51 protein-coding genes (1 of these 51 only partly in view) are annotated in these 57,671 nt (G+C 70.7%); 27 read left to right on the plus strand and 24 right to left on the minus strand.

Annotation, left to right across the window (positions count from 1 at the left end):
- From DEJ12_RS03115 to DEJ12_RS03140, 6 genes are all read left to right on the plus strand, one after another.
- Positions 1-203: the 3' end of a branched-chain amino acid ABC transporter permease gene (locus DEJ12_RS03115; protein WP_027466698.1), read on the plus strand. The gene continues 784 nt to the left of window position 1, outside the view; 203 of the gene's 987 nt are visible here — the last part of the coding sequence; the start codon falls outside the window, past its left edge; its stop codon occupies positions 201-203.
- A complete protein-coding gene (locus tag DEJ12_RS03120) occupies positions 196-1,086 on the plus strand; it encodes an ABC transporter ATP-binding protein (protein WP_027466697.1) in 891 nt (296 codons plus the stop codon). The genes DEJ12_RS03115 and DEJ12_RS03120 overlap by 8 nt, the downstream gene beginning before the upstream one ends.
- Entirely contained in the window at positions 1,083-1,889 is an 807-nt protein-coding gene (locus DEJ12_RS03125; protein ID WP_027466696.1) for an ABC transporter ATP-binding protein, read from the plus strand. Before DEJ12_RS03120 ends, DEJ12_RS03125 begins: the two co-directional genes overlap by 4 nt.
- A 323-nt stretch (positions 1,890-2,212) precedes the next feature.
- A complete protein-coding gene (locus tag DEJ12_RS03130) occupies positions 2,213-2,404 on the plus strand; it encodes a hypothetical protein (RefSeq protein ID WP_027466695.1) in 192 nt (63 codons plus the stop codon).
- 75 nt (positions 2,405-2,479) lie between these two features.
- Positions 2,480-3,598, plus strand: a complete 1,119-nt coding sequence (locus tag DEJ12_RS03135) for a GuaB3 family IMP dehydrogenase-related protein (protein ID WP_027466694.1) — start codon at positions 2,480-2,482, stop codon at positions 3,596-3,598.
- Positions 3,599-3,660: 62 nt separating this feature from the next.
- On the plus strand, positions 3,661-5,547 hold the full coding sequence (locus DEJ12_RS03140; RefSeq protein WP_111028988.1) for a glycerol-3-phosphate dehydrogenase/oxidase: 1,887 nt from the start codon (positions 3,661-3,663) through the stop codon (positions 5,545-5,547).
- Positions 5,548-5,772: 225 nt separating this feature from the next.
- Here DEJ12_RS03140 and DEJ12_RS03145 read toward each other — a convergent pair whose 3' ends face one another.
- Positions 5,773-6,276, minus strand: coding sequence for a hypothetical protein (locus DEJ12_RS03145; RefSeq protein WP_146244984.1), 504 nt, complete (start codon positions 6,274-6,276; stop codon positions 5,773-5,775).
- 75 nt (positions 6,277-6,351) lie between these two features.
- Here DEJ12_RS03145 and DEJ12_RS03150 point away from each other — a divergent pair, with 75 nt between their 5' ends.
- The 5 genes from DEJ12_RS03150 to guaA are packed head-to-tail and all read left to right on the plus strand — an operon-like array spanning position 6,352 to position 11,153.
- Entirely contained in the window at positions 6,352-6,882 is a 531-nt protein-coding gene (locus DEJ12_RS03150) for a cation:proton antiporter regulatory subunit (RefSeq protein ID WP_017885470.1), read from the plus strand.
- 3 nt (positions 6,883-6,885) lie between these two features.
- A complete protein-coding gene (locus DEJ12_RS03155; protein ID WP_111028990.1) occupies positions 6,886-8,337 on the plus strand; it encodes a cation:proton antiporter in 1,452 nt (483 codons plus the stop codon).
- Between the two features lie 47 nt (positions 8,338-8,384).
- Positions 8,385-9,119: an SURF1 family cytochrome oxidase biogenesis protein gene (locus tag DEJ12_RS03160; RefSeq protein ID WP_181242997.1), complete on the plus strand. Its 735-nt coding sequence runs from the start codon at positions 8,385-8,387 to the stop codon at positions 9,117-9,119.
- Between the two features lie 10 nt (positions 9,120-9,129).
- Positions 9,130-9,576: a DUF3817 domain-containing protein gene (locus DEJ12_RS03165; protein WP_017885467.1), complete on the plus strand. Its 447-nt coding sequence runs from the start codon at positions 9,130-9,132 to the stop codon at positions 9,574-9,576.
- A complete protein-coding gene (guaA, locus tag DEJ12_RS03170; RefSeq protein ID WP_111028991.1) occupies positions 9,573-11,153 on the plus strand; it encodes a glutamine-hydrolyzing GMP synthase in 1,581 nt (526 codons plus the stop codon). The genes DEJ12_RS03165 and guaA overlap by 4 nt, the downstream gene beginning before the upstream one ends.
- Positions 11,154-11,576: 423 nt before the next feature.
- Here the strand turns inward: guaA and DEJ12_RS03175 are convergent, their stop codons facing one another.
- Together DEJ12_RS03175 and DEJ12_RS03180 are read right to left on the minus strand one after the other, a co-directional pair.
- Positions 11,577-12,449, minus strand: coding sequence for a Bax inhibitor-1/YccA family protein (locus DEJ12_RS03175; RefSeq protein WP_111028992.1), 873 nt, complete (start codon positions 12,447-12,449; stop codon positions 11,577-11,579).
- Positions 12,450-12,480: 31 nt separating this feature from the next.
- Positions 12,481-13,503, minus strand: a complete 1,023-nt coding sequence (locus DEJ12_RS03180) for a DUF817 domain-containing protein (protein WP_111028993.1) — start codon at positions 13,501-13,503, stop codon at positions 12,481-12,483.
- Between the two features lie 106 nt (positions 13,504-13,609).
- Between DEJ12_RS03180 and DEJ12_RS03185 the strand changes: the two genes are divergently transcribed.
- A complete protein-coding gene (locus DEJ12_RS03185; protein ID WP_111028994.1) occupies positions 13,610-14,632 on the plus strand; it encodes a glycerophosphodiester phosphodiesterase family protein in 1,023 nt (340 codons plus the stop codon).
- Here DEJ12_RS03185 and DEJ12_RS03190 read toward each other — a convergent pair.
- Positions 14,597-15,268: a hypothetical protein gene (locus DEJ12_RS03190; protein WP_111028995.1), complete on the minus strand. Its 672-nt coding sequence runs from the start codon at positions 15,266-15,268 to the stop codon at positions 14,597-14,599. The two genes, DEJ12_RS03185 and DEJ12_RS03190, sit on opposite strands and share 36 nt — an antisense overlap.
- A gap of 57 nt (positions 15,269-15,325) precedes the next feature.
- On the opposite strand from DEJ12_RS03190, the gene DEJ12_RS03195 reads away from it, so the two are divergent.
- The 6 genes from DEJ12_RS03195 to DEJ12_RS03220 all read left to right on the plus strand — a co-directional run bounded on the left by DEJ12_RS03195 (position 15,326) and on the right by DEJ12_RS03220 (position 25,896).
- Positions 15,326-17,773 carry an ATP-dependent helicase gene (locus DEJ12_RS03195; RefSeq protein ID WP_111028996.1) on the plus strand — a complete coding sequence of 816 codons (2,448 nt, stop codon included), beginning with the start codon at positions 15,326-15,328 and terminating at the stop codon, positions 17,771-17,773.
- 99 nt (positions 17,774-17,872) lie between these two features.
- Positions 17,873-19,852 carry a LamG-like jellyroll fold domain-containing protein gene (locus DEJ12_RS03200; protein WP_111028997.1) on the plus strand — a complete coding sequence of 660 codons (1,980 nt, stop codon included), beginning with the start codon at positions 17,873-17,875 and terminating at the stop codon, positions 19,850-19,852.
- Positions 19,853-19,993: 141 nt separating this feature from the next.
- Positions 19,994-21,418 carry a pyridoxal-dependent decarboxylase gene (locus DEJ12_RS03205; protein WP_111028998.1) on the plus strand — a complete coding sequence of 475 codons (1,425 nt, stop codon included), beginning with the start codon at positions 19,994-19,996 and terminating at the stop codon, positions 21,416-21,418.
- A complete protein-coding gene (locus DEJ12_RS03210; protein ID WP_111028999.1) occupies positions 21,415-22,839 on the plus strand; it encodes a lysine N(6)-hydroxylase/L-ornithine N(5)-oxygenase family protein in 1,425 nt (474 codons plus the stop codon). The genes DEJ12_RS03205 and DEJ12_RS03210 overlap by 4 nt, the downstream gene beginning before the upstream one ends.
- A complete protein-coding gene (locus tag DEJ12_RS03215) occupies positions 22,836-25,265 on the plus strand; it encodes a GNAT family N-acetyltransferase (RefSeq protein WP_111029000.1) in 2,430 nt (809 codons plus the stop codon). The genes DEJ12_RS03210 and DEJ12_RS03215 overlap by 4 nt, the downstream gene beginning before the upstream one ends.
- A gap of 40 nt (positions 25,266-25,305) precedes the next feature.
- A complete protein-coding gene (locus DEJ12_RS03220) occupies positions 25,306-25,896 on the plus strand; it encodes a hypothetical protein (RefSeq protein ID WP_146245610.1) in 591 nt (196 codons plus the stop codon).
- Between the two features lie 16 nt (positions 25,897-25,912).
- Here DEJ12_RS03220 and DEJ12_RS03225 read toward each other — a convergent pair whose 3' ends face one another.
- From DEJ12_RS03225 to DEJ12_RS03270, 9 genes are all read right to left on the minus strand, one after another.
- Positions 25,913-26,551 (minus strand): pyridoxal 5'-phosphate synthase, encoded by a 639-nt coding sequence (locus tag DEJ12_RS03225; protein WP_111029002.1) that lies wholly within the window; start codon positions 26,549-26,551, stop codon positions 25,913-25,915.
- A 68-nt stretch (positions 26,552-26,619) separates the two neighbouring features.
- Complete coding sequence (locus tag DEJ12_RS03230; RefSeq protein ID WP_146245609.1) at positions 26,620-27,030, minus strand: hypothetical protein; 411 nt, start codon at positions 27,028-27,030, stop codon at positions 26,620-26,622.
- Between the two features lies 1 nt (position 27,031).
- Positions 27,032-27,775 (minus strand): hypothetical protein, encoded by a 744-nt coding sequence (locus DEJ12_RS03235; protein WP_111029004.1) that lies wholly within the window; start codon positions 27,773-27,775, stop codon positions 27,032-27,034.
- A 237-nt stretch (positions 27,776-28,012) separates the two neighbouring features.
- Positions 28,013-28,597: a hypothetical protein gene (locus DEJ12_RS03245; protein ID WP_146245608.1), complete on the minus strand. Its 585-nt coding sequence runs from the start codon at positions 28,595-28,597 to the stop codon at positions 28,013-28,015.
- Positions 28,598-28,934: 337 nt separating this feature from the next.
- Positions 28,935-29,570, minus strand: a complete 636-nt coding sequence (locus DEJ12_RS17780; RefSeq protein ID WP_146237621.1) for a hypothetical protein — start codon at positions 29,568-29,570, stop codon at positions 28,935-28,937.
- Positions 29,571-29,616: 46 nt separating this feature from the next.
- Entirely contained in the window at positions 29,617-30,285 is a 669-nt protein-coding gene (locus DEJ12_RS03255) for a hypothetical protein (protein ID WP_146245606.1), read from the minus strand.
- A 146-nt stretch (positions 30,286-30,431) separates the two neighbouring features.
- Positions 30,432-32,216, minus strand: a complete 1,785-nt coding sequence (locus DEJ12_RS03260) for a putative T7SS-secreted protein (RefSeq protein ID WP_375334589.1) — start codon at positions 32,214-32,216, stop codon at positions 30,432-30,434.
- A gap of 2 nt (positions 32,217-32,218) precedes the next feature.
- Positions 32,219-32,548 carry a DUF6507 family protein gene (locus tag DEJ12_RS03265; RefSeq protein ID WP_128780490.1) on the minus strand — a complete coding sequence of 110 codons (330 nt, stop codon included), beginning with the start codon at positions 32,546-32,548 and terminating at the stop codon, positions 32,219-32,221.
- A gap of 107 nt (positions 32,549-32,655) precedes the next feature.
- Positions 32,656-32,952: a WXG100 family type VII secretion target gene (locus DEJ12_RS03270; protein WP_071404660.1), complete on the minus strand. Its 297-nt coding sequence runs from the start codon at positions 32,950-32,952 to the stop codon at positions 32,656-32,658.
- Positions 32,953-33,059: 107 nt separating this feature from the next.
- On the opposite strand from DEJ12_RS03270, the gene DEJ12_RS03275 reads away from it, so the two are divergent.
- Positions 33,060-37,475: an FtsK/SpoIIIE domain-containing protein gene (locus tag DEJ12_RS03275; protein WP_111029010.1), complete on the plus strand. Its 4,416-nt coding sequence runs from the start codon at positions 33,060-33,062 to the stop codon at positions 37,473-37,475.
- Between the two features lie 121 nt (positions 37,476-37,596).
- Here the strand turns inward: DEJ12_RS03275 and DEJ12_RS03280 are convergent, their stop codons facing one another.
- The 6 genes from DEJ12_RS03280 to DEJ12_RS03305 all read right to left on the minus strand — a co-directional run bounded on the left by DEJ12_RS03280 (position 37,597) and on the right by DEJ12_RS03305 (position 42,245).
- Positions 37,597-38,208: an FHA domain-containing protein gene (locus DEJ12_RS03280; protein ID WP_071404662.1), complete on the minus strand. Its 612-nt coding sequence runs from the start codon at positions 38,206-38,208 to the stop codon at positions 37,597-37,599.
- Positions 38,208-38,816 (minus strand): hypothetical protein, encoded by a 609-nt coding sequence (locus DEJ12_RS03285; protein ID WP_071404663.1) that lies wholly within the window; start codon positions 38,814-38,816, stop codon positions 38,208-38,210. The genes DEJ12_RS03280 and DEJ12_RS03285 overlap by 1 nt, the downstream gene beginning before the upstream one ends.
- A 5-nt stretch (positions 38,817-38,821) precedes the next feature.
- Positions 38,822-39,661 carry an oxygenase MpaB family protein gene (locus DEJ12_RS03290; protein WP_181433174.1) on the minus strand — a complete coding sequence of 280 codons (840 nt, stop codon included), beginning with the start codon at positions 39,659-39,661 and terminating at the stop codon, positions 38,822-38,824.
- Positions 39,658-40,023 carry a hypothetical protein gene (locus DEJ12_RS03295; RefSeq protein WP_146245604.1) on the minus strand — a complete coding sequence of 122 codons (366 nt, stop codon included), beginning with the start codon at positions 40,021-40,023 and terminating at the stop codon, positions 39,658-39,660. The genes DEJ12_RS03290 and DEJ12_RS03295 overlap by 4 nt, the downstream gene beginning before the upstream one ends.
- Before the next feature lie 57 nt (positions 40,024-40,080).
- Positions 40,081-40,380: a hypothetical protein gene (locus DEJ12_RS03300; RefSeq protein WP_035809242.1), complete on the minus strand. Its 300-nt coding sequence runs from the start codon at positions 40,378-40,380 to the stop codon at positions 40,081-40,083.
- A gap of 233 nt (positions 40,381-40,613) precedes the next feature.
- Positions 40,614-42,245, minus strand: coding sequence for a RecQ family ATP-dependent DNA helicase (locus DEJ12_RS03305; RefSeq protein ID WP_111029013.1), 1,632 nt, complete (start codon positions 42,243-42,245; stop codon positions 40,614-40,616).
- A gap of 243 nt (positions 42,246-42,488) precedes the next feature.
- On the opposite strand from DEJ12_RS03305, the gene sucC reads away from it, so the two are divergent.
- From sucC to DEJ12_RS03345, 8 genes are all read left to right on the plus strand, one after another.
- The gene (sucC, locus tag DEJ12_RS03310) at positions 42,489-43,658 is read left to right on the plus strand and encodes an ADP-forming succinate--CoA ligase subunit beta (protein WP_111024796.1); all 1,170 of its coding nucleotides are present in this window, start codon (positions 42,489-42,491) and stop codon (positions 43,656-43,658) included.
- Between the two features lie 11 nt (positions 43,659-43,669).
- On the plus strand, positions 43,670-44,557 hold the full coding sequence (sucD, locus tag DEJ12_RS03315; RefSeq protein ID WP_071404667.1) for a succinate--CoA ligase subunit alpha: 888 nt from the start codon (positions 43,670-43,672) through the stop codon (positions 44,555-44,557).
- Positions 44,558-44,698: 141 nt separating this feature from the next.
- On the plus strand, positions 44,699-46,750 hold the full coding sequence (locus DEJ12_RS17930; RefSeq protein ID WP_181433173.1) for a DUF6350 family protein: 2,052 nt from the start codon (positions 44,699-44,701) through the stop codon (positions 46,748-46,750).
- 41 nt (positions 46,751-46,791) lie between these two features.
- On the plus strand, positions 46,792-47,385 hold the full coding sequence (purN, locus tag DEJ12_RS03325) for a phosphoribosylglycinamide formyltransferase (protein ID WP_071404669.1): 594 nt from the start codon (positions 46,792-46,794) through the stop codon (positions 47,383-47,385).
- A complete protein-coding gene (purH, locus tag DEJ12_RS03330; protein WP_111029014.1) occupies positions 47,382-49,016 on the plus strand; it encodes a bifunctional phosphoribosylaminoimidazolecarboxamide formyltransferase/IMP cyclohydrolase in 1,635 nt (544 codons plus the stop codon). Before purN ends, purH begins: the two co-directional genes overlap by 4 nt.
- Before the next feature lie 602 nt (positions 49,017-49,618).
- Positions 49,619-51,427 carry an ABC transporter ATP-binding protein gene (locus tag DEJ12_RS03335; RefSeq protein ID WP_027466673.1) on the plus strand — a complete coding sequence of 603 codons (1,809 nt, stop codon included), beginning with the start codon at positions 49,619-49,621 and terminating at the stop codon, positions 51,425-51,427.
- Between the two features lie 101 nt (positions 51,428-51,528).
- Positions 51,529-53,328 carry an ABC transporter ATP-binding protein gene (locus tag DEJ12_RS03340; protein ID WP_111029108.1) on the plus strand — a complete coding sequence of 600 codons (1,800 nt, stop codon included), beginning with the start codon at positions 51,529-51,531 and terminating at the stop codon, positions 53,326-53,328.
- A 37-nt stretch (positions 53,329-53,365) separates the two neighbouring features.
- Entirely contained in the window at positions 53,366-53,794 is a 429-nt protein-coding gene (locus DEJ12_RS03345) for a DUF805 domain-containing protein (RefSeq protein ID WP_110863162.1), read from the plus strand.
- Positions 53,795-53,844: 50 nt separating this feature from the next.
- Here the strand turns inward: DEJ12_RS03345 and DEJ12_RS03350 are convergent, their stop codons facing one another.
- The 5 genes from DEJ12_RS03350 to DEJ12_RS03370 form a co-directional block, all read right to left on the minus strand.
- Positions 53,845-54,183, minus strand: a complete 339-nt coding sequence (locus DEJ12_RS03350) for an MGMT family protein (RefSeq protein WP_111029015.1) — start codon at positions 54,181-54,183, stop codon at positions 53,845-53,847.
- A 14-nt stretch (positions 54,184-54,197) separates the two neighbouring features.
- On the minus strand, positions 54,198-54,653 hold the full coding sequence (locus DEJ12_RS03355) for a GNAT family N-acetyltransferase (RefSeq protein ID WP_027466669.1): 456 nt from the start codon (positions 54,651-54,653) through the stop codon (positions 54,198-54,200).
- Between the two features lie 104 nt (positions 54,654-54,757).
- Entirely contained in the window at positions 54,758-55,507 is a 750-nt protein-coding gene (locus DEJ12_RS03360) for an SDR family NAD(P)-dependent oxidoreductase (RefSeq protein ID WP_111029016.1), read from the minus strand.
- Positions 55,507-56,304: an SDR family NAD(P)-dependent oxidoreductase gene (locus DEJ12_RS03365; protein WP_217499762.1), complete on the minus strand. Its 798-nt coding sequence runs from the start codon at positions 56,302-56,304 to the stop codon at positions 55,507-55,509. Before DEJ12_RS03365 ends, DEJ12_RS03360 begins: the two co-directional genes overlap by 1 nt.
- The gene (locus DEJ12_RS03370; RefSeq protein ID WP_175330793.1) at positions 56,301-57,650 is read right to left on the minus strand and encodes an MFS transporter; all 1,350 of its coding nucleotides are present in this window, start codon (positions 57,648-57,650) and stop codon (positions 56,301-56,303) included. Before DEJ12_RS03370 ends, DEJ12_RS03365 begins: the two co-directional genes overlap by 4 nt.
- Positions 57,651-57,671: the final 21 nt, after the last annotated feature.

The raw sequence follows: 57,671 nt of genomic DNA on the forward strand, positions 1-57,671 counted from the left end.
CGGTGCTCGGAGCCGTGCTCTTCTTCGTCGTCCGGCTCTTCATCCGCACGCTGGCCGGCGACTTCATCCCCGACTCGATCATGAACGCGCAGCAGGCCGAGCAGTTCTCGTACGTGCTCGTCGGCGTCGCACTCATGCTGCTCATCGTGTTCCGTCCACAGGGGTTGCTCGGCAACAAGAAGGAGCTGACGTTCAGTGTCTGAGACCTACGGCCACCCCAAGGCCGACCCGATCCTCACCGTCGACGACGTCACCCGCCGCTTCGGGGGCATGACCGCCGTGGACGTCGACCACCTCGAGGTCCAGCGCGGCTCCATCACGGCCCTCATCGGCCCGAATGGCGCGGGCAAGACCACGTTCTTCAACCTGCTCACCGGGTTCGACAAGCCGAGCCCCGGAGCGAAGACGCAGTTCAACGGCGCCACGCTGCAGAAGACGAGCGCGACGCACATCGCGAACAAGGGCATGGTCCGCACCTTCCAGCTGACCAAGGCGCTGTCCCGGCTCACCGTGATGCAGAACATGCTCCTCGGCGCCCGCGACCAGCCCGGCGAGAACTTCTTCGCCGCCCTGGTCAAGCCGGTGTGGGCGAAGCGCGAGCGCGAGATCACGGCCAAGGCCGAGGACCTGCTCGCCCGGTTCAAGCTCGACACCAAGGCCGACGACTACGCCGGTTCGTTGTCCGGCGGGCAGCGGAAGCTGCTCGAGATGGCCCGGGCGCTGATGTCCGACCCGACGATGATCATGCTCGACGAGCCGATGGCCGGTGTGAACCCCGCGCTCACCCAGTCGCTCCTCGGGCACATCCAGTCCCTGCGCGACGACGGCATGACCGTGCTCTTCGTCGAGCACGACATGCACATGGTCCGGCACATCTCGGACTGGGTGGTCGTGATGGCCGAGGGCAAGGTCGTGGCCGAGGGCCCGGCGGACACGGTGATGGACGACCAGGCCGTGATCGACGCCTACCTCGGTGCGCACCACGACACCGACCTGGGTGACGACTCGCTCCTCACCGAGGAGACCTTCGAGGAACTGGCGGAGGAAGTCGCCGAAGAGGACGCAGCAGAGGAGACGACCCGATGACGGACGCAACGGACCCCACGAACGCGAGCAGTGCCTCCAGTCCGTCCCCGGCGGCCACGCTGGAACGCGAGCCGGTGCTCAGCGCGAAGAACCTCGTCGCGGGCTACCTGCCGGGCGTGAACATCCTGAACGGCTGCGACCTGGACTGCTACCCGGGCGAGCTCATCGGCATCATCGGGCCGAACGGTGCGGGCAAGTCGACGCTCCTGAAGGCGCTGTTCGGGCTCGTGTCCATCCGCGAGGGTTCGGTGACCCTGCAGGGTGACGACATCACGAACCTCAAGGCGAACAAGCTCGTGCAGGCCGGTGTCGGCTTCGTGCCGCAGACGAACAACGTGTTCCCCTCGCTGTCCATCGAGGAGAACCTGCAGATGGGGCTGTACCTGCGGCCCCGGAAGTTCGCCGAGCGGCTCGAGGTCATCTACGACCTGTTCCCGGTCCTCGCGCAGCGGCGCAACCAGCGGGCCGGATCGCTCTCGGGTGGTGAGCGGCAGTCCGTCGCGATGGCCCGTGCGCTGATGATGGACCCGAAGGTGCTGCTGCTCGACGAGCCGAGCGCCGGACTGTCCCCCGTGCGTCAGGACGAGACGTTCCTGCGGACCCGCCGGATCAACAAGGCCGGTGTGTCGATCATCATGGTGGAGCAGAACGCGCGACGCTGTCTGCAGATCTGCGATCGTGGGTACGTGCTCGACCAGGGGAAGAACGCGTACTCGGGCACCGGGAAGGAACTCGCTGACGACCCTAAGGTCATCGAGCTCTACCTGGGGACGCTCGCCAAGGACGTCGACGCACAGCGCTAGCGCTGTCGTCGGCTACGGGTACCGCTGTGGGGGTGGTATCCGTGACGGGTGGGGCCGTGCGTGGTCGCTTCGCGCCGCACGGCCCCGCTCCTGTACCCGGCCAGGAGGCGCGGCTCGCCCCTGGTTGCATGGCTGTGGTCGCATGACGCCGTCGTGTTCCGTCGACGCCGCGGTCCCGTCGAGACGCCTCGGAATTCGGCGGCGTCTCGACGGCGTGGCGGTGTCCTGCGCTGACGACGGCGTCTTCCGTTGACGACGGCGTCGCCCGTCGCACCCGGCCAGGAGGCGCGGCTCGCCCCGCGCGGGTCGGTATCGTTCCGCGGGTGCGCACCTCCGGACCCCTCGTGCTCGACGCCCTCGTCTGGCTCGTGTTCATCGCGCTCTTCGTCGGGGCGGCGCTGCTCGTCAAGGTCGCGGCCGTGCTGCTCGTCGTCCTCGTGGTGCTCGCGCTCCTGCTCGGCTTCGTGCTGCGGGCGCTCCGGAAGCGCCGACGGGCCCCGCGGCGTCCGCGCTGACGGCTCCGCCGTGACGTCTCCGCCCGCACCGTCCGGCCCGTGCACGCCGCAGAGCCCGCCCGGTAGGCTGTCCGGGTGAGCGAAGTCGAGATCGGTGCAGGCAAGCGCGGACGTCGGGCGTACGCGTTCGACGACATCGCGGTGGTCCCCTCCAGGCGGACGCGTGACCCGCGCGACGTCAGCGTGCAGTGGTCGATCGACGCGTTCACGTTCGCGTCGCCGATCCTGTCGGCGCCGATGGACTCCGTGTCCTCGCCGGCGACGGTCATCCAGATGGGCAAGCTCGGCATCCTCGGTGTGCTCGACCTCGAAGGTCTGTGGACCCGCTACGAGGACCCGACCCCGTACTACGACGAGATCAAGTCGCTCACCGACGGCAACGTCACGAAGCGCATGCAGGAGATCTACTCCGAGCCGATCAAGGCCGAGCTGATCACCGCACGCCTGGCCGAGATCCGCGCAGCCGGGGTGCCGGTCGCCGGTTCGCTCAGCCCGCAGCGCACCCAGGAGTTCTCGAAGACGGTCGTCGACGCCGGTGTCGACCTGTTCGTCATCCGCGGCACCACGGTCTCCGCCGAGCACGTCTCCCAGACCGAGGAACCCCTCAACCTCAAGAAGTTCATCTACGAGCTCGACGTCCCGGTGATCGTGGGCGGTGCCTCGACGTACACGTCGGCGCTGCACCTCATGCGCACCGGTGCCGCCGGTGTGCTCGTCGGCTTCGGTGGCGGCGCAGCGTCGACCACCCGTGCCGCGCTCGGCATCCACGCCCCGATGGCGACCGCCGTCGCGGACGTCGCCGGTGCCCGTCGTGACTACCTCGACGAGTCGGGCGGCCGGTACGTGCACGTCATCGCCGACGGCGGGCTCGACACCGCGGGCGACATCGTCAAGGCCATCGCCGTTGGCGCCGACGCCGTCATGCTCGGCACCGCGCTCGCCCGCGCGACCGAGGCCCCGGGTGGCGGCTACCACTGGGGTGCCGAGGCGCACCACCCCGAGCTGCCCCGCGGCCGCCGGGTCGAGGTGGGCACGATCGCCCCGCTCGAGAACGTCCTGAACGGTCCGACGCCGACCCACGACGGCCGCGCGAACCTGGTCGGTGCCCTCCGCCGCTCGATGGCGACGACGGGATACTCCGACGCCAAGGAGTTCCAGCGAGTAGAAGTGGTCGTGGCGCCGTACCACCAGTGACGGTGGCACCCGGGCACGAACCCGGGTGACGCCACGGCGCCGACCGTGACCCGGAGGCGACGATGGCCAAGTCCAGCACGACGAAGCAGACCAGCACGGCCGGACGTCCGCGTGACGTCGCGCCCGGCGTGGGGTTCGACCCCGCGGCGAAGCTCGGGCCGGACGAACGTGCGGCCGCGATCGAGACGCTGAAGACCAAGGAGCTCGACGTCCTGGTCGTCGGCGGCGGCATCGTCGGTGCGGGCAGCGCGCTCGACGCCGTGACCCGCGGTCTGAGCGTCGGCATCGTCGAGGCCCGCGACTGGGGCTCGGGGACGTCGAGCCGTTCGTCGAAGCTCGTGCACGGCGGCATCCGCTACCTCGAGCAGCTCAACTTCGCACTCGTCCGCGAGGCCCTCATCGAGCGCGGCCTGCTGCTCCAGCGCATCGCCCCGCACCTGGTGAAGCCCGTGCGCTTCCTCTACCCGCTCAACCACCGGGTCTGGGAGCGCTTCTACATCGGGATCGGCATGGCGATGTACGACGTGTTCAGCTGGTCCGGCGGCCGTCCGCCCGGCGTCCCGCACCACCGGCACCTCAGCCGGAAGCAGGTGCTCAGGAACATGCCCGGGCTCAAGAAGGACGCCTTCGTCGGCGGCATGACCTACTACGACGCCCAGGTCGACGACGCGCGCTACGTCGCGTCGCTCGTGCGCACCGCGGCCTCGTACGGCGCCGAGGCAGCGAGTCGCGTCCGCATCGAGGGGTTCATCAAGGTCGGGGAGCGCGTGGTCGGCGCGCAGGCCCACGATATCCAGACCGGCGAGCGGTTCGAGATCCGCGCGAAGCAGGTCGTCAACGCCACCGGTGTCTGGACCGACGACACCCAGGCGATGATCGGCACCCGCGGTCAGTTCAAGGTGCGGGCGTCGAAGGGCGTCCACCTCGTCATCCCCCGTGACCGGTTCCAGTCGAACACGGGCTTGATCCTGCGCACCGAGAAGAGCGTGCTCTTCGTCATCCCGTGGGGCCGGCACTGGCTCGTCGGCACGACCGACACCGACTGGTACCTCGACAAGGCGCACCCGGCAGCGACCGCGGCGGACATCGACTACATCCTCGAGCACGTCAACAAGGTGCTCGCCGTCCCGCTCACCCGCGAGGACGTCGAGGGCGTCTACGCCGGCCTCCGCCCGCTGCTGGCGGGGGAGTCCGACCAGACCTCGCAGCTCAGCCGCGAGCACGTCGTCGCGCACACCGTGCCCGGGCTCGTCGTGGTCGCCGGCGGCAAGTGGACGACGTACCGCGTGATGGGCAAGGACGCCATCGACGAGGCCGTCGCAGCCATGGACGGCAGGATCCCCGAGTCGACGACCGAGGACATTCCGCTCCTCGGTGCCGAGGGCTACCCCGCCGCGTGGAACCGACGCGCCCGCACCGCACGGAGCTTCAACGTGCACAAGGTCCGCATCGAGCACCTGCTCAACCGCTACGGCACCCTCGCGACCGAGGTGCTGCAGCTCGTCGAGCAGGACCCGGCACTCGCCGAGCCGCTGCCGGGGGCCGATGACTACATCGGCGCCGAGGTCGTCTACGCCGCCTCGCACGAGGGCGCCCTGCACCTGGAGGACGTCCTCGCCCGCCGAACCCGCATCTCCATCGAGGCCTGGGACCGCGGCGAGTCAGCAGCGCCCGTCGCCGCGAAGCTCATGGCGGACGTGCTCGGCTGGGACCAGGAGACGACCGAGCACGAGGTCGCGAACTACCTGAAGCGCGTCGCCGCCGAGCGGGAGTCGCAGCTGCAGCCCGACGACGAGAGCGCGGACCGCGCACGGCTCGAGGCCCCGGACATCGCGTTCGGCTTCGACGAGGACGACGTGGTCGTGGGCGGCGGTCGCTCGGACGGTGCCGAGGGCGCGAAGGCGTCCGACGAGCAGGTGGTGGGGGAGAAGACGAGCGAGCCGGAGTAGCGAGGCCAGCAGACGCCGTCGTGTCGCCGAGACGCCGGCGTCTGCGGGTTGAACAAGGCGCCGTCGTGTCGTGTTGACGCCGTCTGGTCGTCGAGACGCCGCCCGATCCGGCGGCGTCTCGGTGTCGACGAGGCGTCTCGACAAGACGACGGCGTCTTGCGGAGTCCACCCGTGCCTCCAGACCGGAAGGACGGAGGACCGGACTGGAGGCCCGTGGTGCGTCCGTCAGGCGGCGTGCGCCCGCAGGGCGGCGCGGCGCACGTGCGCCGCCTGGCCGACCACGAGCACCACCGGGATCCCGATCAGCGCGACGAGGCTCGTCACGTACAGCACGCCCGACCAGATCGTGTGGGCACCGCCGCCGACCCCGTAGGCGTCCGCGACGTCCATGCCGAGGGCGATCGCCGCCACGAACGACATCGGCGTCCCCATCACGACGACGGCGAGCAGCACTGCCGCGATGACGTGCGCCCTCGCCCGGGTGATGAGCAGCAGGACCGACAGCCCCGCGGCGAACAGGACACCGACGACGGCGATCCCGATGACGGTCGCGATGTCCGCTCCGACCGCGAAGCCCTGCTCCGAGAGCTCGGCGTGGATCTCCGCCAGGGTCGCACCGGGGACCGCGGCGAGCGGGTCCAACACCAGTGCGTTCACCGCCAGCAGTGATGCGTACAGCGTCACGACCAGCACCCCGACGACGGCCACGACGATCCGTGTTCTCCCCATCCACAGAACAGTAGCGGGAGGAATGCGCGGGACCACCGGGTGGTTAGCATGGGGGTACTCGAAGAGGGAGCCATCATGGTCGACGTCCATCGCGTCAAACTCCCCGGAGTCGGCGTGCTGCACAGCTTCTACACCGACGACGGTGGCAAGTGCGGTGTCATCACGCACCGGTCGGGGCACTCCGACCTCATCTCGTTCGCCGACGTCTCCGACGGCGCGGACAAGTCCGAGAAGGTCTCGCTTCGTCTCAGCGAGGACGAAGCGCACACGCTCGCCGAACTGCTCGGCGGCACCCGGATCACCGAGGGCCTCGACAAGCTCGACGAGATCCCTGGATTGTCCATCGACTGGTTCTCCGTCGACTACGACGACGCCATCGCGGGCAAGCCACTCGGCGACCTGCACGACTCGGGCTTCATCGGCCTGACCGTCGTCGCCGTGGTCCGTGGCGACAGCGCCAACCCGGCGCCCTCGTCGGACTTCGTCGTCTTCCCCGGAGACACGATCGTCGTCGCCGGATCCCCCGAGAAGGTCGCCAAGGCGTTCTCCTTCTACCGCAGCGGAGAGCTTGCGGCCGCCTCGGCCGAGGCCCCGCGGAAGAGCTAGCGCATGCACCTGGGTGGTGAGCTGCTCACCATCGGTGTGCTCTTCGTCATCGCCTACGTCCTGGGCCGGCTCGGCAAGACCATCGGTCTGCCGGCCATCCCGATCTACATGGTGGTCGGACTCGTCGCGAGTCCGAACACCCCGTGGTTCGGGCTGAGCGTCGAGTCCCACACGATCGAGCTGATCGCGACGTTCGGGCTCATCCTGCTGCTGTTCAACCTCGGGCTCGAGTTCGACCAAGAGGAGTTCTACGGCAACGCCGGCAAGCTCCTGGTGTCGGGCGGCACCTACGTCGTCATCAACATGGGCGTCGGGTTCGCCTTCGGGTTCTCGCTCGGCTGGGGCACCCGAGAAGCCCTGATCATCGCGGGCATGACGGCGACGTCCTCGAGCGCCATCGTGACGAAGCTCCTCATCGAGCTCCGGCGCCTGGCGAACGACGAGACCCCGATGATCCTCGGTGTCACCGTGATCGAGGACGTCTTCATCGCCGTCTACCTGGCGATCGTCTCGGTCGTGCTGTCCGGCGACACCAACGTCTGGGCCGTCGTCGGCAAGCTCGCACTCGCGTTCGGGTTCCTCATCGTGATGTTCACGCTCGCGCGCTTCGCGGGCAAGTGGGTCTCGAAGATCTTCGCCACCCGTGACGACGAGCTGTTCACGGTGCTGTTCTTCGGACTCGCGGTCATGTTCGGTGGCATCGGCGACCTGCTCGGCGTGACCGACGCCATCGGTGCCTTCGTCATCGGCCTGCTCTGCGGAGCGACCCGGTACCGCGACCGCATCGAACAGCTCGCCCTGCCGATGCGCGACGTCTTCGCCGCGTTCTTCTTCGTCAACTTCGGGCTCGGCCTCGACCTGTCGACCTTCGGCGAGGTGCTCTGGCCCGTCCTCGGCGCCATCGGCATGACGGTCGTGCTCAACGCGGTCGCCGGCCAGATCGTCGCGCGGATGAACGGCTTCAACGTCCAGCAGGGCATCAACACCGCCGTCATCCTGGTGAACCGTGGCGAGTTCGCGCTGATCCTCGCGACGCTGTCGGCTGCCGCCGGGCTGGAGGCGCGGATCACCGCCTTCGCGGGCCTCTACGTCCTCTGCATGGCCGTCCTCGGGCCGCTGCTCGCGGTGAACTCGGACCGGATCGGCCGCCTCGTGGTGCGCCCGGGCCGGCTCATCCGCCTGCGCGGACGCCTGGGCGGCCGACGCGCCGTCGCCGCGGCAGCCGCTGCCGAGAGCGCCGAAGCGGCCGAGGCCGAGGCGGACGCCACCGCCGCGGCGCGGAAGGCCGAGCGGGACCGCCAGTTCGCCGAGGAGTTCGCGCTCGTCGAGGCGGCTGGCAGGGACGAGCGAGACAATGAGGGGTCCGACCCGACGTCCGCCCCCGTGACGTCGCCGGTCGAGATCCCCGCCGAGCGCCCCGAGCGCCCGGTCCGACAGCGCGATCCGGAGTACTGATACAGATGTGGGCCGTTGCCCGACGACCGAGGTGGATCGCGCTGCTGTTGCTGGCGCTCGTGCTGGCGGCGGTGTTCGCCGGGCTGGGCAAGTGGCAGCTGGAGCGGTCGATCGCCAACGGCAAGCCCCTGCCGGCGACCACCGAGACCCGCCGCACGCTCGAGGCGGTCACCACCCCCGAGCGCCCCGTCAGCGAGAGTCTCGCCGGGCAGAAGGTCACCGTCACCGGCACCTTCGTCGCCGACGACACCACCGTCCTGACCGGCCGCACCGGGGGTGGGAAGTACCAGACCGTCGGACACCTGGTGGACTCGGACGGTGGGGCGAGCCTCCCGGTCGTCATCGGGTGGTCCGACCAGCGCTCGGCCGCCGTCGCCGGGGGCGAGCGCCTGGCGGACGGCCAGACGCTCACGATCCAGGGTCGCTACTACCCGGCGGAGTCGCCCGACCAGGACGCCTACAAGAAGGGCGAGTACTCCGCAGTCGCCCCCGCCCGGTTCGTGAACACCTGGCAGGCCTTCGACGACCGCATGTACCTCGGGTACGTGGTCGCCGACGGCACCACCGCGAAGGCCGCCGACCTCGGCACCATCGCCGACCGTGCACCGTCGCGCGAGGTCCAGTTCGACTGGCTCAACCTGTTCTACGCGATCGAGTGGGTCGTCTTCGCCGGCTTCGCCGTGTTCCTCTGGTACCGGTTCGTGAAGGACGCCTGGGAGCGCGAGCAGGAAGAGGAGCGCGAGGCAGCCCTCGCCACCGAAGCCGACGCGCTCCGACGGTAGGATTGCCGGCATGGCCCTGACCGTCCGAACCCGTGACATCCCCAAGATCCCGGGGGCGGTGAAGTGGTACCGCGTCTCGGCGTACATCACCGGTGTGCTGCTGCTCGCCCTGGTGGTCGAGGTCATCATCAAGTACACGCCGCTGCAGCTCGAGATGCAGCTCGGCAACGGTCCGTTCTTCGTGCCCAACGGCACGGCGGGCGAGACCCCGGGCACGTTCAACCTGTCGATCGCGATCCTCATCGCCCACGGCTGGCTGTACGTGCTCTACCTCTTCACGGACTTCCGTCTGTGGAGCATCATGCGCTGGAGGCCGTCGCGCTTCCTGCTCATCGCCCTCGGGGGCATCATCCCGTTCATGTCCTTCGTGGTCGAACACCGCATGCAGCAGCGGGCCATGGACACCTACCACGAGCTGATCGCTGCCCAGCAGCGTGAGAAGGAGGCCGCTCGGTGAGCGAGACCGAACAGCGTCCCGTCCTCGTCGTCGACTTCGGGGCCCAGTACGCGCAGCTCATCGCGCGTCGGGTCCGTGAAGCGAACGTCTACAGCGAGATCGTGCCGCACTCCATCACCGCGGACGAGGTCCGCGCCAAGGACCCGGCGGCCATCGTGCTGTCCGGTGGTCCGTCGTCCGTGTACGAAGAAGGCGCGCCGTCCCTCGACGGTGACATCCTCGACCTCGGCGTCCCCGTGCTCGGCATCTGCTACGGCTTCCAGGCCATGGCGACCGCCCTCGGTGGCGAGGTCGCGAACACCGGTCTGCGCGAGTACGGCGCCACCGACGTGACGCTCGCCCCCGGCACCAGCACCCTGCTCGGCGACCAGCCAGCGGACCAGGTGACGTGGATGTCGCACGGCGACTCCGTGGCCAAGGCACCGGCCGGGTTCGAGGTGCTCGCCTCGAGCGCATCGACGCCCGTCGCGGCGTTCGCGTCCGACGAGCGCAAGCTCTACGGCGTGCAGTGGCACCCCGAGGTCAAGCACTCCGTGTACGGCCAGGCCGTGCTCGAGAACTTCCTGCACCGTGCCGCGGGCCTGCCCGGCGACTGGAACTCCAGCAACGTCATCGAGGAGCAGGTCGCCCGCATCCGCGAGCAGGTCGGCTCCGCACGGGTCATCGCCGGGCTCTCCGGTGGTGTCGACTCCGCCGTCGCCGCAGCCCTGGTGCACAAGGCCGTCGGCGACCAGCTCACCTGCGTCTTCGTCGACCACGGGCTCCTGCGTGCCGACGAGCGCAAGCAGGTGGAAGAGGACTACGTCGCCTCCACCGGTGTCCGGCTCATCACGATCGACGCCGAGCAGCAGTTCCTCGACGCCCTCGCCGGCGTGAGCGACCCCGAGCAGAAGCGCAAGATCATCGGGCGCGAGTTCATCCGCACGTTCGAGGGCGCGGCCGAGGCACTCGTGCTCGAGGCCAAGGCTTCCGACTCCGATGCCGAGGTCAAGTTCCTCGTGCAGGGCACGCTCTACCCCGACGTCGTCGAGTCCGGCGGAGGAGCAGGCACCGCCAACATCAAGTCGCACCACAACGTCGGCGGCCTGCCCGAGGACATGACGTTCGAGCTCGTCGAGCCGCTGCGCACCCTGTTCAAGGACGAGGTCCGTGCGGTCGGTCGCGAGCTCGGGCTGCCCGAGGTCATCGTCGGTCGCCAGCCGTTCCCCGGCCCTGGCCTGGGCATCCGCATCGTCGGCGAGGTCACGAAGGAGCGGCTCGAACTGCTCCGCGCGGCCGACAAGATCGCCCGCGAAGAGCTCACCGCGGCCGGTCTCGACCAGGAGATCTGGCAGTGCCCGGTCGTGCTGCTCGCCGACGTCCGCTCCGTGGGCGTGCAGGGCGACGGCCGGACCTACGGGCACCCGATCGTGCTCCGTCCGGTCTCGTCCGAGGACGCCATGACCGCCGACTGGACGCGTCTGCCGTACGACACCCTCGCGAAGATCTCGAACCGCATCACGAACGAGGTGCCCGACGTCAACCGGGTCGTGCTCGACGTCACGTCGAAGCCGCCGGGGACGATCGAGTGGGAGTAGGGCTCCCCTGAGCCACGAAGGCCCGGTACGCGTCACGCGTGCCGGGCCTTCGTGCGTCCGGTGGCGGCGCGCGAGTCGGTGCCGGGGTCGGTGCCGGAGTCGCACGAACTGCCGTCGGCCGGGACGTGTGACGGCAGTTCGCGCGACCCGGGCGCTGCGCGTGCGGCGTGTTGTGCGACCTCGGGCGGCTGGAGTCGGGGGCGTGGGCGCTGCCGGGGCCGTCGAGTGGTCACGACACCCCGCGGGCCCGGTGCCGAGGGGTCACGAACTGTCGGCTGGCCCCGGCCCGGGCGACACTTCGTGACCACTCGGCGGGCGACCGGCGGGGTGTTGTGACCGCTGGGACCGCGGCTCTCGCTTCCACCGGCCCGGGAACGACGAAGGGCCCCGGCAGCGCCGGGGCCCTTCGTGTGTGTGGTGGTACTAGTTGCGCGAGCTGCTCGCGATGATGGCGAGGATGCGCAGGATCTCGAGGTACAGCCAGACGAGCGTCACGATCAGACCGAACGCCGCGGTCCAGGCGTAGATGCGGGGTGCCCCGCGCTCGACACCCGTCTTGATCTGGTCGAAGTCGAGGATCAGCGAGTACGCGGCCATCAGCACGACGAACACGCCGATCAGGACGCCGAGCGGGATCCCGAAGAGCGTCACGCCCATCAGGCCGAACGCGCTCTGCGTCACGCCGGTCCACATCAGGACCAGGTTCACCAGGGAGAACGCCATGTACCCGACCATCGCGATCAGGAAGAAGCGCGTGGCCTTCGGAGTCGCGCGGACCTTGCCCGAGCGGAACAGGAGCAGGGTGACGAAGAACACACCCAGGGTGCCGAACACGGCCTGCGCGACGATGCCGTCGGCTTCGGGGAACGCGGTCTGGAAGTAGTTCGAGATACCACCGACGAACAGCCCCTCGAAGAACGCGTACGTCAGGATCAGACCCGGCGACGGCTTCTTCTTGAAGGTGTTGACGAGCGCCAGGACGAACCCGACGAGCGCGCCGACGACCCAGACGACCGGCGGCAGGTTCCAACCGGCCACCGCGCCGACGACGAGCACGCCGAACGCGAGCAGCGTCTTGACGATGGTGTCTTCGTACGACATGCGGTCGGTGTCCACCGGGGACGCAGTCGGACGGTCGTACATGTACTGCAGCTGCTCGGGGGTCATGCCGCCCTGGGCCTGCTGCGGGGTCTGTCCCCAGCCGGCCTGCTGCTGACCAGCACCGCGCCCGCCCCAGGTGTTTGCCCCCTGGGCGTTGAAGGCGGGGGACTGGTCGAAACCGGGCTTGAAGGCCATGGTGTCCTCTTCCTAGGAGATTCGAGTCCTCTCAGCCTAGGGGCGCTCGGTCGCGGAAGGCTGAGGATTCGCGGCGAGCGGACGCGGGCCCAGCGGGCTCCGTCGAGGGAAGCCTAGGGTCGCCCGCTGCACGCGCGCCCCGAGGACGTCGAGAGTCCGCCGTCGAGCCAGCCGAGCCCGTCAAGCCCGTCGAGCGCGCCCGTCCCGACGGCAGCGCCGGGTAGAGCCAGGTGACGAGCGCGACCGAGATCGTCATGAGCAGGAACCACGCCACGATCTTCGTCGGTGCCACCGGCTGCCACACCGCGAGCTGCGCCGGGTAGCTCCACGCCCCGGCCCAGGTCGCGACGTTCTCCGCCGCCCAGATGAACACCGCGACGAGGGCCATCGCCACGAGGACGGGCATCCGCAGCGTCGCCCGGTGGATCCGCACGTGCATGGTCGTGCGGGCGAAGAGCAGCAGCACGAGCGCGAGCAGCACGTACCGGGCGTCGGCGACGAAGTGGTGGCCGAAGAAGTTCAGGTAGATCCCGCCCGCCACGACCGCCAGCAGCCACTGCCGCGGGTACCGGTCGAACCGCAGGTCGAACAGCCGGTAGACCCGCACCATGTACGACCCGACGGCGCCGTACATGAACCCCGAGAACAGCGGCACCCCGGCGACGACGAACAGCCCACCCGGCTCGTAGGTCCACGAGCCCATGTGGGTCTTGAACACCTCCATCACCGTGCCGACGACGTGGAACAGCAGGACGACCCGGAGCTCCCGCACGGTCTCGAGCCCGAACACGAGCATCCCGACCTGCAGCAGCACGGCCGCGATCGTCAGGACGTCGTTCCGCATCGCCGCCGGCACGGTCAGGTGCACCACGGCCATGGTCGCGAGTAGCAGCGCCCCGAACGCGCACGCCCAGGCCTGCTTCGCGCCGAACACCAGGAACTCGGTGACGAACACCCGGACGGGCCGGTGCGGTTGGTGCCCGGCGTCGAGCAGACGGCGTGCGGCCCGGTCGATCCGGGCCTCGACGGCGGTGGAGAGCGAACGGACGGTCATGCGGCGATGGTCGGCGTCATCGCTGGGAACGACGGGCCTCGGAGCGTCGGGTGTGTCCCGCGACACAGGTGCCCCGCTGGTCACCCACGGCAAGTAGGGTCGCGCCATGACCCTCGTGATCGCCCACCGCGGTGCGTCCGGCTACCGCCCCGAGCACTCGCGGAGCGCGTACGAGCTCGCGATCGAACTCGGCGCCGACGCGATCGAACCGGACCTGGTGCCCACGAAGGACGGCGTGCTGGTGCTCCGGCACGAGAACGAGGTCTCGGGCACCACGGACGTCGCCGACCACCCCGAGTTCCGGCACCTGCGCACGACGAAGACCGTCGACGGCCAGACTCTCACCGGCTGGTTCACCGAGGACTTCACGTGGGCCGAGCTGCAGACGCTCCGCACCCGCGAGCGCCTGCCGGTGCTGCGTCCGGGATCCGCCGAGCACGACGGTGCGCAACCGATCCTGCGGCTCGTCGACCTGCTCGCGATCCTCGACGCGGCGCCCCGCCCGGTCGGGCTCGTCGCCGAGGTGAAGCACGCCGCGTCCTTCGACCGCGCCGGGTTCCCGATGGGTGCACTCGTCGACGCCGCGCTCGGCGAGGCCGGGTGGCGGCAGGACGAGCGGCTCACGGTGGAGAGCTTCGAGAAGGGCGTGCTGCGGGACCTGCGCGAGCGGGGGACCGGTGGTCGGCTCGTGTACCTCCAGGAGGCCCGTGGCAGCGCCGCGGACGAGGTCGCGTCCCACGGGTCGCTCGCCCCCACCTACGCCGCCGAGCGCTCCGAGGACGCGCTCGCGTCGTTCGCGACCGAGTTCCACGGCATCAGCGTCGACCTCGGCACCCTGATGGCCGGCGTCGACAGCGTCGCACTCGACGACCCGACGCCGGTGCGCAGCGCGATCGTCGACCGTGCCCACGCCGTGGGGCTCGCGGTGTACACGTGGACCCTCCGGCCGGAGAACCGGTTCCTGCCGTCGCCGCTGCGTCGTGGTGGCGACGTCGCGGCGTTCGGCGACTGGGAGCGGTGGTTCACGTCCGTGATCCGCACCGGACTCGACGGGGTGTTCGCCGACCACCCCGACCTGGCGGTGCGTGCCCGGTCAGTCCTCGAGCGCCTCGAGCGGGATGCCGGCTGACCGGAGGGCCTCGGCGGCGTCATCGCGTGCGGACGTGGCAGCGGCGCGGAGCCCGGCCAGGTCCTCGGGCCGGTAGAACCACGAGCTCCGGTCGCCGGGCGAGACCGTCCGTTGCGCGTCCGTCAGGTCGGCGTCGTGTTCGCCCTTCCGGAGGTCGGCACGCGCACGGTCGAGCGCCTGCAGGACTGCCGAGGCGCGGATGACCTCGGCCGCGGGCAGGTCCCCGGGCGAGAGACGGGCGACCCGAGGGTCGATCGGTGTCACCGGGAGGGCCTGCACCGGTGGCTGTCGGCGCCGCCGTCGATCGACGAGGACCGCGACGGCGGACGAGACGACGAGGAACACCACGACGGCGACGAGGAGCCGGGCACTCCTCGGGAACGTCGACGCAGCGAGGGCCCCGAGTACGGCCAGGCACAGCCCAGCGGTGACCAGGCCGACCGACAGCGGGACCAGGCACCCCGCCGTGTCCTGTCGAGATCGCTGAGCACGGGCCCGACGGTGGCTCTCGACGATCGCGGCGGGGTCGTCACGCCCGTCCGGAGGCAGGATGCAGAGGACGTCCTGGGTGGTGGGGACCGCGGCCGACATCGCAGGGAGCACGAAGACGTCAGGTCGGTCCGGTGTGATCGCCACGGCGCCATCCTGCCGCACGAGGTCGCTGTCGGGGGTCTCGCCTAGAATGTCCCGAACATGACGATCGTGCTCGACCCCTTCGAATCGACGCCCGAGCCGGGCGCCGGTGCCCGCGCGTACGAAGACCCGTTCACCGCGGGTCTGAACCCCCAGCAGAAGGAAGCCGTCGAGTACCGCGGCGAGTCCCTGCTGATCGTTGCCGGGGCCGGTTCCGGCAAGACGAGCGTGCTCACCCGCCGCATCGCGCTGCTGCTCGCCAACCGCGAAGCGTGGCCGTCGCAGATCCTGGCGATCACGTTCACGAACAAGGCCGCCGCCGAGATGCGCGAGCGCGTCCGGGCCCTGGTCGGTGGCGAGGCCGAGGGGATGTGGATCTCCACGTTCCACTCGGCGTGCGTGCGCATCCTGCGGCGCGAAGCCGAGCGGTTCGGGTTCCCGCAGTCGTTCACGATCTACGACTCCGCCGACTCCAAGGCGCTGCTGAAGCGGATCATCAAGGAGCTCGAGGCCGACTCCCTCGGGCTGACCGTCGGCGCCGCGGCGTCGAAGATCTCGAAGCTCAAGAACGAGCTGCAGGACATCGACACCTACGCGCGCAACATCAACGTGAACGACCCGCAAGAGGTCATGTTCACCGAGGTGTTCCGGCGCTACACGAACGAACTCCGCCGGGCGAACGCGTTCGACTTCGACGACCTCATCGGGCAGACGGTGTTCCTGTTCCGGGCCTTCCCGGACGTCGCCGCCCTGTACCAGCGCCGCTTCCGGTACATCCTGGTCGACGAGTACCAGGACACGAACCACGCCCAGTACGCCCTGATCCGTGAGCTCACCCGCCCGGTTCCGGTCGAACAGGTCGACAAGCTCGAGGACTCCGGCCAGCACGTCGCCCGGATGCGCGAGACCGACGGCTCGATCGCCCCCGCGTCCCTGACGGTGGTCGGTGACTCCGACCAGTCCATCTACGCGTTCCGCGGGGCGGACATCCGCAACATCGTCGAGTTCGAGCGGGACTTCCCGAACTCCAAGACGATCCTGCTCGAGCAGAACTACCGCTCGACGCAGAACATCCTCGACGCGGCGAACGCGGTCATCGCGAACAACTTCGACCGCCAGGCGAAGAGCCTGTTCACCGACGTCGGCGCCGGCGAGAAGATCGTCGGCTTCACCGGGTACACCGGCCACGACGAGGCGCAGTTCGTCGCCGACGAGATCCAGCGCCTGCGTGAAGACGGGATGGACTACCGCGACATGGCGGTGTTCTACCGGACCAACTCGCAGACCCGTGCGCTGGAGGAGATCTTCATCCGTGCGGCGATCCCGTACCGGGTGCTCGGCGGCACGAAGTTCTACGAGCGCGCCGAGATCAAGGACGCCATGGCGTACCTGATCACCGTCGCCAACCCGGCCGACCCGATGGCGCTGCGCCGCATCCTCAACGTGCCCAAGCGCGGCATCGGCTCGGTCACCGAGACCACGCTCCAGCGCTACGCCGACGAGCACGAGACCACCATGCGTGACGCCCTGCGGCACGCGGGGGAGCTCGGGTTCGGGCCGAAGGTGCGGAACGCCATCACCGAGTTCGCCGCGCTGCTCGACGCCGTGTCCGAGAAGGCCCCGACGCAGCCGGTGGTCGACACGCTGACGCAGCTGCTCGACGGGTCCGGGCTGCTCGACAACCTGCGGAAGTCGCCCGACGCGCAGGACGCCGCCCGTGCCGACAACATCGACGAGCTCGTGGCCGTGACGCGTGAGTTCCAGAAGAACAACCCCGAGGGCACGCTGTCGGACTTCCTGACCGAGGTCTCGCTGGTCGCCGCGGCGGACGAGCTCGACGACTCGTCGGGCACGGTGTCGCTGATGACGCTGCACACCGCGAAGGGCCTGGAGTACGACGCGGTGTTCCTGACCGGCGTCGAGGAGGACCTGCTCCCGCACCGGATGTCCGCCAACGAGCCCGGCGGTCCGTCGGAAGAGCGCCGGCTGTTCTACGTGGGCATCACCCGCGCCAAGAAGGTCCTGTTCCTGTCCCTCGCGATGACCCGTGCCCAGTTCGGTGACGTCAACGTGGCGATGCCCTCGCGCTTCCTGCAGGAGATCCCCGAGGGGCTCATCGAGTGGAAGCAGTCCCCGGGCATGGCGAACAGCCGCGGTGGCACGCAGCCCCGTGCCCTGAACGCCAAGCGCGACGGCGGCTTCGGCGGCGGTGGCGGCGGCGGTGGCTACCGCGGTGGTGGTGGCTGGGGCGGCGGCTCGTACGACCGCGCAGCGGCAGCGTCGAAGACCCGCCCGAAGACCGAGTGGGCGAACCGGGTGTCCGGGCAGGTGCGCGACAACGGCGACATGGAACTCGTCGCCGGCGACCGCATCAAGCACGTCGACTTCGGCGAGGGCACGGTGTCCGCGGTGACGGGTCAGGGAGCCAAGCGCATCGCTGAGATCGCGTTCGACTCCGCGGGCCGCAAGAAGCTCCTCATCAAGATCGCCCCGATCGAGAAGCTGTAGGAGCCCTCACCGGTCCACACCGAACCGGCAGCCGCAGCCGGTCTGGAGTTCACGGAACGGACCCGGGGCGTTCCCCCGCGGTCCGTACGGTGCGGTGCTGTGCAGAACAGCCCTGACGATCGCGACGACGCCGACGACCACACCGGAGACCGCAGCAAGCGCATCCCGGTCTCCCGCCGGGGCTTCCTGGTCGGGTCCGGACTCGCCGGTGCCGCCGGTCTCGTGGCGTCGAACGGGTTCGGCAGTGCCCCGGCCGTCGCCGATGGGCTGTCCGCGGCACCCGCTGTCGCCCCGGCGGCACTCGGTGGATCGGCCGAGGCCGCTCAGGCGGCGGTGGCGCGCGGGCACACCGGACGGTGGCACCCGGACACGACCTCGCCGCGCTTCACCGTCGCGGTGATGCCGGACACGCAGTACATGTTCGACGGCGCCGCGGTCGACCCGGCACCGATGCGCGCCTCGCTCGAGTACGTCGTCCGCGAGCAGGCCCGGCACAACACGGTGTTCCTCGTGCACCTCGGCGACCTGACGCAGAACGGTGCGGCGTCCGAGATGCGCGCGTCCGGTGCGGTCTTCGACGTGCTCGACCGAGCCGGGGCGCCCTACAGCGTGCTCGCCGGCAACCACGACGTCGACTCCTCGACCGACGACCAGCGCGGCCGCACCCCGTACCTCGACGTGTTCGGTCCGCAGCGGTTCCGGAAGGCCCCTGGCTGGATCGGTTCGAGCCCCGACGGCTACAACACCGCCCACGGGTTCACCGCGGCCGGCCGCGAGTGGGTCGTCCTGGCGCTCGACTGGCGGACGAGCGCGAGCGGGCTCGCCTGGGCCAGCTCCGTGCTCGCGGCCCGGCCGCACGCTCCGGTCATCCTCACGACGCACGCCCTCGTCGACTCGGACGCCAGCGGCGGGGCGGCGTTCGACCCCTACGGCCAGCAGCTCTGGGACTCCTTCATCTCGAAGCACGACCAGGTGTTCCTGACGCTCAACGGGCACTACTGGGGGCCGGGACGCACCACGGCGAAGAACGCCGTGGGACACGACGTCGCCCTGCACCTGACCAACTACCAGAACCGCTACTACGGCGGGGCGGCCATGATCCGGCTGTACCACGTCGACCTCGAGCGGAACGTCATCGACGTCGAGACGCTGTCGCCCTTCCTGCTCGCCGGCGGTCTCGGCGACGCGAACGAACTCGCAGCCCAGGAGACCGCGCTCAGCGGCGACGTCGACCGCTTCACCATGGCCGTGGACTTCGACGCGCGTTTCGCGGGGTTCGCGCCGGTCGCACCACGGGCCTCCCGGCCGGCGGCACGCATGCTGGTGCCGGGGACGCTCGCGTACTGGCGGTTCGACGGCAACCCGGACGGGGCGGCGCTCGCGCCGACGACGCGGGTGCGCGACCAGAGCGGCAAGGGCAACGACCTGGTGGTCGCCCGGCGGACCGGTGCCGTCGCAGGGGCGCTGCGCTGGACGGCGGCGCACCACCCCGACCAGCCGGGCGCTGGCAGCCTCGCGCTGCAGGGCGGCAAGACCGGCGGCGACCACCTGCAGACCGTCGACACGGCACCGCTCAACCGGACCCACTTCCCCCGGGGCTACACGGTCGAGGCGTTCTTCGTGCTGCCGACCACGTTCGACCCGAGTGCAAACGGGTTCAGCGCCCTGCTGTCGCAGTACTCGAGCGCCGGCCAGGTGGGGAAGGCGACCGGAGCCGACGGTGACCCGGACGAACCCGCGATGACGCTGAGCCTGTCGGGGGACCGCGAACTGCAGTGGTGCGTGTACCCGACGAGCCAGGACGGATCGCTGACGAACTGGGGGCACGAGTTGCCGCTCGGCGCCTGGTGGCACGTGGCCGTGGTGAACGACGGGACGCACACCGTGCTGTACGTCGACGGGTGCCCGGTCGTGCGCAACCCGTCCACCCCGAACCGCGGTCTCAGCACGATCGGGAAGCCGTGGCTGCTCGGTGGGTACCGCTACGGCGACAAGCTCGACAACGTGTTCGTCGGGTCGATCGGCGACGTGCGCATCGTCGGCCGGGCCCTGCAGCCGAGCGAGTTCATGAACGCCTGACGTCCGGCGGCGGACGCCTGACCCGCGCGGTGGGTGGGGGCTCGGGCTGCCCGGCAGACGTGCGTCTGACACGCCCGGCCGTTCGGCGCGCCCCTCGTTCGGGTGGCACGATGACGGTTAGTGAGGTTAGCCTTACCTAACGTGACACCTCCCATCGAACTCCTGACCACCGCCACCGCCGAGCGCTACCGCTCCGCCGTGACGTCCACGGTGGACCGTCTGGCCGACCGCTTCGCCGCCGCCGACCGTCCGACGACCGACACCGCTCCCGAGGTCCTCCGGACCCGGGTGCAGGACGTCGACCTCGACGCCGAACCCCTCGGGACGGACCGCGCACTCGCCGAACTCGACGAGCTGTTCGTCCGCGAGGCCGTCTGGTTCCACGACCCGGCGTACCTCGCGCACCTGAACTGCCCGGTCGCGCTGCCCGCGGTCGCCGCCGAGTCGGTCCTGGCCGCCGTGAACCCGTCGGTCGACACCTGGGACCAGTCCCGCATCGGCACCGAGATCGAGCGGCACGTCGTCGCCTGGCTCGCCGGTCGGATCGGGTTCGCCGCGGGGGACGGCATCTTCACCTCGGGCGGCTCGCAGTCGAACCTGCAGGCCCTGCTGCTGGCGCGCGAGGCCCTCGGCAGCAGCGGCACCGTGTTCACGACCGCGGAGACCCACTTCAGCATCGCGAAGTCGGCGCGGCTGCTCGGGCTCGAGGCCGTGGTCGCCGTTGCCACCGACCACGCCGGCCGGATGGTGCCCGCTGCCCTCGCCGAGGCGATCGCCGCCGCCCGCGCAGCCGGGCAGACGCCGATGGCCGTCGTTGCCACCGCCGGCACCACCGACCGCGGGGTCATCGACCCGCTCGAGCCGATCGCGGACGTCTGTGATCTGGAGGGAGTGTGGCTGCACGTCGACGCCGCGTACGGCTGCGGGCTGCTCGTGTCCCCGACCCGCCGGCACCTGCTCGACGGCGTCGAACGGGCCCGGAGCGTGACCGCCGACCTGCACAAGTCGTTCTTCCAGCCGGTGTCGTCGAGCGCCCTGCTCGTGCAGCGCCCGGAGGACCTGCGCCGCACCGCCTGGTACGCCGACTACCTGAACCCGGAGGACGCCGCCGAGCCGAACCAGGTCGACAAGTCGCTGCAGACCACCCGCCGGTTCGACGCCCTGAAGCTCTGGGCCACGCTGCGGGCGACCGGTGCCGACGCGATCGGTGCGGCGTTCGACGCCGTCATCGACCTCGCCGCGGCCACCCACCGGATCGTCGAGGAGCACCCGGACCTGGTGCTCGTCGCGCCGACGCAGCTCAGCACGGTGCTGTTCCGCTGGCAGCCCGCCGGCATGACCGACGAGGCCGCCGACGCGCTGGTCGCCCCGATCCGCTCGGCCCTGCTCGCCGAGGGCCGGGTGCTCATCGCCAAGACGGTCATCGACGGCCGGCCGTGCAACAAGCTCACGCTGCTCAACCCGGAGACGACGCCGGAGCAGATGCGCGCGTCGCTGGAGCACGTCGTCGCGACGGCCGCGCGCGTCCGAGCCGCCACCACCGAGACCGAGGGAGCGAACCGATGACCGCCGACCGCACCGCCGCCGACCGCACCCGCGCCACCGCCGACCCCGCCGTGCACGACGTCGTCGGCATCGGCATCGGCCCGTTCAACCTCGGCCTCGCCTGCCTGACGGACCCGATCGCCGACCTCGACGCGGTGTTCCTCGACGCCGCCGACGGCTTCGCCTGGCACCACGGCATGATGCTCGACGACGCCACGATCCAGGTACCGTTCCTCGCCGACCTGGTGACGATGGCCGACCCGACCTCGCCGTTCTCGTTCCTCGCGTGGCTCAAGGAGGCCGGGCGCCTGTACCCGTTCTACATCCGCGAGGACTTCCACCCCCTGCGCAGCGAGTACGACGCCTACTGCCGCTGGGCCGCCGACCGGCTCGACACCCTGCGGTGGGGCCGCCGGGTGACCACCGTCGAGCACGACCCGGTCACCGACACGTTCACGGTGCACGCCGAGACCGATCAGGGTCCCGAGACGTACCGCGCACACCACGTCGTCGTGGGGATCGGCACCGAGCCGTCCGTCCCCGCCCCGCTGCGTGGGATCGGCGGACCGGCCATCCACTCCGCCGAGTTCCTGCCGAACCGCGACGCCCTGCGCGACGCCGGGTCGATCGCGGTCGTCGGCAGCGGGCAGTCCGCCGCCGAGGTCTACCGCGAACTGCTCGAGGACATCCGGCAGGACGGCTACCGCCTCGACTGGATCACGCGTTCGCCCCGGTTCTTCCCGATGGAGGACACCAAGCTCACCCTCGAGATGACGAGCCCGGAGTACACGGACCACTTCCACGGGCTGCCCGAAGCCGTCCGCGATCGCCTGGGGCGGGAACAGCGCGGCCTGTACAAGGGCATCAGCGCGGACCTGGTCGACGACCTGTACGACCAGCTCTACCGGATCAGTGCGCGCGGCCCCGTCCCGACGACGCTCCGGACCGAGACGAGCGTCGTCGACGCCGCCTGGCTCGCCGACCGCGGCACCTACCGGCTGACGCTCCGCCACGAGCAGCTCGACCAGACGTACGAGCACGAGGTCGAGCAGCTGGTGCTGGCCACCGGGTACACCCCGCGGGTCCCGCGGTTCCTCGACCCGGTCGAGCACCTCGTCGCCCGCGACTCCCGCGGGCGCCTGGCCGTCGCCCGCGACCACCACGTCGACACCCTGGGCGGACGCATCTGGGTGCAGAACGCCGAGGAGCACACGCACGGCCTGACCGCGCCCGACCTCGGCATGGGTGCGTGGCGGAACGCGTCGATCATCCGGTCCGTCACGGGTCGCCCCGTGTACGGCCTGGAGGCCCGGATCGCCTTCCAGGAGTTCGGCCTGCCCGCCTCGGAGCAGTCAGCAGCAGCGCCGTCCACCGCCCGCCCCGGCGCCGCGGAGCGCGCGCCGGCCCGCCCCGCGACCGAGCGTGCGGAGGTCTCCGCATGAGCACGACCGTGACCACCACGGCGCCGGACGCGACCGCGCCTGGGGGAGCCGAGCCGGGCCTCCTGACCGTCGAACCCGTGGACCCGGAACGCGACGCCGCCGTCGTGCAGTCGTGGCTCGCCCACCCGGCGTCGTCGTGGTGGGAGATGGGTGACCTCGACGTGGACGGCGTGCGTGCCTACCTGGCCGGCGTGCAGGCGGACCCCGCGCAGGCAGCGTGGCTCGGCCGCCGGAACGGCGAGCCGTGCTTCCTGGCGGAGACCTACGACCCCTCCGCCGTCCTGCTCACCGACGTGTGGGCGGCCGAACCCGGCGACGTCGGCATGCACCTGCTCGTCGCGCCGGCGCCCGCTGACCGTCGTGTCCACGGCCTGACCAGCGCGGTGATGCGTGCCGTCGTCGAGCACTGCCGGGACGCCCTCGGCGCGCGCCGGGTCGTCGTCGAACCGGACGTGCGGAACACCGCCGTGCAGGCGAAGAACGCCGAGGTCGGGTTCCGCGCCCTGCGCCAGGTGGACGTCGACGGCAAGCGGGCCCTGCTGTCGGTGCTCGACACCGATCGCATCGGCGTCCCCGACGACGACGGGCCGGCCGCGCACCTGCGGCCCGAGCACCTGGAGCCCGCCGAACGGCACCTCGTCGCGAAGTCGATCGCGGAGTTCACCCACGAACGGCTGATCGCCCCTGTGCCGGACAGGGACGGCTGGCGGCTCGACGCGGGGGAGTCGACCTACCGGTTCCGGGCGCGGCAGCACGTGCTCGAGCACTGGTCGATGGACGAGGCCTCGCTGACGCGGACCCGTGCGGGGGCGCCGGCGCCACTCAGCGCGCAGGAGCTCGTGCTCGAACTGCACGAGGTGCTCGGGATCCCCGACGAGTTGCTCGGCACGTACCTGGAGGAGATCGCGTCGACGCTGGCGAGTGCGGCGGCGAAGCACCGGCGGGGCGGGCCGTCGGCCGGGCAGCTGGCACGGGGGCGGGGCGGGGCAGGGTCCGCCGGGGCGTCCGGGTCGTCCGGTGCGACCGGTTCGGCCGGTTCGTCCGGTTCGACCGGGTCCGTCGAGGACGTCGTCGCGTCGTTCCAGGACGTCGAGGCGGCGATGACCGAGGGGCACCCGGCGTTCGTCGCCGCCAACGGCCGGATCGGGTTCGGGCTCGACGAGTACCGGGCGTTCGCGCCCGAGTCCGGCGGCCGGTTCCGGTACCGGTGGCTCGCCGCCCGACGCGAGCACACGCACCTGGCGCTCGCCGCGGACCGGACCGACCAGGCGCACTGGGAGTCGGAGCTGTCGGCGGCGGTCGTGACCGGGTTCCGTGCCACGTTGGAGCGTCGCGGGCTCGACCCCGACGACTACGTGTGGCTGCCCGTGCACCCGTGGCAGTGGCAGCACCGGATCGCCGTGACCTTCGCGCCCGATCTGGGCCGACAGGACCTGGTCGACCTGGGCGAGGGCCCCGACGAGTACCAGCCGCAGCAGTCCATCCGCACCGCGTTCAACCGCACCGACCCGGCACGCTCGTACGTGAAGACGGCGCTCGCCGTGCAGAACATGGGGTTCCTGCGGGGGATGTCGCCCGCCTACATGCGGAACACCCCGGCCGTGAACGACTGGGTCGAGTCGATCGTCTCCGCCGACCCCACGCTCGCCGCTGCCGGGTTCTCGGTGCTCCGGGAACACGCTGCCATCGGCTACACGGGGGACGCCTACCACCGGGTCGACGTGTCCTCGCCGCAGCGCAAGATGCTCGCGGCGCTGTGGCGGGAGAGTCCGCTGCCGCGGGTGACGGACGGCGAGCGACTGCTGACGATGGCGGCGCTGCTGCACCGGGACGCCTCGGGGAACGCTGTGGTCTCGGCGCTGATCGAGGCATCCGGTCTGCCCGCCGACGTCTGGGTCCGGCGCTGGCTCGACGCCTACCTGCTGCCCGTCGTGCACTGCCTGACCGTGCACGACCTGGTGTTCATGCCGCACGGCGAGAACCTGGTGCTCGTGGTGCGCGACGGCGTCGTGGTCCGGGCCGTGATGAAGGACATCGGCGAGGAGGCCGCGGTGCTCGGTCGGCACGACGACCGCCCGGTCCCCGCCGACATCGACCGGATCGTGCACCCGGTGTCCGACGACGAGGCCGCGCTCGCGGTGTTCACCGACGTGTTCGACGGGGTGCTGCGGTTCGTCGCCGCGATCCTCGACGACGACGGGGTGCTGCCGGAGTCCCGCTTCTGGCAGGTCGTGGGGGAGTGCATCGACGCCCACGCCGCCGCGCACCCGGACCGCCGTCGTCCCCTGGACCTGCGGGTGCCGACGTTCGAGCACTCGTGCCTGAACCGGTTGCAGCTGCGGAACACCCTGTCGATGGTGGACCTGGCGGACCAGTCGGCGTCGCTCATCCGGGCGGGGGCGATGGTGAACCCGATCGGGCGGTAGGGGCGTGGGCGCTCGGTGCGGGCGCCGGTTCCGTTGCGCCGTGAGCGAGACTGGTCCGATGGAGGCCGGTGCGGGCGCGGGTGTGGGGGCGATCTCGGTTGCGATCGAGGACGTCGCCGAGGCACGCTGCGTCCTCGCACGAGCGTCGCACCGTGCCGAACGCGTCGCGGGCATCGGATGGGTGCTCGGCGTCCTGGGGTTCGTCGTCGGGGTCTCCGGCATCGATCGCATCCCCGCGGTCGATCCCGACGCTGGACCGTGGGTCGTGACCGTTGCGGCGATCGGCCTCGTGGTGATCGGGTACGTCGCCGCCTACTGGATCACCCGGAACCCACGGGCGGAACGGTCCGCCGCCGTCGATGCCGCAGCAGAGCGCATGATCGCGGCAGCGCGCGCCGGGGGATTTCCGGAGCTCGATCCGAAGAGCGTCCGGCGCGCGTTGCGCGAGGAAGACAACGGGCCCGCGCCGTGGTTCGATCCCAAACTCGGGCCGCACTCGTGGCCGGTGTGGCGGATCGGCACCGTCGACCCAGCGGAGAGCCACTTCGTGATCGCGGAGCGATCGAACGATGCTCGAACGCTCACGGTCCGAGTCGAACCCGCTCAGCCGGCGTGGTGGTCCAGGGACTGAACGCCGACCGTCGGCCTCAGGGCTGGAGGCGTGTGGCCGTCCAGGCGCCCTCGGCGAGTGCGTACTGCAGTCGTCGGTGCATCCGGTCACGGCTGCCGTGCCAGAACTCCACGATGTCGGGCTCGAGACGCCAGGCAACCCATCGTGCAGGTCGGGGGACGTCGTCGCCGGAGTCGTCGAGCAGGTCGTTCGCGTCGTCGATCAGGTCCTGCAGGGTGCGGGGTTCGAGCACGGCGGACTGGTCGGCGATGGCCGTCGCGGCGCGTGACTTCGGGGAGCGGTCCGCGAACAGGGCGTCGGACTCGGCATCCGACAGCCGGACCACGTGGCCCTCGAACCGGAGCTGCTGCATCGTCTCGCGCCAGTACGCCTGCAGGGCTGCGTGCGGGTTCTCGGCGAGCTGCCGGCCCTTCGGGCTGTCCTCTGACGTCCCGAAGACCAGTCCGTTGGTCGCAATCCGCTTCACGTCGACGGTGCGAGCGGACACGCGGCCGTCGGCACCGGCCGTGGCGAGGGTCATCGAGAGCGGCTCGGAGACCTGTCGGTCCTTCGCCGCGGACAGCCACTCGCGAGCGAGGTCGAGCGGAGACACTGGCGGGTTGTCGAACTCGGGCAGGTGCAGGGAGTCGTCACCGGAGAGCGGGGCAGAGGACATGTACCCACCCAACCGTGCGCGGGGGCTCGGTGTTCAGGGAGTCACGGACGGTCGTCGCCGGCACCCGGTCAGGCGTCGGGGAACTTCGCTGCGACGAACGCGCGTTGCGCCTGCACGGTGCCGAGGTGTTCGTCGGCCGGGGCGAACACATCGACGAGGTCCTTGAACCGAGGCCGACGACCGCGGCGGAGTCGGTACGCCCGCATGCCACCGCCCTGCTGTCGCGCCATCCCACTCGGCCACACGTCGACGCGTGCCCCCTGCACGCCCAGGAGCCAGCCCTCGTCGTCGAGCGCCTCGCGCACCAGGCTCAGTGCCTCGAAGGCGTCGTACGCCGTGGCCGTGTGCTCTGCGCCCAGCAGCAACACGGTCACGGTGTAGCGCACCTGATGATCGGGGTTCGTCAGGTCCATCTCGACGATCACGGTCGCCGGCGCGCTCGTGCCGTTCCTGTGAGCGGTTCGTTCGTAGGTCGTCATGTCACGCACCGAGCCGCAGCGCATTGAAGAACGGGACGCCCGGGTGGGCGATCGCGCCTCCCGGACCGATGGTCATCAGGGTTCCCGACTCGGACACCGTGGCGTTCCTCGGAGTCGCCGAGAAGACGCCCGGTCCGAACCCAGGGAACCTGACGCGGGACGCGATCTCGTCGAACGTCGCAACCCGGTCGAGCTCCAAGCCGTAGCCGACGTGACGATGCCCGAGCGAGTCGGTGTACTCGACGCGGCGGAAGGTCCACGCTCGTTCTGCCGGGCCCAGAGACGGCGAGACGGCTTCCGCCAACCGCGCGAGCTGCCGGCAGACGGCAACGCGCTCGGCGAGGGGACCAGCGGGGACCGAGTTGAGGAGCTCGTGGGCGAACGGGATGTCGATGACGGCAGGCGGGTGCTCCTGGTCACCGAAGGCCGTCGTGGTGATCTCCGTCGGGAGATCGGCGTGCCGCGCGAACGGGCGGTACGGCGGAAGCGGTGCTGCTCGGAGGTTGCCGTCGCCGTCGCGCCAGTCGCTCGTCAGGTCGAGCGGCACGTCGGCTTCCCCGACGATGCGGAGCGAGCGCTCGTCCTGTCCCCAGTAGGTGTCGCAGGCGACGCACCGGAAGTACGAGGTCCGCTGCTGGTGGCTGACGCCGATCGACGTCTCGACCCTGCCGTGCCGCGCAACTGCAGCGGTGCAGACCGAACACCCCGGCTCGATCGCCGTCGGATCCGCGCTCGGCATCGTCATCTGTTGATCACCACTCGGTTGAACGGGAGTCCGATGGGCGCCGTGACGCCCGGTCCGATCGCGAGGAGGGTGCCCGCCGAGTCCGATTGATGGGCGGTCGGACTGGTCGGGCGATGGTCCCCGGCCTCCCCGGCCTCCTCGGGCAACGCGGCTCGATCGCTGAGTATCTGCAGGCTCGGCTTCCCGCGGAGTACGGCCCCGTACCCGACGTGGAGGTGGCCGAGCTCGTCCTCATCCTCAGCCATCGTGCTGTCCGTGGAGGAGTGCGCGGGCGGCATTCCGCCAGGCACGTGGAACGGCGTCAACGGAATCGACGATGGTGATCTCCGGGTGCGGTCGGTCTCCGAGTGCCCGGAGGATCTCCATGCGACGCCGGGCGGGATCCGGGTCGATCACCAGGTGCAGTCGCGGCCCGGTGGCGTTGAAGGTGAACAGTTCCCATGCGGTGTTCGGGACGAACACTCCGAGGACCACTTCGGCCCAGATGCCGCTGGATGCTGACATCCGCCTGGCGTGTGCTGCTCGCGACTGGATCGGCAGGAGACCCCGCCGCGCTCGGGGGCGTTCGGCGACCGGCAATCCCTCCCAGTGATCGGCGGCCACGTCGACGAACACGATCGCGCGACCGCTGCGCTCGTCCTCGATCAGCGACTGACGACTCACCCGCCGTGAGCCGGTGCCGACAGCCGGCGGGCGGTCCCCGGCGATGGAGTACGCGAACTCGACGACGACGCCACGGTCGTACGGCATCGTGGCGGGCCGGCCGCTGTCGTCGATCGCCAGGTGCAGGTCATCGGGTACGGGGACAGCAGCGATGCGCACGCTCACCACCCTACGAGCATGTTCGTGGCGCCGGGGTGCTCCGCAAGGACATCAGGCATCCGGCAGGACGACGAGTGCAAAACGCGCCCGCTCACTCGCGAACCCACCGGGGAAGTCCCGGACCAGTGTTGTTCCGTCGTCGAGACGTTCCGCCGCCATGCCGTCGGGAAGTCGGAAGTCGGAGGTCGGCCAGCGCTGTTGATCGTCGGCCGTCCTCGGGGACGCTGCCCAGAAGCGAGATGCAAGTCGTCAGGAAGGGCGCCGGTTGATGGTCCCAAGCCTGCCCGTCGTCAGCACGAGAAGGGACTGTTTCGTCTCGTATCGAGGATGGCGGGTGTCACGGTGACACGGGTTCGATGAGGGCTGGCTGCTGGCGAACCCACATTGCGTGCTCTACCGGGATTTCGTCGATCCAAGCTGTCGAAACAGGATCTGGATGATTGATCGCGTGTGCCACCTCGTAGACGGCATCCGAATACCGCAGCCCGCTAGCTTCGTCATCGGCCGCAACAACGACAAGGACCTCGGCGGGAAGTACGTCGACTTGATGGCGGAGCAGCCATACGCGAGCAATACCGGCTGCACCCTTGGTGCGCTCCTGCAGTGCGCCACACAGATCACGCTCGCGGCGGCTCGGCGGTGCCAGCGTCACTGGAGCACCGGCGGGGAACAGGCCGCTGTCATTGATGACCTGATCTCGGTCGCCTGGACCGACCACCTGGGGATGCGGACGATCAATGTCAACGATGACGCCCCAGTCCTGCGGGATCATCCGGACCAGCTGGTGCATCGGAAGGCTCTTCGGCGTGGCGGGTACATCGCTGGTCATTCTCGCCCTCGCGTCATCGAGCTCGGTGAAAGCGAGGGCCAGCGGGACGCCCTCGTTCCCGACGATCGCTAGAGGTATGGCCAACCGGTCATGTCGCAGCACGATGACCTGCGTACGGGCGAACGCATACTTCGACGACATCATGGCGCGACGATGAGGATTGCTGGGAAGTCCACCGTTCGTCATTGGTTCAGTCGCCACTTTCGTCATCTATGACGAGCGCGAAGCGCGCCCGCTCCGTTGCAAACCCCCCGGGGAAATCTCGAACCAGAGTGCCGCCCCCGTGCAACCGTTCTGCGGCCATGTTGTTGGGGAGCAGGAGCTCATTCAGGATGGAAGGGCCTTTCATGAACACCGTAGACGAATGCTCCACCGCTTTCGAAAGACGCCGGTACGGATCGCGGTACAACACCCTACCCCCAGCTCGTTGCACAGACTGGACGACGTACGGCAATCGTCCCCATGCGGCCTCGGCAGGGTGCTTGGCGGGGACATCGTGACCGTTCCAGTTCGGGGTCAGATCGATCGCAGGACCGAGTCGAACGAGAGCCCGAGTGGCGGCATCTCGGTCGTCGTTGGCCAGGCTGTCCCCGGGCGTAGTCAACCGGAGATCCACTGAGTACCGGTAGTCACCAGATCGGACACCGTCCCTCAGCCGGGAGATCAGCCCGCCGGTGTTGCCTCGGAGTTCGACGACTTCGATCCCCTCGCCGAACGACCATTCCTTTTCGAGGTCGGCAATCGAGTACAAGGGCCCGACCGCGCTGAAGCGTCTGTCAACGAGGATCTCGTTGCCGCGCTGGCGGAAGGGGCCGCGGTGCTCCACGATGGTGAAGGCTCGGTCCTCGAGCCAGTTCATGAACGTGAGCAGACGACCGTACTCCGGCCAGAGCGGGTGCGGCGCGACCATCGAGTGATAACGACCATCCGGGGAGCGTTCGGGGATCGCGAGCCAAGATTCCGACCTTGGTAGGAGCGACCTACCCGACCGGGAGAGCCCCATTCTCATCGTGGCGTGCTGTCATGGCGCAGGTCGTTCAAGTAGTCGAAGGGGATGGCGTTCCCGCTCCGCAGAGACCAGCTTCCAAGGCGCTTGAGTCCGTCGCCGTACTCGTTCATACGCATCGTGTAGTCCGACGGCGACGTGGTGGCTGCGTCCATCGCCGGATGGTCGATCACGTTGGCTGCGGCCGACCAAGTGCTGCGGTCCCCGGGGATGAACACTTCTGTTGCGCCGCCGGCGCCGTACTGGGTGTTCGCGACAGCTGTGCCTTGGGCGTGGGGGATCGGTGCGGTGACTTCATAGGTAGTGCCGTCCGTCCGGAAGTTCTGGTACGGGCCGCGCTCGTCGTGGACGCCGATCTGTACCGACTCCGAGTACCTCCGCGCATCACCACCGGCGGTGATGAGATCGGACGTCGGGCCGTCGCTGACGACGAAGAACTCCCCGTTCCCGACAACCTGCAGACGCTTGCCGACAAGCGCAGTCGGGTCACCGGTCGTCCAGGGATCGACTCCCGGGTATCCAGCTCCCCAAGCCGACGGCTGTCCTTGCCAATGGCGAGCTCTTGCCGCCATCGAGGGAGCGTCCGACCGCCAGTAGGAGTCAAGCCCGTTCTTGAAGCCCTTGAGCGGATGCGCCAAGTCCTGCCGGATGCCGTTGCCCCCGCCGACCACGAAGGCGCGAAGAGATTCAAGGGTTCGGAGCGCAGTGCCGTGACGGACGTTGGACAGCAGATGGCGCGCAGGAGCGAACAGCGTTCGAGCCTCGGAGCCCACGTGCCGACCAGCGGAGCTGAACTTGGATGCGAGAGAAGCGCCCTTCGCGAACTCCCTCCCGATCTTCGCCGCGGTGGTGATTCCCTTCCCACCGGGCACACAATCGAGCAGCGCGAACGCGAGGTCCCACCCGTCGGCGGTGCCCTTGCTCATCTTGTACAGGGTGTCAGCGAGCACGAGCAGCGCTGCGCCGAGCACGATCCATGCGAGCGGTCCGCCGATGATCATCGCGATGATCCCACCCACCGCCACGACGACCTTCGCCACCGACACGATGGTCTCCCACGCCTCGGACCCGAAGATCTTGTCCCACGTGGACTGCTTCCCGAGGCCCGCGTCAGCAGCTTCACCGATCTTCGTCGCGGTCCGCTGCTCCGCGTCCTGCCAGTCACCCTTCGCATCCGCCACGAGCCGCTTCGCCGCATCGATCCGCGACTGCGCCGCCGAGATGTCCCCCTGCGCCGAGCTCACGGACCCCTGCGCGACGGAAGCGTTGTCGGACGCTGCCCGCAACTGCGCCGGCGAGGGAACATCCACCCCGTCCGGCACGTCGGAACCCGCCGGGTACTTATCCGCGACCTTCGACAGGTCCTTCGACGTCGACTCGTAGTGCGACAACGTCGACTGCGCATCCGCCAACCGGTCCTGCGCCGCGGCGAGGTCCCCGGTGGCGTCCTTCGCGTCCGCCAACGCACCATCGGCCCGGTACTGGGTGTCATCGACCGTGTCAGCCCACCCCGACAACGCCGTCGCGGCGAGTTCGTACGAATCGACGAGCTTGGTCAGGTCCGACGGGGTGTCCTCGATCGCGTCGACGAACACATCCGCGGCTTCACCCTCCCAGTCGGTCAGCCACCCGGACCCCTTCACCGACTTCAGTCGGGTCGAGGCGTCATCGGCTGCGTCGGAGATGCGCTGGTACTCCCGCGCCATCATCCGCAACGTCGACGGATCACCCTTGACCGGATCATCACCCTGATCGACGACGTCCCACCCCGACGGTCGCCCCACGACTACTGCGCCCTCGAGGCAGCGGGTCCGCCGCCGCCGTTCTCGTCGTTGACCTGCAGGGCCTGTGCCAGCTGCTCGTCGGTCTCGGTGTAGGTCTCGATGGACGAGCTCAGCATGTCCGCCAACGCCTTCGTCGACTCGCTGATCTTGTCCCGCTTGTCGCCCCAGCGGTGGTCGAAGTCGTGCAGAGCGTTCTGTACCGTCCCCGAACCGATCTCGTCGTCGGACGCGTCGACACGCTTGTGCGCCTGCTCGAGCGTGCTGTGCACGGTCGTCAGGTCGTTCTGGAGCTCCCCGAGCCCCATCAGGTCAACCAGCAGTTTGCCTGCCACGGAACAATCCCTCCCCGATCACGAACCGGCGCCGTCAGGACGGCGCCACAGGAACCGCGACGACCCCGTGCCCCACGCGATCGCGGGGCACGGGGTCGACGACGGTGTCAGCCCTTGAGGCCGGAGGCCAGCGACTCGTCCGTCTCGGACAGGGTCTGCGAGGCCTTGGAGAGGAACGTGGAGAGGCCTTCGAGTCCCTGGACCGTCTGGGTCACGCCACGGTTGAACTCGTCGTAGGACTCGCCGAACGCGACCGACGACTTGTCGGTGACGTAGCCGTCCGAGATGAGCTGCTGGATCTTGCGCTGCAGTGCCGACAGACGGTCTTCGATGTCTGCCTGGCCCGCCTTGAGGTCGGAGGCTGCTGCCTCGAGGTCTGCGTACGAGACGTTGATGTTCGCCACGGTGTGACTCCCTTTCCCCGGAGTTTCGTTTGTCCCCCCAACGGGGCGTGTTGCAGGGGACACTACCATCGTCCTGCGACACGAAGTCAACGCTACGGGGGAATGCCATGACCTTCACGTTCACGATGGTCGACCGCGAGAGCGGCCAGACCGCGAACGTCTACGTCGACGGCGACGACTCCCGGGCGGTGCGCGAGCTGGTGGCCGAGGCCGAGCGCCTCATCGCCACGGACGTCGTCGCCTCCGGCCGGACCCCCGTGTACTTCGTCGGGGAGCAGCCGCTCGACCTCTCGGCGTCGGTCGCCGAGTCGGGCGTCCGCGAGGGCGTGGTGGTGCGCCGGAGCCTCGAACAGGTGCCGCCGCCGCCGCTCCGCCCGCTGACCGACGCCGAGGTCCGGATCGTGTCCGGGCTGCACGCGGGGACGATCGTGCGGGTGAGCACCGGCACGATGACCATCGGTACGGCACCGTCCGCGCACGTGCGGGTGCCGGTGAGCACCACGGACGAGGTCGAGGCCGAGGCGTCGGGGTCCGACACGGTGCCGGACATCGCACTGCTCGTCACGGTGACGGCCGACGGCGCGAAGGTGCGCCCGGCGAACGGCTTCTCCGGCGCGCTGCTGGACGGCGAGCCGGTCACCGAGGAGACCGACTGGCCCGAGACCGCACAGCTCGCGGTCGGCGGGGTCCTGCTCGGCTTCGGCCGCGCCCCGAACCGCGGCGCCCACCTGTCCCTGGCGGACGACGGCATGTCGCTCGAGTACAACCGACCGCCGCGCATCCTGCCGCCGGACGAGCACACCCGCTACCAGCTGCCCCCGCCGCCGACCGAGCCCCCGGCCCGGGCGCTCCCCATCCTGATGGCGCTGGCGCCGATGGGCATGGCGGTCATGTTCGTGTCGACCACCGGTCGCTGGATCTACCTGCTCATCGCCCTGCTGTCGCCGATCCTGATGATCATCACGGGCCTCCAGGGCCGCCGGCAGGGCAAGAAGACGTACCGGCAACGCGTCGTGGAGTACGAGGACACCAAGGCGCGGATCGAGGCGGACGCGACCGAGAGCCTCCAGTCCGAACGTGCACGCTGGATCGCGAGCGCGCCGGACCCCGCCGCCGTCTACGAGACGGCGGTCACGCCCCTGCCGCGCCTGTGGGAGCGACGCCGGACGGATCCGGACCACCTGCTGGTCCGCGTCGGCACGGCGACGCAGCGCTCCGAGGTCACCATCGAGGACCCGGAGCAGCTGTCCCACAAGCGGACCGTCGCGTGGGACGCGACGGACGTGCCGGTGCGCATCCGCCTGGCCGAGCGCGGCGTGATCGGCATCGCCGGTCCGGACGACGACGCCCGACGACTCGCGAACTGGGTGGTCGCGCAGCTCGCGACGCTGCAGAGTCCGAAGGACGTCACCTTCACGCTGCTCACCGACACCACACGCACGTCGCTGTGGGAGTGGATGTCCTGGCTGCCGCACGTCCGCCGCGACGGTGCGGACCAGCCGATGACGAGCATCGCCTCGAACGCCGCGTCGACCGCGCGGGCGATCGCCGAGCTCGCCGCGATCATCGACGCCCGCAAGGAAGCCGGGATCGGCAAGAAGACCCCGCCGGCCGACGAGATCGTCGTCGTGATGGACGGCGCGCGCCGGCTCCGCGCGATGCCCTCGCTCGTGCAGGTGCTCAAGGAGGGGCCGTCGGTCGGGGTGTTCAGCATCTGCCTCGACCTGGACGAGCGGCTCCTGCCCGAGGAGTGCGACGCCGTGGTGGTCGTCCGCGACGACCGGGTGCGGGTCACCCAGCAGCGCAGCGAGCGCATCGACGACGCACGCCCGGACCTGGTCGACCAGGACTGGCTCGAGTGGGTCGCCCGGTCGCTGTCCCCGATCGTCGACGCCAGCCCGGACGTGCAGGACGGCGCCATCCCGTCGTCCGCCCGGCTGCTCGACGTGCTCCAGCTCGAACCGCCCACGTCCGAGGCCGTGCAGGCACGCTGGCTGCTCGGCGGCCGCAGCACCACCGCCGTGGTGGGGGCGTCGATCGACGGGCCGTTCGCGATCGACCTGCGGAACGACGGCCCGCACGGCCTGGTCGCCGGGACCACCGGTTCCGGCAAGTCCGAGCTGCTGCAGACGATCGTGGCGTCCCTCGCCGTGGCGAACCGGCCGGACGAGATGAACTTCGTGCTCGTCGACTACAAGGGCGGTGCGGCCTTCAAGGACTGCGTCGACCTGCCGCACACGGTCGGCATGGTCACCGACCTCGACACGCACCAGGTCGAGCGCGCGCTCGAGTCGCTCGGCGCCGAGCTGCGCACCCGCGAGCACGCCCTCGCCGAGGTCGGGGCGAAGGACCTGGAGGACTACCAGGACCTGCAGGCCAAGCGCGCGGCGAACGGGGACACGATCCCGAGCCTGCCGCGGCTGCTCATCGTCATCGACGAGTTCGCCTCGCTCGCCCGCGAGCTGCCCGACTTCGTGAAGGGCCTGGTGAACATCGCCCAGCGCGGTCGCTCGCTCGGCATCCACTTGATCCTCGCCACGCAGCGTCCGGGCGGCGTCGTGTCGCCCGAGATCCGCGCGAACACGAACCTCCGGATCGCGCTGCGCGTCACCGACCAGTCGGAGAGCCAGGACGTCATCGGCGCGAACGACGCCGCGCGGATCGCCAAGTCGACCCCGGGGCGCGCCTACGTGCGGCTCGGCGCTGCCTCGCTGCTGCCGTTCCAGTCCGGTCGTGTGGGTGGGCGCCGGCCCGGCTCGGACGACCAGGAGGCCCGCCCCGCCCTGGTCCGCGAGCTCACGTTCGCCTCGTACAGCGATCCAGCCCCCCGCCCGGCCGCCGTCGAGGCCGCGGCCAGCGACGTGGAGGTCACCGACCTGAGCGTCCTCGTCGCGTCGATCGACGACGCCACCCGCGCCCTCGGCACCCCCGAGCAGCGGAAGCCCTGGTTGCCGCCGCTCGGCGAGGTCGTCGGGCTCGACGACGTCGAGGCGACCGGCACCGGCGACCTGGCACCCCTGGCGGTCGCCTGGGGCGTCGAGGACCACCCGGGTGACCAGCGGCAGCGCCCGGCGGTGTTCGACCTCGACGCGGACGGTCACCTGTTCGTCATCGGCTCGCCGCGCTCGGGCCGCAGCCAGACGCTCCGCACCCTGGCGGGGGCGATGGCCCTGCGGCTCGGCGTCGGCGACGTGCACATGTACGGGATCGACTGCGGCAACGGTGCCCTGCTGGCCCTTGGTGCGCTGCCGCACTGCGGCGCCGTGGTGCAGCGGCACGAACCCGACCGGGTCTCGCGGCTGCTCGGCATCCTGCTCCGCACGGTGCAGGAGCGCCAGGCCGCCTTCGCCGCCGGTGGGTACTCGTCGATCGCCGAGCAGCGGACCGACGCGGGCACCGTGCCGATGCCGCACATCGTCGTGTTCCTCGACCAGTGGGAGAGCTTCATGGCGACCCTGGCGGACGCCGAGAACGGTGCGCTGCACGACGCCGTCCAGACCCTGCTGCGCGAGGGCGTCGGCGTCGGCGTGCACCTGGTCGTCTCCGGCGACCGCACCCTGACGTCCGGCCGGATGTCGAGCCAGGTGGAGCGGAAGCTGCTGCTCGCCCTGGCCGACCGCGGCGACTACAACTACGAGGGCATCAACGGCAAGAAGCTGCCGGAGTCGATCCCACCGGGGCGCGGGTTCCGCAACGCCACGGCGACGGAGACCCAGGTCGCCGTGCTGCCCGGCGGACTCGGGGGCCGAGACCAGGCAGCCGCGCTGCGGGGCATCGGTGACGAGGTCCGTGCGCACGTGCCGGCCGACGCCCCGAAGCCGTTCCGGATCGACGTGCTCCCGCGCTCCATCACCTTCGCGGACGCCGTGCGGTACCTGCCGTCGGCCGAGGCATCGGTCGGCCGGGTCGCACTCGGTGTCGGCGGCGACGAGCTCCGGCTGTTCACGCACGACTTCGTGCAGGACACCCCGGTCTTCATCGTCGGCGGCAGCCCCCGCTCGGGCAAGAGCACCGCGCTCGTCGCGATGGCCCGTCACGTGCTGTCGGCGGGTGGGTCGGTCGTCGCGGTGACACCGCGGGAGTCCCCGCTCCGAGCACTCGACGGAGCACCCCGCGTCACGGTGGTGACCGACGGCGCCATCGGGGCCGAGGGGTTGTCCGCCGCGATCGACACCGGCTCGGACGGCTTCACGCTCGTGCTGGTCGACGACGCCGAGGCCCTGAAGGAGTCGCCGGCCGAACCGGTGTTCCGGGCGATCATGGACTCCGACCGGGGTCGTTCGGTCGGGCTCGTCCTGGCCGGTGACGTCGAGGGCGTGGCGAGCGGGTTCCGCGGCTGGCAGGTCGACGCGAAGAAGGCGCGTCGGGGCATGCTCCTCGCACCGCTCAGCACCGTCGACGGCGACCTGATCGGCACGAAGCTGTCGAAGAGCCTGGTCACCCAGGACCGCGTCGCGGGTCGGGCGCTGCTGAACGACGCCGACCAGGCGCTCCGACTCGTGCAGGTACCGGCCGGCGACTAGCGCCGGTCGCGGGTCGTCGGCCGCGGGGCGCCGGCCGCGGGGCGCCGGCCGCGTGGGCGCCAGCCGCGGGGGCGCAGCCCAGAGCCTGCGCGCCCCGGATCCGGCCCGGTCCGGGGCCTGCTCAGCCCAGCGGCGTCTCGCTGACGAGTCCGACGGCGGGTTCGGCGCGGAGCGTGTGCCCGCCGAACACCACGGTGTCGCCGGGCTGCACGGTCGTGCGCTGCGACGGCACGAGCATCGCCGCGGGGAACCCCGGGCGCTGCAGCTCGACGCCGTTCGCCGAAGCGGTGTCGAGCACCCAGAGGGAGCCCTCGGCGCCGAACCCGAACTCCAGGTGGGTGCGGCTGAGCAGCCGCTCCGGGTCCTCCAGAGCGATCATGTGGGCGTGTCCGCCGTCCGGGTGGGCGCTCGCGGGGTCACGGCCGATCAGCCCGCCACCCGACACGGTCACCCGCTGGGCGCCGTCGAGGACGAGCACGGCAGCCGCTGCCTGGCGGGCGGGGGCGGCGTCACGACGGGCGGTGGTTCCGCCGGACGACCCGAGCGGTCGGCCGGGCAGCTGCGCCACGGTCGCCCGGACCCGGTCAGCACTCGCACGCGGAGCCGGGGGCGGTGTGGTGACCGACCGGGCGAGCTCGCCGCGCTGGGCCATCTGTGCCAGGTCACGCTCGTCGACCCGCTCGACGACCGGTTCGACGACCTTGCGCTTCTTCCGGAACGGCCAGAGGCGCATCAGGACGCCTCGCTGCCGACCGCGGCGGAGTCGATGAGCTCGAAGGTGTCGGTCACGGTCTCGAACAGTTCGTACAGGGGCTCGGCCAGGTCGGTCGCGGGCGACGAGACGCTGACCAGGGCGACCTGGTCGCCGGCCGGCACGAACGTCTGCATGAGCACGACGTCGAACGACCCGCGGCCGTCCGGCGCCTGCACCGTCGAGACACCCCAGACGCGCGGCACCCGGCCGACGCGGGGGACCTCGTGCACGTCGACGTGCATGCCGTCGTCGTCCCCGCCGAGTGCGGCGACGTGGTCGGTGAGCGCGGCGAGCGGGTCGCCGCCGGCCTCGGGCGCGGGCAGGACCGTCACGGTGAGCGCACCGGAGACGATGCCGTCCTCGCTCGGCTCGGCGAACGCGGCGCAGTACCGCGCGCCGCTGTCCCACGCCGAGCGGGCGAACCGGCGGAGCACCCGGACGATCTCGGTGCGGTGGTCCCACAGTTCCCGGTGGTCCTCGATGCGTTCCTGCACGAGGGCGCTGATCCGGTCGTCACGGCGTTCCGGTTCGACCGGGAGCTCGAACCAGGACCGCGGGACCGTGATGGCGAAGTGGTCGACCGACATGCCCGCTACCGTACCGTGGCGTACCGCTCCGCGGTCCGCCGCATCGCCCGCAGCAGCAACGGCCCCGGCAGCCGCAGCAGGGCCCCCGGCACCAGCGCCCGCACCCCGGCCACCACCCGGACGGTGCGCCGGAAGCGCCGTTCCTCCCGCGGCCCCCACGCGAAGCCGTACGCCGTTCGCACCCGTTCCGGCAGCATCCCCACGGTCACGATGCGGACGAGGGGCATCGCCGCCCGCACCCACAGCGGCGCGAACCGCGGGTGCAGCAGGTCGCGGACGACCCCGCGGGCGTCGTCGGTGACCTCGAGCCCCTCCAGCGTCCGCTGCCAGTACCGGTCGAACGCCGCCACCGAGGTCGGCCAACGCTCCGGCGGCACCCGCAGTGCGGTGGCGATCGGAGCGTAGGCGGCGAGGACCTGCTCGGCGCGGGCCGCGGAGACGCGTGTGCCGAACAGGTCGTGCGCCCGCCGCGCGGAGTCGAACAGGGTCGCGGCCACCCAGAGCTGCCGGTCGACGTCGTCGGCGCCGGCGACGGGCTGGTGCGCACGGTTGACGAAGCCCGCTGCGGTCGCCGAGTCGGTCTCCGTCCCGATGACGACGGCGTAGACGAACATCAGGGTGTGGGCGAGCCGCTGCTGGGGTCGCCGGGCGAAGTCCGAGTGCCGCCGGACACCGGCCGCGACGACCGGGTCGGCGATCTGCAGCAGGATGGCGCGGCCGCCCGCGGCCACGGGAGTGCTGTCGGCGAGGAACCGACGCAGGTGACGGTCGTGGACGCGACCAGCAGGCGGACGGGAGGCACGGCGCGGGTCGTGTGTCGCGCCTCCAGGCCGTGGGGTGGTCACGCCGCACCCCGTCGGCGTCGCGCCCGCAGGACGGGCCACAGGTCCGCGGCGATCGCCGCCAGGAGCGCGACGGCGCCGACGACCAGGGCGACCAGTGTATACGAGGCGTCGACGGGTGCGTCACCGGTGAGGGCGAGGAGCGTCGCGACGAGCCAGATCGCGGGGAGCGGCCAGAGGCGGGTCGGTGATCCGGTGACGACCGCACCGACGACGCCGACGACGAGGAGCGGGACCCAGCGGCCACCGGGCTCCGAGCGGGCGGCGAGGTGTGCCGCGGCGGCGACCAGCAGCATCGCCGCGACCGCCAGCAGCCGCGCTGCCGAGGGCATGCTGCGGACGCTGGAGCGGACTCGTCGGAACACGGCCCGATGCTACCGAGCCGTGTCCCGGGGGAGCCTGATCAGCTCAGAGATCAGCGCTCAGAGCGGCTTCGTGCCGAGGTCGTTGCCGAGGTCGGCGCGGTCCTCGTCCTGCTCGTTCTCGTGCTCCCACAGGTCGGGCGAGCCCTCGCGCGGGGACCCGCCGGTCGGACCGTCGTCGGAACCGTCACCGGGCTGCGGCTCCACCGTCTCGCCGGCGACCGCGTCGTTCGTCACCGTCTCGAGGGACTCCTCGGCCTCGTCCACCTCGTACGGGCCGACGTGCTCACGGTCGATGTCGTCGTCGCGACGCTGCTGGGACTCGAAGTCGTCGACGGGGCTGATGCCGGGGTCGCTCATGGTGGTTCCTTTCCGTTGCGGGCTTCCTGCCTACCCGCCGGCGCTTGGCGGCCGTCCGGTTTCGTGTCGTGTTCACCCGGGCGTCACCTTCCGGTCACACCGCCACGGCAGCATCGCCGATGCTCGGGGGAGTGGAGCGCGGTCGCCGACGGGTGGTCGAGCGACCGCGCCTTCCCCGCCCGGGTCGTCCGGGCCCGTGCGCCGGGCGCCGGTGCGCTTCGTCCGTGCCGCTGTCAGACGCGTTCGAGCAGGTCGCGTTCCTCGACGTCGGCGAGTGCGAGGGTGCGGTAGCCGGCGGACTCGAAGAACACCGTGATGCGGTCCTCTTCCGTGCTCATCACCACGCCCGTGCCCCACTCGGCGTGCTCGACGCGGGCGTCCGGCGGCCACGCTTCGTCGTTCGCACCGTCGGCGACGTGGGCGGAGGCCTCACGGGCCGTGCCGGACGAGCAGGTGTCGCAGTTGCCGCACGGCTCCGGCAGCTCGTCGCCGAAGTAGCCGAGCAGGAACTGCCGGCGGCACCCGGTCGTCTCGGCGAGCTGGCGCATCATCGCGATGCGGGACTCCTCGACCCGTTCCCGTTCGGCGGCACGGTCGGCTGTCGCACGTGCGGCACGGTCGGCGTCCTGCGGGCCGTCCGGCACCCGGGAGACACCGTCCACGTCGTCGCGCAGGGCGCCGGCGTCGAGCAGGGCGTTGAGTGCTCGACCGGCGGTGCGGGCCGACAGGCCGGAGGCTTCCACCAGCGCGGAGCGGGCGATCGAGCCGGTCGCCGGGACGGCGTCGAACACGGCCCGGACCGAGGCGGGCCGCGGCGAGCCGGACGCGAAGAACGTGCGCAGGCCGAAGTCCTCGGCGCGGTAGTGCAGGGTGGCGCCGGCCGGTTCGGCATCCCGCCCGGCCCGCCCGATCTCCTGGTAGTAGGCGTCGATCGACTCGGGGACGTCGGCGTGCACGACGTACCGGACGTCGGGCTTGTCGATGCCCATGCCGAAGGCACTCGTCGCGACCACCACGTCGACGTCGCCGTCCAGGAACCCGGTGTGCACGGCCTCGCGCTCCGCCACCCGCATGCCGGCGTGGTACGGCTGCGCACGACGACCGCGGGCGGCGAGGGCGTCGGCGTACTCCGTCGTCGCCGCGCGGGTGGCGACGTAGACGACGGTCGGCCCGTCGAGCTCGGCGACCTGGTCGACCACGGCCTGGCGCTTCTCGGCGTCCTCGGCGTGCCGCACCACCTCGAGCCGGATACCGGGACGGTCGAACCCCGAGGCGAGCACGAACGGGTCGCGCATGCCGAGCCGCTCGACGATGTCGTCCCGGACCGGAGCGGAGCCCGTCGCGGTCAGGGCGAGCACCGGCGGTCGGCCCAGGCGCTCCGCGACCTCGCCGAGCGCCAGGTAGTCCGGTCGGAAGTCATGACCCCACGACGAGATGCAGTGCGCCTCGTCGACGGCGACCAGCGCGACCCCGGCGTCGCGGAGTCGCTCGAGCACGTCGTCCTTCACCAGCTGCTCGGGGGCCAGGAACACGTAGCCGACCTCGCCCGCGGCGACGGCGTCCCACGCGTCGGCGACGTCCCGTGCCTTCTTCGTGGCGTTCAGGGCGACGGCGCGGGGGGCGTCGGGATGGTGCTCGAGCCCGACCACCTGGTCCTCCTGCAGCGCCACGAGCGGGGAGACGACCACGACGAGGCCGTCCAGTCCGAGGCCGGCGACCTGGTAGATCGCGGACTTCCCGGATCCGGTGGGCATGACCGCCAGGGCGTCGCGGCCCTCGAGCACCGCGTCGATGACGGACTCCTGGTCGGGGCGGAGCTTCCAGCCGAAGACCTCGGTGGCGCGGGTACGGAGTTCGGGTTGCACCGATCCACAGTGCCGAGCGCCAGCTCGGGCCGGTCCCAGCGGTGCGCGCAGCGGCTCACGCGCGTCCCGGTGCCCGGTCCCGATCGGCTTGTACTCGGGTGTGCCCCGACGTGCACCGGCCGTCCACCGAGCAGCGCTAGGCTGCGTGGCGGCCGTTGTCTCGACATCGAGCGACCCTCGATGTGGAGTGCGCGACCGGGAAACCGATGCCGATCGCACGAACCGTGCGGGAAGAAGAACAGCGTGGATCTTTTCGAGTATCAGGCCAGGGACCTCTTCGAGTCCTACGGCGTCCCCGTGTTGCAGGGGATCATCGCCGACACCCCCGAGCAGGCGAAGGCGGCGGCCGAGAAGATCGGTGGCGTCGTGGTCGTCAAGGCGCAGGTGAAGGTCGGCGGTCGCGGCAAGGCCGGCGGCGTGAAGGTCGCGAAGACCCCGGACGAGGCGTTCGAGCACGCGCAGGCCATCCTCGGCCTCGACATCAAGGGCCACACCGTCCAGCGCGTCATGGTCGCCCAGGGTGCGGACATCGCCGAGGAGTTCTACTTCTCCGTGCTGCTCGACCGGGCCAACCGCTCCTACCTCTCGCTCACCAGCGTCGAGGGCGGCATGGAGATCGAGCAGCTCGCCGTCGAGAAGCCCGAGGCGCTCGCCCGGGTCGAGGTCGACCCGCTGACGGGCATCGACAAGGCCGCCGCGCTCGAGATCGCTCGGCAGGCGAACTTCCCATCGGAGCTGCAGGACGCCGTCGCCGACGTCTTCGTCAAGCTCTACGACGTCTACAAGGGCGAGGACGCGACCCTCGTCGAGGTGAACCCCCTCGTCCGCACCGGCGACGGCCAGATCCTGGCACTCGACGGCAAGGTCTCGCTCGACGAGAACGCCGACTTCCGCCACGAGGGCCACAAGGACCTCGAGGACACCGCCAGCGAGGACCCGCTCGAGGCCAAGGCGAAGGCCCACGGGCTGAACTACGTCAAGCTCGACGGCCAGGTCGGCGTCATCGGCAACGGCGCGGGGCTCGTCATGTCGACGCTCGACGTCGTCGCCTACGCCGGTGAGCGCCACGGCGGCGTGAAGCCCGCCAACTTCCTCGACATCGGCGGCGGCGCCTCGGCCGAGGTCATGGCCAACGGCCTCGACGTCATCCTCGGCGACCCGCAGGTGAAGAGCGTCTTCGTGAACGTCTTCGGCGGCATCACCGCGTGCGACGCCGTCGCGAACGGCATCGTCGCCGCGCTCGGCATCCTCGGCGACGCGGCCACCAAGCCGCTCGTCGTGCGCCTCGACGGCAACAACGTGGAAGAGGGTCGTCGGATCCTGGCGGAGGCAGCGCACCCGCTCGTCACCGTCGCCGCGACCATGGACGATGCGGCCGAGAAGGCCGCCGAACTCGCCGCCGCAGCGGCCTGAAGGGACTGACCATGTCGATCTTCCTCAACAAGGACTCCAAGGTCATCGTCCAGGGCATCACCGGTGGCGAGGGCACGAAGCACACCGCCCTGATGCTCAAGGCCGGCACGAACGTCGTCGGCGGCGTGAACGCCCGCAAGGCCGGCACCACCGTCACCCACGGCGACGTGTCGCTGCCGGTCTTCGGCTCGGTGCGCGAGGCCATCGACACCACCGGTGCCGACGTCTCGATCGTCTTCGTCCCGCCGGCGTTCGCGAAGGACGCGGTGATGGAGGCCATCGACGCCGAGATCCCGCTCGTCGTCGTCATCACCGAGGGCATCCCCGTGCAGGACTCGGCCGAGTTCTGGGCGCACGCCAAGGCGAAGGGCGGCACGACCCGGATCATCGGGCCGAACTGCCCGGGCATCATCACCCCGGGGGAGTCCCTCGTCGGCATCACCCCGGCGACGATCACCGGCAAGGGCCCGATCGGGCTCGTCTCGAAGTCCGGCACCCTGACCTACCAGATGATGTACGAGCTCCGAGACCTCGGCTTCTCGACCGCCATCGGCATCGGCGGCGACCCGGTCATCGGCACCACGCACATCGATGCGCTCGCCGCGTTCGAGGCCGACCCCGAGACCGAGGCCATCGTGATGATCGGTGAGATCGGTGGCGACGCGGAAGAGCGTGCGGCCGAGTTCATCAAGGCGCACGTCACGAAGCCCGTCGTCGGCTACGTCGCGGGCTTCACCGCTCCCGAGGGCAAGACGATGGGCCACGCCGGCGCGATCGTGTCCGGTTCGGCCGGTACCGCCGAGGCGAAGAAGCAGGCGCTCGAGGCCGCCGGCGTCAAGGTCGGCAAGACGCCGTCCGAGACCGCCGCGCTGCTGCGCGAGGTCGTCGCCGCTCGCTAGCGACCAGCCCGTTCCGCAAAACACCGGTGTTCGTCGGTTGAACCGCGTCCTGCGCGTGTTCGTCCTGCGAACACCGGTGTTTTGCGTCGGCAGCCGCGCGGCTCCGGGGCGGCCGCGCGAGGGGCACGTATCCTCGCTGCGATGAACCGCCTGGGAACCGCTCTGCTCGCCGCGATCGAGGCGGTCGTGACGGTCGGCGTCGGCATCGGGATCGCCCTCGTGCCCCTGACGCTGCTCTGGGGGTTCGAGTACGGCCTGCAGGTCGACTGGGACGTGTTCTGGAAGGCCACCGGCAGCGTCTGGCTCGTCGGGCACGGCGTCGACGTCTCGTTCCTGCTCGGGTCCGCACTCGCCAAGAGCACCGGGGTCAGCGGCGCAGCCGACCCCATCCACGTGACCCTGGCGGCCCTGGGGTTCGCGGTCGTGACGGCCTGGCTCGGCGCCCGCGCCGGACGTCGGTTCGCGGAGACCGAGCACCGCACCACCGGGCTGCTGGTCGGGACCGCCGTCGTCGCGCTCCTCGGTCTGGCCGTCGCACTGTCGTCGACCTCGGCTGCCACCCGCCCCACGCTCTGGCAGGCCGTGGTGCTGCCGGCGCTCTGGTTCGGGATCCCTGCACTCGCCGCCTCCGAGGTCTGCCGTCGTCGCCGTGACCTGCCCGCCGACGCCGGCACCCAGCGGGTCATCGACCTGGTCGACCGCATCCCCGCCGTCTGGCGGACCGTCGCCGGGTTCGGCCTGCGCGCCGGGACCGCCGCGACCGCCGTGGTGGTCGGGGTGGCCGCGGTGCTGGTCGGCCTGCTCCTCTTCACCTCGTTCGCCGAGGTCATCACCCTGTACGAGCAGTCGCACGCCGGGGTCATCGGCGGCGTCGCGCTCACCGTCGGGCAGCTCGCGTTCCTGCCGGACTTCGTCGGGTGGGCCACCTCGTGGTTGATCGGCCCCGGGTTCGCCATCGGCACCGGGTCGAGCGTGTCCCCGATCGCCACGACCCTGGGCCCGATCCCCGGGCTGCCGGTCTTCGGCGCGCTGCCGACCTCTGGTCACACCTTCGGGCTCGTCTGGATCCTCGTGCCGGTCATCGCCGGGTTCGCGATCGGCGGCTCGATGCGGCCGCGGTTGGTGCGGGCCCTGGGCGCCGCGGACTCCGCGCTGCACCGTGCGCTCGGCGGTGTCGTCGCAGGACTCGTGGCCGGAGTGCTCACGGGGCTCATCGCCTGGGTGTCCTCCGGTTCGTTCGGCCCCGGGCGCCTTGCCGACGTCGGTCCGCACGCCCTCGCGGTCGGCGGGTTCGCCGCACTCGAGGTCGGCCTGCCGGCGATCATCGCCCTCGCCGCGGGCAGTGACCTGGTCCGGCTGCCGGACCGCGGATGGACGCGGGAGCGCTGGACCGAGGCCGACGAACCCGACGATGCCCACGACACGGCGCGCGCCGGGGTCGACGTCGGCGAGGGGTCCCTGCTCGCCGCGCTCGACCAGGCCGGCGCCGGGCGCACCACCGACGTGCACCGCTTCGTGGTCGAGGAGTCCCACGACGGGTCGACCGCTGCACGGCCCCGCGCGACGACCGAACACGCGACCGAGCCGGTCAGCAGTGAGCCGGTCGGCAGCGCGCCGATCGGCAGCGAGCCCGCCTCCGCACCCGCACGACCCGCCTCCGCGCCCGCACGGCCTGCCTCTGCACCCGCGCCCGTCGCACCGCGTGCCGGCGACACCGACCACGACGTCGAGCTCCCCGACTGGGCGAAGACCGACGCGGTGGCCGCCGACCGTCTGGCCGCCGAGCCCGACCCGGAGCGCCGCAGTGCCGGACGAGCAGCGCTGGGTGGCCTCCGCGACCGTCTGGCCGGCGCGGCCGAAGGGGTCCGAGGTCGAGCCGGTGCACTCCGCGACCGCGTGACCGGCTCCGACGCCGAGCCGGAGCAGCCCAGCCCCGAGCGGCCCGCAGCCCCCGCACCCGCTCCGGTGCCGACCGACGCCCAGCCCGCGTTCCCGTGGAGCACCGAGGAGTTCGTGGCCGGCGGCGACGACGTGGACGAAACGGCCGAGGCGGACCGCGTGGACGTCGCGCCCGACACCCGAGCGCCCGCCTCGAAGCCGGCGGAGCCGTCCCGCCCGGCGAAGTGGGACGTCACCGACCAGATCCCCGAGGACGAGCTGCCCTGGTGGCGGCAGCCGAAGGACGACCGGTAACAGCGCCCGTCGCGTGCGTGCCTGCCGGTAGGGTTGGTGCCGTGCTCGAACTGGTCGTCCTGATCTCCGGTACCGGGTCGAACCTCCGAGCCCTGCTCGAAGCGACCTTCGACGCCGAGTACCCCGCCCGTGTCGTCGCCATCGGTGCCGACCGTGACGCCGAGGGTCTCGGCCTGGGCGAGGAGTTCTCGATCCCGACCTTCACGGTGCCCTTCACCCGCTACGACTCCCGCGCCGAGTGGGGCCAGGCCCTGGCGGAGCAGATCCGCCCGTGGTCGCCCGACCTGCTCGTGCTCTCCGGCCTGATGCGCCTGCTGCCCCCGGCCGTGGTGTCCGAGTTCGCCCCGGGGATCATCAACACCCACCCGGCGTACCTGCCCGAGTTCCCCGGCGCCCACGGCGTGCGGGACGCCCTGGCCGCCGGGGTCACCGAGACCGGTGCGAGCGTCATCGCGGTCGACGACGGCGTCGACACGGGGCCGATCCTCGCGCAGGAGCGCATCCCGGTGCTGCCGGGCGACACCGAGTCGACGCTGCACGACCGCATCAAGCCGGTCGAGCGCCGCCTGCTCATCCAGACCATCCTCGACATCGCCAACGGCACCACCGACCTGAAGGGCACCCCGAGCGCATGAGCGTGCACGCAGCCGACCCCAGCCTCTACCGCGACCGTGACGTGGTCCCGGTCCGCCGTGCACTCATCTCGGTGAGCGACAAGTCCGGCCTGCTCGAGCTCGCCGGCGCACTGGCCGACTCCCGGGTCGAGATCGTGTCGACCGGCTCCACCGCCCAGACCATCCGCGACGCGGGCTACGCCGTCACCGACGTCGCGAGCGTCACCGGGTTCCCCGAGTCCCTCGACGGTCGCGTGAAGACGCTGCACCCGTCGGTGCACGCCGGCCTGCTCGCCGATCTGCGGCTCGAGTCGCACGAGCAGCAGCTCGCCGACCTCGACATCGCGCCGTTCGAGCTCGTCGTCGTGAACCTCTACCCGTTCGTCGAGACCGTGGCGTCGGGTGCCGACACCGCGACCGTGGTCGAGAACGTCGACATCGGCGGCCCCGCGATGGTCCGTGCCTCGGCGAAGAACCACCCGAACGTGGCGATCGTCGTCTCCCCGGCGTCCTACCCCGAGGTCGTCGAGGCCGTCCGTGCCGGCGGAACCACGCTCGAGCTCCGGAAGCGCCTCGCCGCCCAGGCCTTCGCGCACACCGCCGCCTACGACACCGCGGTGGCGTCCTACTTCGCGAGCGACGTCGTCACCGCCGCTGCGGCCCCGACGACCACCGGCGACATCCGGACCCCCGGTGCGTTCGACGAGCACCTGACGGTCGAGGCCGAGCTGTCGGCGACCTTGCGCTACGGCGAGAACGCCCACCAGGCCGCGGCGCTCTACACGACGTCGGACGGCACCGGCATCGCGCAGGCGACGCAGCTGCACGGCAAGGAGATGTCGTACAACAACTACGTCGACGCCGACGCAGCGGTCCGTGCGGCCTTCGACTTCGACGAGCCCGCCGTCGCGGTCATCAAGCACGCCAACCCGTGCGGCATCGCGATCGCCCCGGCCGACGCCGCCGACCCGATCGCCTCGGCCCACGCCGCCGCGCACGCCTGCGACCCGCTCTCGGCGTTCGGTGGGGTCATCGCCGCGAACCGCCCGGTCACCGTGGCCATGGCCGAGACCGTGAAGGACATCTTCACCGAGGTCGTCGTCGCCCCCGGGTTCGACCCCGAGGCGCTCGAGATCCTGTCGCGCAAGAAGAACATCCGCCTGCTCACGCTGCCGGCCGACTTCGCGCTCGCCGACCGCGAGGTCAAGCAGATCTCCGGCGGCTTCCTGGTGCAGGACGCCGACCGCTTCACGGGCTTCGACCAGGCCACCTGGACCCTCGTCGCCGGCGAGCCCGCCGACGAGCAGACCCTCGCCGACCTGGCCTTCGCGTGGAAGGCGAGCCGTTCGGTGAAGTCGAACGCCATCCTGCTGGCGAACCAGGGCGCGAGCGTCGGTGTCGGCATGGGCCAGGTCAACCGGGTCGACTCCTGCCACCTCGCGGTGAACCGTGCGGGTGACCGTGCGACCGGCAGCGTCGCGGCGTCGGACGCGTTCTTCCCGTTCGCCGACGGCCTGCAGGTGCTGCTCGACGCCGGTGTCCGTGCTGTGGCGCAGCCCGGCGGCAGTGTCCGCGACGACGAGGTCATCGCCGCGGCGAAGGCCGCCGGCGTCACGATGTACTTCACGAGCGAGCGCCACTTCTTCCACTGATGTGAACAATCGGTGGCGAACCATTGCGCGCCGTGAGTCACTGTGAATAGTCTGTAAGGCTCCGCGGCAGGCAGCCGACGATCCCTCGGGACCGGCGGCACCGCGGACACAACGGTGACGAAGACGACGACTGGAGTGACGATGGACAACATGACCGGAACCGTGGCGACGGCCGCCCGTGCAGGTCTCGTGTCCGTCGTGGGGACCACTCCCGCACGGCGATCCCTGATCGCACCGCGGCCCCGCGCCGCGGCCGCCGTCTAGTCGGGCCGTTCCCACGGCCCCGCGACGCAGCACCACCGGCGTCCGCGAACCACCCGCCTGAACCCGGGGGACGACTGTCCCTCGGTGCCTCCGGCCCGACCGACGTCACGCGAGTGACGGCGGAGACGCGACCACGCGCCCGGCCGATGATCACCACGCAACGCCACACCGAGCCTCCAGGCCGAAGCCGCGCGACGCGAGCAAGCAAGCAAGCAAGCAAGCAAGCAAGCAAGCAAGCAAGCAAGCAAGCAAGCAAGCAAGCAAGCAAGCAAGCAAGCAGCGAGCACGCACCGCGCAGCGCGACCCGGGGACCCGGCAGACGCATGAGGACGCAACGCATGTCCAAGTCGCCCACCACGGCGCGCCCGTCCACCTTCCGCGCGATCGCGCGGATCTACCCCTACGTGAAGCCCTACCAGGGGCGCCTCATCGGCGGCATGGCCGCAGCGATGGGAGCCTCCCTGGTGGCGCTCGCAATCCCCTACGTGCTGCAGTGGCTCGTCGACGGTCCGCTGTCGTCGCGCGACTCGGCACAGATCTGGCCCGCCGGGCTCGGGGTGCTCGCCCTCGGTGTGCTCGAGGCGTTCTTCATCGCCTCGCGCCGCCGGCTGGTGATGCGCCCCTCGACCCGCATCGAGACCAGCATGCGCAACTCGCTCTACGCGAAGCTGCAGGACCTGCCGGTCGCGTTCCACGACCGCTGGGAGTCCGGGCAGCTGCTGTCCCGATCCGTGTCGGACCTGTCGCTGATCCGGCGCTGGCTGGCCTTCGGCGTCGTCCTGCTCGTCGTGAACATCGTGACGATCGTCGTCGGCTTCGTCGTGCTGTTCACCTTCGGGTGGATCCTCGGGCTGATCTTCTTGATCGCGTCGATCCCGCTGTGGATCAACGGCCTGCTGTTCGAGCGCCGGTACTCCGCCGTCGCACGCCGCAGCCAGGACCAGGTCGGTGACCTCGCCACGAGCGTCGAGCAGTCGGTGCACGGCATCCGCGTGCTCAAGGCGTTCGGTCGCGGCGGCGCCAAGCTCGAGGAGTTCAGCGAGCAGGCCGAGGCCCTGCGCGGCACCGAGATCAAGAAGGCGAAGGCCATCGCCGGCATCTGGCTGTGGCTGCTGCTCGTGCCGGACGTCGCGTTCGCGCTGTGCCTGCTCGCCGGCATCTGGCTCGCATCGCAGGGGCAGCTCAGCGTCGGACAGCTGTTCGCGTTCTTCGCGACGGCGACGGTGCTGCGGTTCCCGATCGAGTCGATCGGCTTCCTGCTCTCGATGACGTTCGACACCCGCACGGCGGTCGACCGCTTCTTCGAGGTCATGGACTCCGAGAACACCATCACGGACCCGGAGCACCCGAAGACGATCGCGGAGCCGCACGGTGCGCTGTCGTTCAACGGCGTGCACTTCCGGTACCAGGACTCCGCACCGCAGTACCCGGACCTGATCAACGGCGTCGAACTGCAGCTGCAGCCGGGCGAGACCATGGCGCTCGTCGGGCTGACCGGCTGCGGCAAGACGACGCTGCTCTCGCTCGTGCCGCGTCTGTACGACGTGACCGGCGGTTCGGTGACGATCGACGGGGTCGACATCCGCGACCTCACCCGCGAAGAGCTGCGCCGGCACGTCGGCGTCGCGTTCGAGGACGCCACCCTGTTCTCGTCGACCGTGCGTGAGAACGTGCTGCTCGGTCGACCGGACGTGCAGGGTGCCGAGGCCGAGGCGCTCATGCGCGAGGCGCTCGACATCGCGCAGGCGTCCTTCGTGGACGACCTGCCCGACGGCGTCGACACCCGGGTCGGTGAAGAGGGGCTGTCGCTGTCCGGCGGCCAGCGCCAGCGCCTGGCACTCGCCCGCGCGATCGCTGCGCGGCCGTCGGTGCTCGTGCTCGACGACCCGCTGTCGGCGCTCGACGTCGACACCGAGGCGCGGGTCGAGGCGGGCCTGCGACGCGTGCTCGCCGACACCACGTCGCTCATCGTGGCGCACCGTCCGTCGACGGTGACGCTGGCCGACCGGGTCGCCCTGATGGAGAACGGCGTCGTCACGGCCGTCGGGACCCACCACGACCTGATGGCCACCAACGAGCACTACCGCTACGTCATCTCGTCGCTCGACGACGACGACGCGACCGCACGACAGGAGGCGATGGCATGAGCCAGCAGACCGACCAGAACCTGCCGGGAGGAACGGCGTCCGTCCCGCAGGAAGCTCCGGACGAGCAGGCTGCCGCCCCCGTCACCGCCTCGATCACCACCATGGGCGTGCGCGGCGAGGAGCGTGAGGACTTTACGAAGGCCGAGAGCAAGCGCCTGCGGCGTCGGTCCCTCGCCCTGCTCGGGTCCCTCGCCGCACCGCTGAAGCTCCGGCTGGTGCTGCTCGGCATCGTGGTCGTGGTCTCGACCGCCGGTACCGTCGCGGGGCCGGCGCTCATCGCGTGGGGCATCGACAACGCCCTGCCCGCGGTGATCGACCAGAACGACTGGGTGCCGGCGTTCGGCGTCGTCGCGACGTACATCGTCGTGGCCGTCCTCGGCGCGGTGCTCACCGCCTGGTACACGGTGCTCGCGGCACGGATCAGCCAGGCGATCCTGTTCGACCTGCGCAAGCGGGTGTTCCTGCACACGCAGCGGCTCTCGCTCGAGTTCCACGAGACCTACACGTCCGGCCGGATCATCTCGCGCCAGACGAGTGACCTCGACTCGATCCGCGAGCTGCTCGACTCCGGGTTGAACCAGCTCATCCAGGGCGTGCTGTACATGGCGTTCACCGCCGTGGCCCTGGTGCTGCTCGACCCGACATCCGGGCTCGTGCTCGCGGTGTCGCTCGTGCCGCTCTGGTTCCTGATCCGCTGGTTCCAGACGAACTCGCAGACGCTGTTCCGCTCCACCCGTGTCACCTCGGCGCGCGTCATCGTGCACTTCGTCGAGACGATGACGGGCATCCGGGCGGTGCAGGCGTTCCGCAAGGAGTCCCGCAACCGTGACGAGTACGGCGGCTACGTCGAGGACTACCGGGTGGCGAACACGAAGGTGTTCAACCTGTTCGGGACCTTCGACCCGGTGCTCGTGCTCATCGGCAACGCCACGCTCGCCGCGGTCGTCATCGTCGGTGGTTTCCGGATCGTCGGCGGGACGCTCGAGGTCGGTGCGCTGCTCGCGGTCGCGCTGTACGCCAAGCGCTTCTTCGACCCGGCGCAGGAACTCGCGATGTTCTACAACGGGTACCAGTCGGCCTCGGCGGCGATGGAGAAGATCTCCGGTGTCCTCGAGGAACGGCCGAGTGTGCCGGACCCCGTGAAGCCCACCCGTCTGGCGGACGCCACCGGGAAGATGGACTTCGACGACGTCGTCTTCGCCTACAACAAGGGCAAGGTCGTGCTGCCGGAGTTCGACCTGCACATCCCGTCGGGGCAGACGATCGCCCTCGTCGGGTCCACCGGTGCCGGCAAGTCGACGCTCGCCAAGCTCATGGCGCGCTTCTACGACCCGACCCAGGGCTCGGTCAAGCTCGACGGTGTGGACCTGCGCGACCTCGACACGAAGGACATGCGCCGCGCGATCGTCATGGTCACACAAGAGGCGTACCTGTTCTCCGGCACCGTCGCGGACAACATCGCGCTCGGCAAGCCCGGTGCGTCGCGTGAGGAGATCGAGGCGTCGGCCAAGGCCGTCGGCGCGCACGAGTTCATCATGGCGCTGCCCGACGGGTACGACACCGACGTGAACAAGCGCGGTGGCCGTGTCTCGGCGGGTCAGCGGCAGCTGCTCTCGTTCGCGCGGGCCTTCATCGCGGACCCGAAGGTGCTCATCCTCGACGAGGCCACGGCGTCGCTCGACATCCCCTCGGAGCGACTCGTGCAGGAGGGCCTGGAGACCCTGCTCGCCGACCGCACCGCGGTGATCATCGCGCACCGGCTGTCCACCGTCGCGATCGCCCACCGGGTGCTCGTGATGGAACACGGCCGGATCGTCGAGGACGGCACCCCCGCCGACCTCATCGCCGGCACCGGGCGGTTCGCCCAGCTGCACGCGGCCTGGCGCGACTCGCTCGTCTAGGCCCCGGTCGGGCTGCACCACGTGGTTGGCTTGCTCCATGAGCAACGACAGCGTGGTGCAGCCCGGCGGCGTCGCCCTGCACGACCCCTTCTACGGTGCCCCCTTCACCGAGGCCGTCCGACGGTTCTGGCGGAAGTACACCGTGTTCACCGGACGGGCATCGCGCGCCGAGTTCTGGTGGTGGTGGCTGACGTCGTTCGCGATCGGGCTCGTGCTGCAGCTCGTGCCGCAGGTGTTCACGCCGGACACCCCGGTGCTCGAGAACCCCGTCGGCTCGTACCTGTTCATGCTGTGGGTGCTCGCGACGCTCATCGGCTCCCTCGCCCTCGGCGCCCGACGGCTGCACGACGCCAACCTGTCCGGCTTCTGGCAGTTCCTGCACGTGCTGCCGGGCCTCGGCTCACTCATCGTGTACGTGCTGTGCCTGCTGCCCGCGAACCCGAAGGGTGCGCGCTTCGACCGCTGACGGTGAACCCTGACGGTGCACCCTGGCGGGCCGGCCTGCGCGGCCGGGGATCAGAACGGGTCGTCCGCGTCCGTGGCGGGTGACCAGCGCGCACGACGCATGTCGAGCCTCCAGGCCGTCGTCCCCTGCACGAGCGGCGTCCCCTCGACGCGGTAGTGCTCGAGCGCACGGGCCTCGTGGTGCAGCGGCGGGTGCCCACCCGCGCGCACCACGCGCCACCACGGCAAGTCGGCGCCCTCGTGCGCCATCACCTTGCCGACGGCACGCGACGCCCGCGACCCGAGGGCTGCGGCGACGTCGCCGTACGTCATGACGTGACCCGGCGGGATCATCCGCACCACCTCGGCGACGGCGGCGCCGAAGTCGACAGCGGCATCGTCGGAGGGCACGTCGTCGGAGCGCGCTAGAGCGTCAGGACCGCGAAGTGGTCGCCGTACTGGGTCTCGCGCACGACCTCGAAGCCCACGGCGCGGAAGAACGCCTCGGGGCTGTCGTCGCCGCCCGGCTCGTACACGACCGTCAGTCGCTCGAACCCGCGGCTGCGTGCCTCGTCCGCCAGACCGTGCACGGCGAAGCGACCGACGCCCCGGCCCTGCGCGCTCGCCGCCACGTTGACGCGCCAGATGCAGCTGCGCAGCTCTTCCTGCGCGTTGTCGGCGTCGAACGAACCGATGATCAGGCCGAGGACCTCGTCGTCGTCGAGGACGACACGGGTCCACGCGGAGCTCGGCTTGACGTCGGACTCGGCGACCCCGTAGGTGGTCGGCTGCACGAACTGTTCCTGGCCCGGCTTGAGCGTCAGGGAGTTGGCCGCGGCAGCGGTCTTCGCGGAGAGTTCTTCCAGGCGCAGGTCGGACATGCGGCCAGGCTAACGGTGCAGACCCTGCGGAAGCCAGTGACGACGGCAGACCGAGACCGCACCGTTGCCGCGGCGGAACCGGGCGGCCGACCGGCGTGTGGTGCTCACGGCATGACGTCACCCGAGTTCGGGCCGAGCGTCTGCCCGGTGTACAGGTCACCCGCTGGCGACGACGCGAGCAGCAGGGCGGTCGGAGCGACCTCGGCGGGGACCCCGAAACGTCCGATCGGGAGCTCGGCGGCCTTGTCCGTCCGCCACTGGTCCGTCATCCGGTCCGTCATCGGGGACACGATCGGGCCGGGTGCGATCGCGTTGACGAGCACGCCTCGTCCGCTCCACTCGATCGCGGCGCTCTTCGTCAGCGCGATGACGCCGGCCTTCGCGGCCGCGTAGTGCGCGACCTCGGAGCCGCCCTTGATCGCCAGCTGGGAGGCGAGGTTGATGATGCGCCCGTGCCCGTCGCGGAGCATCCGCCGACCGACTGCACGCATCACCAGGAAGACCCCGGTCAGGTCGATCGCCATGACGCGCGCCCAGTCCGCCGTGGTGAGCTCCTCGAGCGGGGCCTGCGTGAGGACGCCGGCGGCGTTCACCAGGACCTGGATCCCGCCGGACTCCTCGTCGACCGACGCCACGGCGGCCTCGACCCGGTCCTCGTCGGTGACGTCGAGCACGATGGTCCGGACGCCCAGCCGCTCGGCGAGGCCCGCCAGGCCGTCGGCGTCGAGGTCCGCGGCGACGACCCGCGCTCCGGCGGCGACGAAGGTCTCCACGATCGCGAGACCGATGCCGCTCGCGCCACCCGTCACCAGGGCGGTCGTCCCGGTGAGGTCGAACACCGTCCCGTCGCTCATCAGTCGGCCATCAGGATGGTCAGGCCGCCGTCGACGACGAGTTCCTGCCCGGTGACGTAGCGCGCCTCGTGGCTGAGCAGGAACCGGATGGCCGCGGCGGCTTCGTCGGCGTGGCCGACACGACCCCACGGGATCCGCGCACCCGCGGCGGCGAGGCCCGCCGGACCGAGCGAGTTCTGCGCGTCCGAGGACTGCGGGGTCTCGATGAGCCCCGGGACTATGGTGTTCACCCGGATCCCGCGCGGTGCCAGCTCGGCTGCCGCACTCCGGGCGAGGCCGATCACTGCCGCCTTGCACGCGGCGTAGTGGCTGTGTGCGACCCAGCCGTACACGCCGCCCGCGATCGAGGAGACGGCCACCATCGACCCGCCCCGGTCGAGGTGCCGGGCACCGGCCCGGAGCGTGCGCATCACACCGTGCAGGTCCACCTGCAGGATGTCGTCCCACGCCGCGTCGGTCATGGTGTCGAGCGGCTGCCGACGGAGGACCCCCGCTCCCGCCACCACGTGGTCGACGCGACCCCAGCGGTCGACGGCCGCCTGGAACACGGCGTCGACGTCCTCGGTGCTGCGGACGTCCGCGGTGACCGTCAGCGCACTGCCCCCGGCCGCCTCGACGGCGTCGACGACGGGTGCGGGATCGTGTGGGTCACCCGCGAACACGGGGATGACGATGTTCGCGCCGTACTCGGCGAGCTGCACGGCGAGGGCCGCGCCGATCCCGCTCGCGGCGCCGGTGATGACGACCACGCTCCCCGAGAACTCGGAGTACACGCCGGTCGGTGTCGTGGCGCTCAATGGTCGATCACTGCCACGCGCTTCGTGCCGAGCATGATCAGACCGGAGAGGACCATGCCGCCCGCACCGACGATGAGCGCGGCCGGGCCGAGCCCGATGCTCCCGGCGACGAGGGCCGTCAGCACAGCCGAGCCGATGATGGTGCCGGGCTGTCCCATCGCGGTGACGAACGCGGACCCGGTGGCGCGGCAGCTCGAGTCGAAGCACTCCGCCTGCAGGAAGAGCAGCGACGCGTACGGTCCGAGCAGGAAGAACAGCGTCAGCATGTACGTGACCAGGACGTAGCCGAAGTCGTCCGGACCGAGCACGAAGAGGGTCCAGCAGACACCCGCGAGCACCCAGCCCACGACGATCGTGGTCTTGCGGCCGATGATGTCGCCGAGCCAGCCGTGGAACAGGTAGCCGGCGGCGCCGACCACGTTCGACAGCACGATGATGAGCAGCGACATGCTCGCGTCGACACCCTTGACGCCCTCGAGCATCGTCGTCCCGAGCACGCTCGTGGTGGTGATGCCGAAGTAGTTCACGATCCACGCGATCGAGAGCACGACGGTGTTGCGTGCGTACCGTCGGCCGAAGATCGCCCGCAGCGGGTTCGGACCCTCGTCGACGATGCCGAAGCGGGCGGCGACCTCGGTGGCTTCCTCGGTGCGACCGGACTTCCGCAGCTGCCGCAGGTACGTGTTCAGGCGGTGCTGCGGCGTCTCCTTGATGCCCTTGCGCAGGAACAGCACGAACAGTGCCGGAACGGTGGCGATGAGGAACGCGAGCCGCCAGGACTCCTGTCCGAAGAGCCCGTTGATGCCGGCGATGAACGCGGCGGCGAGGAGCGCACCGATCGGCCACCCGGTCTGGACGAGGCTGTAGAAGAAGCCGCGACGCTTCTTGACGCCCTCGAGCTCGGTGAGCGCGAAGACCTCGTTGAGGTAGGTGGAGTTGACCGACTGCTCGGCCATCCCGAAGCCGCTCAGGGCCCGGAAGCCGACGAGCGAGGCGACCCCCGTCGACGCCGCCGTCAGCAGCGACGACAGGGCCGCGCCGCCGATCGTGATCATCATGCCGCGGCGCCGGCCGAGTCGGTCCACGAACAGACCGACGAGGACGACGACGACGAAGACACCGACGCTCACGAGGGTGTTCGCCAGCAGGGCGGTCTGTTCGTTCCACCCGAAGTCCTCGGCGATGCGGGGGAGGAGCGTGCCGAACATGATGAAGTCGTAGACGGCGAGGGTCCAGGCGAAGAACGCCAGGGTCGCGCCGCGCTTGGTCTCCTTCGGCCCGATCGTCGGGAACGTCCCGGTGGCGAGCTCGAGGTCCTCGGGCTCGTGGATGGTCGTGGTGGACATGGTCTTCCTCTCGGTACGGCG

It is taken from the genome of Curtobacterium sp. MCLR17_059 (genome assembly GCF_003234665.1).
Taxonomy (GTDB): domain Bacteria; phylum Actinomycetota; class Actinomycetes; order Actinomycetales; family Microbacteriaceae; genus Curtobacterium; species Curtobacterium flaccumfaciens.

What these genes read in the sequence shown, in the direction of transcription:
- DEJ12_RS03125 (WP_027466696.1), top strand. Translation starts at nt 1,083, where the DNA reads ATGACGGACGCAACGGACCCCACGAACGCGAGCAGTGCCTCCAGTCCG.
- DEJ12_RS03140 (WP_111028988.1), top strand. Translation starts at nt 3,661, where the DNA reads ATGGCCAAGTCCAGCACGACGAAGCAGACCAGCACGGCCGGACGTCCG.
- DEJ12_RS03145 (WP_146244984.1), bottom strand. Translation starts at nt 6,276, where the DNA reads ATGGGGAGAACACGGATCGTCGTGGCCGTCGTCGGGGTGCTGGTCGTG.
- DEJ12_RS03150 (WP_017885470.1), top strand. Translation starts at nt 6,352, where the DNA reads ATGGTCGACGTCCATCGCGTCAAACTCCCCGGAGTCGGCGTGCTGCAC.
- DEJ12_RS03155 (WP_111028990.1), top strand. Translation starts at nt 6,886, where the DNA reads ATGCACCTGGGTGGTGAGCTGCTCACCATCGGTGTGCTCTTCGTCATC.
- DEJ12_RS03165 (WP_017885467.1), top strand. Translation starts at nt 9,130, where the DNA reads ATGGCCCTGACCGTCCGAACCCGTGACATCCCCAAGATCCCGGGGGCG.
- DEJ12_RS03175 (WP_111028992.1), bottom strand. Translation starts at nt 12,449, where the DNA reads ATGGCCTTCAAGCCCGGTTTCGACCAGTCCCCCGCCTTCAACGCCCAG.
- DEJ12_RS03180 (WP_111028993.1), bottom strand. Translation starts at nt 13,503, where the DNA reads ATGACCGTCCGTTCGCTCTCCACCGCCGTCGAGGCCCGGATCGACCGG.
- DEJ12_RS03185 (WP_111028994.1), top strand. Translation starts at nt 13,610, where the DNA reads ATGACCCTCGTGATCGCCCACCGCGGTGCGTCCGGCTACCGCCCCGAG.
- DEJ12_RS03195 (WP_111028996.1), top strand. Translation starts at nt 15,326, where the DNA reads ATGACGATCGTGCTCGACCCCTTCGAATCGACGCCCGAGCCGGGCGCC.
- DEJ12_RS03210 (WP_111028999.1), top strand. Translation starts at nt 21,415, where the DNA reads ATGACCGCCGACCGCACCGCCGCCGACCGCACCCGCGCCACCGCCGAC.
- DEJ12_RS03215 (WP_111029000.1), top strand. Translation starts at nt 22,836, where the DNA reads ATGAGCACGACCGTGACCACCACGGCGCCGGACGCGACCGCGCCTGGG.
- DEJ12_RS03225 (WP_111029002.1), bottom strand. Translation starts at nt 26,551, where the DNA reads ATGTCCTCTGCCCCGCTCTCCGGTGACGACTCCCTGCACCTGCCCGAG.
- DEJ12_RS03230 (WP_146245609.1), bottom strand. Translation starts at nt 27,030, where the DNA reads ATGACGACCTACGAACGAACCGCTCACAGGAACGGCACGAGCGCGCCG.
- DEJ12_RS03235 (WP_111029004.1), bottom strand. Translation starts at nt 27,775, where the DNA reads ATGACGATGCCGAGCGCGGATCCGACGGCGATCGAGCCGGGGTGTTCG.
- DEJ12_RS17780 (WP_146237621.1), bottom strand. Translation starts at nt 29,570, where the DNA reads ATGATGTCGTCGAAGTATGCGTTCGCCCGTACGCAGGTCATCGTGCTG.
- DEJ12_RS03255 (WP_146245606.1), bottom strand. Translation starts at nt 30,285, where the DNA reads ATGAACTGGCTCGAGGACCGAGCCTTCACCATCGTGGAGCACCGCGGC.
- DEJ12_RS03275 (WP_111029010.1), top strand. Translation starts at nt 33,060, where the DNA reads ATGACCTTCACGTTCACGATGGTCGACCGCGAGAGCGGCCAGACCGCG.
- DEJ12_RS03280 (WP_071404662.1), bottom strand. Translation starts at nt 38,208, where the DNA reads ATGCGCCTCTGGCCGTTCCGGAAGAAGCGCAAGGTCGTCGAACCGGTC.
- DEJ12_RS03285 (WP_071404663.1), bottom strand. Translation starts at nt 38,816, where the DNA reads ATGTCGGTCGACCACTTCGCCATCACGGTCCCGCGGTCCTGGTTCGAG.
- DEJ12_RS03300 (WP_035809242.1), bottom strand. Translation starts at nt 40,380, where the DNA reads ATGAGCGACCCCGGCATCAGCCCCGTCGACGACTTCGAGTCCCAGCAG.
- sucD (WP_071404667.1), top strand. Translation starts at nt 43,670, where the DNA reads ATGTCGATCTTCCTCAACAAGGACTCCAAGGTCATCGTCCAGGGCATC.
- DEJ12_RS17930 (WP_181433173.1), top strand. Translation starts at nt 44,699, where the DNA reads ATGAACCGCCTGGGAACCGCTCTGCTCGCCGCGATCGAGGCGGTCGTG.
- purH (WP_111029014.1), top strand. Translation starts at nt 47,382, where the DNA reads ATGAGCGTGCACGCAGCCGACCCCAGCCTCTACCGCGACCGTGACGTG.
- DEJ12_RS03335 (WP_027466673.1), top strand. Translation starts at nt 49,619, where the DNA reads ATGTCCAAGTCGCCCACCACGGCGCGCCCGTCCACCTTCCGCGCGATC.
- DEJ12_RS03340 (WP_111029108.1), top strand. Translation starts at nt 51,529, where the DNA reads ATGGGCGTGCGCGGCGAGGAGCGTGAGGACTTTACGAAGGCCGAGAGC.
- DEJ12_RS03345 (WP_110863162.1), top strand. Translation starts at nt 53,366, where the DNA reads ATGAGCAACGACAGCGTGGTGCAGCCCGGCGGCGTCGCCCTGCACGAC.
- DEJ12_RS03355 (WP_027466669.1), bottom strand. Translation starts at nt 54,653, where the DNA reads ATGTCCGACCTGCGCCTGGAAGAACTCTCCGCGAAGACCGCTGCCGCG.
- DEJ12_RS03360 (WP_111029016.1), bottom strand. Translation starts at nt 55,507, where the DNA reads ATGAGCGACGGGACGGTGTTCGACCTCACCGGGACGACCGCCCTGGTG.
- DEJ12_RS03370 (WP_175330793.1), bottom strand. Translation starts at nt 57,650, where the DNA reads ATGTCCACCACGACCATCCACGAGCCCGAGGACCTCGAGCTCGCCACC.